The following is a 54,548-nucleotide window of genomic DNA, read 5'->3' as shown; positions in this document are numbered from 1 at the left end:
CGGACGCGTGCGGCGTCCGTCGGATTTGTCCGATTCTATCGAACCGCTTACGATCGTGCCGGGCGATGACCGTTCGGCCGATGATCCGGGGGAGCGGCCGCCTCGGCCGTTCGACCGATGCGCGGCACGCGGCGCCGGCGGGTAACATCGAAGCGCACGGCGTACCCGGCTCGCCGCCCTTCGACCGCAGGAGTCCTCTTGAACATCGATCCCGCCTTTGCCCTGCATCTGCTGCACCGCTGCGCGCTCGGCACGCTCGCCACCCACGCGCGCGATCCGCTGGGCTTCCCGTATCCGACGGTCGTCCCGTTCGCGCCCGATGCAAGCCATCGGCCCGTGATCCTCGTGAGCGGCCTCGCCGAGCACACGCGCAATCTCGCCGCGGATCCGCGCGCGGGCTTCCTCGTCGTCGACGCGCCGGACGGCGACGTGCTGAACGCCGAGCGCGCGACGCTGCTCGGCCGGTTCGTGCCGCTCGGCGACGATCCTCACGTCGCCGCGCGCTACCGGCGCTACGAGCCGGACGCCGCGCGCTATCTCGCGCTCGGCGATTTCACGTTCTGGGCGCTCGATATCGAGCGGCTGCGCTATATCGGCGGGTTCGGGCTGATGGGCTGGGTCGACGGCACGCATCTCGATGCGCTGCCGCCGCTCGCCTTCGACGAGGAACAGGCGCTGTGGGACGCATACGATGCCGGCGATGCGCACCGCGACGGGCTCGAATTGCTCGGCGTCGATCGCCACGGCGCCGACTGGCGATGCGACGGCCGCCGCGTGCGCACGCCGTTCGATGCGCCGCCGGCCGATGCGGGCGCGCTGCGCGAACGGCTGATCGCGTGTGCGCGGGATGTGGCGTGACGTCGCGGGTGCCGGTTTGTCCGGTTGGCAAGCCGCGCCATCCGATTTTCGCAAAGCTGTCGTCCGATGAAAGCTTTGATTTTTCTGAATGCAGGGTAATTGCGTAGATTGATAGACTTAATAGGCAATCGCTAATGTCCTAATCTCTATGGAGGAACGTAAAAATTTGAGAAAAGGCCGCGGCCGGTCAAAACGACATGCCCGAATTACAATGAGTTTCGGTATTTTCATGAATCTCGCTTCTATCAAATCTTTTTTGTGCTAATCTCTGCCTTCGAAAATCCGAGGCACATATATTTCATGAATGGTGAGCTGGCTACAGATCGGCGCCATTAGTCAGATAGAAAGGGAAACTATGTCTTCTTACAAGGACCTGCTGGCCCAGCGGGAGAAGCTGGAGAAGCAAATCGAGGAAGCGAAGTCGCGTGAATACGCTGAAGTGCTGAATGACGTGAAGCAGAAAATTGCCGACTACGGCTTTTCGCTCGCCGAACTCGGTCTCAGCCGCGCGAAGGCCGGCAAGGTTGGCCGTCCGCGCGCAGGCGTGGCCGCGAAATACCGCGATCCGGAAACGGGCGCGACGTGGTCGGGCCGCGGCAAGCCGCCGCGCTGGATCGCAGGCAAGAACCGCGAACAGTTTGCGATTTAAACATTTGTTTAAGTTGTCTGTTCTTCAAAAGAGCCGCGTGTCCGTTGAGGAGCGCGGCTTTTTTGTTTCAGGCCGCGGCAGGGACGCTGGCGCTGTCATGAAATTGTAATGAAGCCATGTGAATGAAAATGCGACACGTTCGCATAAGCGGTTGATTTAAATGAGAAATTTGTGGGTATTGGAGCGGTTTGCGGGGCGCCTTTGATAGAATTGCGTATCGCACACCGATATCTAATATTTCATGTCCACGTTTTCCGGCGACGCGCAGAGCGCAGATAAGCACGCGGTTGCGCGCAAGAGCACGCTCGTCAGTATTGTGCTGAATGTCGTGCTTGCGACATTTCAGATCGTCGTCGGCACGATTGCGCATTCGCAGGCATTGATTGCCGACGGTGTGCATTCGATATCCGATTTGATCTCGGATTTTGTCGTGCTGGTTGCGAATCGGCATAGCGGCGCATCGCCTGATGCCGACCACAATTACGGACACAACCGCTACGAGACCGTCGCGTCGCTGTTTCTCGGCGCTATCCTGATTGCGGTCGGAATCGGCATGCTCTGGCGGGCCGGCGACCGCCTCGTTAATCTCGAAAACATCCCGGCGGTACATTTTTCCGCGCTGATCGTCGCGCTGACGGTGCTCGTGTCGAAAGAAGCGCTGTTTCGCTACATGCTGCGCGAGGCGCGGCGCGTACGCTCGGCGATGCTGGTCGCGAATGCATGGCATGCGCGCTCGGATGCCGCGTCGTCGCTCGTCGTCGCGATCGGCATCGTCGGCAGCCTGGCCGGCGTGCGGCTGCTCGACCCGATCGCGGCGGCGATCGTCGGCTTCATGGTCGCGCGCATGGGCTGGACGTTCGGCTATGACGCGCTGCAGGACCTCTCCGATCGAGCGCTCGATACGACCGACACGGCCGAGATCCGCGCGCTGCTCGCGGCGACCCCCGGCGTGCGCGACGTGCACGACCTGCGCACGCGCAAGATGGGCGATGCCGCGCTCGTCGACGCGCACATCCTCGTCGATCCGAAGATCTCCGTCTCCGAAGGGCACTACATCGCCGAGACCGCGCGTGCGCGCGTGCTGTCCGACTCGCGCGTGCTCGATGCGCTGATCCATGTCGACCCGGAGAACGACGCGGCGCGCCGTCCGGCGCTCGCGCTGCCGCCGCGCGGCGAGATCGCGGCGCGGCTCGAGGCCGCGCTCGCGCAGCGTGGGCTGCGCGCGGTGGCGATCAACCTGCATTACCTGAGTACGGGGCTCGAGATCGACGTGACGCTCGCCAGCGATCCGAGCGACACCGATGCGGCGCTGGCCGGCCGGCTCGACGCCGACGCGCTGAAGCGCGAGTTCGGCGCGCACCGGATCGGCTTCACGCGCGCGATGCCCGCGCAGGCGTGACCTGCCGCCGGCACCCGCGACCGCGGGCCGGCCGTGCGGGCCCGCGCGTTACAGCGGCAGCTGCGTGTCGAACTTGATCTCGCGCAGCACGACGCTCGTGCGCACTTGCGACACGGCCGGGATCTTGAAGATGCGTTCGTGCAGGAACACGTCGTAGGCCTTGATGTCCGGCGCGACGATCTTGAGGATGTAATCGGCCTCGCCGGTCGTGCTGTAGCACTCGGTGACTTCCGGGCAGGTCGCGATCTCGCGCTCGAACTGCTCGACGCCGCCTTCGTTGTGGCGGGTCAGGTGCACGTGCGCGAGCGCGCAGACGTGCAGGCCGAGCTTCTCGCGATCGAGCAGCGCCGTGTAGCGCTGGATCACGCCCGACTGTTCCATGTCCTTGATGCGGCGCCAGCACGGCGTGCTCGACAGGCCGACCTGGTCGGAGATTTCCTGTACGGAACGGCGCGCGTCGAGCTGCAACAGGCGAAGGATTTTTTGCGAAAAGGAATCGAGCGTCACCTGCGCCTCCATGCGGCAGCAACAACATGCTGAATGTTAGAGGGCCGGAAAAGGAAAGGCAATCTGATGTGGCGCGGTTGAGCGAGATTCCCTAATTTGCCCGCGGATCCGTGGGGTTTTGTCCCGCCCCCGCGTTTTCCGACCGATCCGTGTCCGACACGGCGAGGCCCGCGAGCGCGGCCTGCTGCCGGCGCAGGTCGGCGAGCATGTTGCAGAACAGCGTGCCTTGCTCGATCGCGTCGTCCAGCGCGACGTGCGTGTGCGGATGGTCGTCGAACCAGTGCTTCGGAAAGCGCGGCTTGATCGCCTTGCGGTACGGCAGGCCCGTCATCGCGAACGCGAGCGTCTTGATGTCGAGCGCCGACCACGAGAACGGGCAGCGCCCCGCGAAACGCATCATGTACCAGAACATGAACGTGAAGTCGAAGCCGGCCGGCATTGCGACGAACACGGGCTTGCCGGGCAGCGCCTCGACCCAGTCGACGTACGCGACCAGCGCCGCCTCGGGCGCCTGCAGGTCGCGCCGGCATGCGGCCCATGCTTCGGGCTCGGTCTTCCACCAGGCTTCCTGAACCGGATGCGCCTGTGCGCCGGGCAGCGTCTCGAGGTTCGCCGAGAACGTCGCGATCAGCTGCTTGTCCTCGGTATAGGCGGCCGATGCGAAGCTCAGCATCGAGTGCGGGCCGGGAATCGGGCCGTCTGCCTCGACGTCGGTGCTGACGTAGATTTCCTGGATGGCGGTCTGGTTCATCCGAACACCTTGTCGGACACGAACGGGTTCGTGCGGCGCTCGTCGCCGAACGTCGAGACGGGGCCGTGGCCCGGCACGAACGTGACGTCGTCGCCGAGCGGCCACAGCTTCTCCTTGATCGAACGGACGAGATCCTCGTGATTGCCGCGCGGGAAATCGGTACGGCCGATCGAGCCCGCGAACAGCACGTCGCCGACGATCGCGACGCGGTGCGCGCGGCTGAAGAACACGACGTGGCCGGGCGTATGGCCCGGGCAGTGATAGACCTCGAGCGTCTCGTCGCCGAACCGCACGGTGTCGCCGTCGTTCAGCCAGTGGTCCGGCTCGAAGGTTTCGGCGGCCGGAAAGCCGAAGCGCTCGCTCTGCATCGGCAGCTTCTCGATCCAGAAGCGTTCTTCTTCCTGCGGCCCCTCGATCGGCACGCCATAGTGCGTCGCGAGCGTCTTCGCGCCCGCGCAGTGATCGATGTGCCCGTGCGTGAGCAGCACCTTCTCGACCTGCACGTTCTGTCGCGCGACTTCCTGTTCGATCCGGTCGAGATCGCCGCCCGGATCGACGACGGCGGCGCGGCCCGTCTTCTCGCAGACGAGCAGCGAGCAGTTCTGCTGGAACGGCGTGACCGGAATGAGCGTGACTTTCATGGAGGCACCGGCGGCTAAAAGGAGCGATTGTACCGGTCGCGCGTGCCGCTTGCCGTTCGTGCGACGCACGTCGCGATGCGCGGGTACGGGCATTCCCTGAGCATGCCGATTGTTACAGCCATAGTGAGAATCAATGGTCCCTCGGGGGCGCTTTTCGAGACGACCTTTTGATTTATGTATAATGCGCTCCATTGCACGTGAATTTCACGCAATTCGCTGGTGTTTCGGCCCCGTTGAACGGGGTGTCGGATTCACCGTCAAGCATCAGCCGCCGGGGAGTCCGGCGGTGTATCCAGCACCGAGCATTCGGTGCTCACGTCTTGTCCGGCCGGGTGCTGCGCGCCCGCCTGCGGCCCTGCTGCCGCGCCGCCGGATGAGGCCTGTGCCGCCGTTCCTGTGCGTTGGTCGTATCGACGCGCGCGAACGTGAAAGCCATGTTCGATGGCGGCATGAGGGGTCTGGTCAGGCTGCCGGGGACAGGTTGCGCCAGACGTGAAAGCTAATCAGGACGGTTGCGGCCTAGACGAAAGCCGCGCCCATGCTAGCCGCCTGCTCGCATTCGAGCGGGGCGTGCACGCATTTGCCGTCCGGGCCGCGTGTCTGCGTCATGAAGCAGCGGCCCGAACCAGAAGGCGACACGTCGATGAATTTACGTTTTCCGAGTCGATTCGGGACCATTGCATTGTTTTTTGCGCTGACGGGCTGTGCGGTGCCATCCAGCCAGACCACCAGCAGCGCGAACCAGAAGAAAGCGGTCGACAAGACGGCCGCTGCCGCGAAGGCGGACGACAACAAGCAGCAACTCAATTTCGATTCCGCGCTGGCATCGATGCCGGCTGCCGGCAACAAGGACACGAAGCAGTCGTCGCTGGCGGATGCCGAGCCGATTGACGGCAAGGACGTGTCCGACTTCCGCCAGACGGGCCGGGCATCGTGGTACGGAAGGGATTTCCACGGCCGCCGCACCGCGAACGGCGAGCGCTTCAACATGAACGCGCTCACCGCCGCGCACCGCACGCTGCCGCTGTCGTCGTACATCAGGGTGACGAACGCGTCGACCGGCAAGTGGGTCGTCGTGAAGGTCAACGATCGCGGGCCGTTCAAGCGTGGTCGCGTGCTCGACCTGTCGTATGCGGCCGCCAAGGTGATCGGCCTCGTGCACGCCGGCACGGGGCGCGTGAAGATCGAAGGGCTGTCGCCGCAGGAAGCGCGCGAGGCACGCGACGAAATGGTCGCGTCGATCTCGGCGAAGTAACAACGCGGCGGATCGTCCGCTTGTGCACAAAGGGCTGCCTTCCGGCAGCCCTTTGTCGTTTCTGCGCGGCACCGCCGCGCGTCAGCCGTCCTTCAGCGCCAGCGCACGCGCATACAGCGTGTTGCGCGACGCGCCCGTCAGCGCGGCCGCGAGCTTGGCCGCGCTCTTCACCGGCACTTCTTCCAGCAGCAGTCTGAGCAGCGCGTCGTGCGCGGTGTCGTCGGCTTCGCCGCTCGTCGCCGGCGCGCCTTCCACGACCAGCACGAACTCGCCGCGCTGCCGGTTCGCATCGCCCGCGAGCCAGGTCTGTCCTTCGGCCAGGGTGCCCTGGAACAGCTGCTCGTGTAGCTTGGTGAGCTCTCGCGCGATCAGCAGCCGGCGCGCGGGGCCGAACGCATCGGCGAGCGCTGCGACGGTTTCGGCGATCCTGTGCGGCGCTTCGTAGAACACCAGCGCATACGGGTGCGGCACCAGCGCCTGCAGCGCGGTCGCGCGCTGCTTGGCCTTCGGCGGCAGGAAGCCCGCGAACGTGAATGTGCCGGCCCAGTCGCCGGCCACGCTCAGCGCGGTCACGGCCGCGCTCGCGCCCGGCAGCGGGATCACCGCGAAGCCGGCGTCGCGCACCGCGTCGACGAGTCGCGCGCCGGGGTCCGAGATGCCGGGCGTGCCGGCGTCCGATACATAGGCCACGCGTTCGCCGCCGCGCAGCAGTTCGACCACGCGCTGCGCGGCTTCGCGTTCGTTGTGCTCGTGCACGGCGACGAGCGGCTTCGAGATTCCGTAGCGGGCGAGCAGCTGGCCCGTGTTGCGGGTGTCTTCGGCCGCGATGCGGTCGGCAAGGCCGAGCACGTGCAGCGCGCGCAGCGTGATGTCGGCGGTATTGCCGATCGGCGTGGCGACCACGTAGAGCGCGGCGACCGGGTAGTGCTGCGTACGCGCGAGTTCGAGGAGGGCAGTCATGGCAGGCAATGCGCGCAATCGCGGCGCAAGCGGAACAAGGACGGCATTGTGCCACGCGGCGCCGGCCCGGCCGGGCGACGGGCGCGATTTGCCGCGTACGGGCGACAACTTTTCCGGTGCGGCGCGATCCAAACCGGTCGGCGCGGCGTTCGAGCAGCGAGCGCGGCAGTTTCTCGAACGCCGCGGCCTCGTGTTCGTCGCCGCGAACGTGACGATGCGCGGCGGCGAGCTCGATCTCGTGATGCGCGAGCCCGACGGTATGCTCGTGTTCGTCGAAGTGCGTGCGCGGCGCAGTGCCCGGCATGGCGGCGCGGCCGCGAGCGTCGGCTGGCGCAAGCAGCGTCGCGTGGTCGCGGCGGCCCTGCAGTTCTGGGCGCGGCACGGTGCCGGTGCCGCGTGCCGTTTCGACGTCGTCGCGTTCGAGGCCGGGCGGCTCGTGTGGCTGCGCGACGCATTTCGTACCGACGATGCGTAGCCGCGAGCTGTGACGAGATGTAAAGAGTTCTTGCCGGACCCCCGGAGAGGGCGCCGGAGTACGGTAAACTCGCCGCACCCACGATGTCGCGCGATGCGTGCCAAGCGCCCAGTTCACCAGGAATCGATGTCAGTCGAACGTATTCAGCAACATTTCCGCGACAGTGCCGCGCTTCACGCCGAAGCGGCCGACGCGCTGTCGCTGCCGATCGCAGCCGCGGTCGACGCGATGTTCGCCGCGTTGGCGAACGGCAACAAGATCGTCGCATGCGGTGACGGCCTGTCGGCCGCCGCCGCGCACTACCTCGCCGTGTCGCTCGTCGGCGGCTTCGAGCGCGAGCGTCCGGGCCTGCCCGCGATCGCGCTGGCCACCGATGCGTCGCAGGCCGGCCTCGCGGGCGCGGCATCCGCCGAGCAACTGTTCGCGCAGCAGGTGCGCGTGCTCGGCCAGACCGGCGACATCCTGCTGGTGCTCGATCCGGGCGGCGCATCGCCGCGCGTGCTGGCGGCGATCGACGAGGCGCACGAGCGCGAGATGACCGTCGTGGCGCTGACGGGTGGCGAAGGCCACACGGTCGCGGCCGCGCTGTCCGATACCGATATTCCGATCAGCGTGCCCGCCGTTCGCGCGGCGCGCATCCACGAAGTCCATCTGCTGACCATCCACTGCCTGTGCGACGGCATCGACGCGATGCTGCTGGGTGAGGATTGAACGAAGGAGAGCCGTCGATGAATCAAAGCCGCGTCAAACAGACGCTCGTCAGAACCACACTGCTCGCCGCGCTGACGGCGGGCCTCGCCGTGTCGCTGCAGGGTTGTGTGCTCGGGGTCCTGGGCGCAGCGGCCGGCGGCGGCGCGCTGGTCGCAACCGATCGCCGTACGCTCGGCGCGCAGACGGAAGATCGAGAGATCCAGGTCAAGTCGCTCACGCAGATCAACAACGGGCTGCCGGACCAGTCGCACGTGAACGTGACGGTGTTCAACCGCCGCGTGCTGCTGACGGGCGAAGTGCCGAACGATGCGTCGAAGCAGCGCGCCGAGGAAATCGTGCGCGGCATCAACAACGTGAACGGCATCGTCAACGAACTGTCGGTCGAGCCGGCGGCGTCGCTGTCGTCGCGCGCGAACGACTCGTATCTCGAAGGGCGCGTGAAGTCCGAGCTGATCGCGACGAAGGGCATCTCGGCGAACTACTACAAGGTCGTCAGCGAGCGCGGCAACCTCTACCTGATGGGCCTCGTGACGGTGGACGAGGGCAATCGCGGCGCGGATGCCGCGAGCCAGGTGCCGGGCGTCGAGAAGGTCGTGAAGGTGTTCCAGTACGTCAAGCCGCAGGACGCGCAGGCGCTGCAGGCCGCGTCGCCGGCGAGCGGCGCGTCCGGTGCGCCGGCTGCCGCCGCGCCGGCGGATGCCGCGACGGTCGGCGCGGTGCCCGACGCATCGGTGCAGTCCACGCCGCTGCAGCCGCCCGCGCCGATCTCGAATTCGTCGAACGTGCACCCGGGCAATCCGAAGGCGCCGTCGCAATGAAGGGCGTGCAGATGAAGCAGTGGATGGCGCAGGGCGCCGCGGCCACCGTGCTCATGGCCGGCATGTTGGGCGCCGCGCACGCGGACGTCGGCGACGGCCTGAAGGTGGCGCGCGGCAACGCATGCATGGGTTGCCACGCGGTCGACCGCAAGCTCGTCGGCCCGTCGTTCAAGGACATTGCTGCCCGCTACAAGTCGGATCCGCAGGCCGTCGCGAAGCTGTCGAAGAAGGTGAAGGAGGGCGGCTCCGGCGTCTGGGGCGCGATTCCGATGCCCGCGCATCCGCGCATGAGCGACGCCGACGTCCGTTCGGTGGTCGAATGGGTGCTGGCCGGCGCGCCGTCGAAGTGACGCATTCGGGGTGACGCAACCCCTATTGCCAAGCACGGAAATGCGTGTGTATGATGGTTGACTGTTGGGGCGGTAGCTCAGCTGGGAGAGCGTCGCGTTCGCAATGCGAAGGTCGGGAGTTCGATCCTCCTCCGCTCCACCAACGGAATTTGGAAGGCCCGATCGCAAGATCGGGCTTTTTGTTTTTGGCCAGGCCGGCCGGAGCGACGGTTGCCGAAGCGCAATGACCGCGTTGCGGGATCGGACGACAACCACGGCATCGCGAAGATCGGTGATTCGGCAGACGCCTGCAGCATGCCTGGCCCGTCGAACGGCCCGCGGCTGACGCGTTGCCTGCTGCCGAATGGGTGCGGAACGGGCGTAAAATGTTGGCCAATCGTCGCATCGCATCGCATCGCATCGCATCGCATCGCATCGCATCGCATCGCATCGCGCGAGGACGTGCCGCTGCCGCCGGTCGATGCAATCCGCGCCCGGCCATGCGGTTCCGATGCGGCGCGGGTCGGATTCGTGTCGCGACACAGAGTCGAGGACGTTGCCTTGGACACCATCGAGTCGCGGCTGAAGGCGTTGTTCGTCGGCGGTCTTGCCGGCGACGCCGCGCAATATCGTTCGTTCCTGGCGGAATTGACACGGCATCTGCGCGGCTACCTTCGCAAGCGGATCCCGCAGTATCGCGAAGACGTCGAGGATCTCGTCCAGGAGATACTGCTGGCCGTGCACAATGCGCGCCATACCTATCGCCCCGACGAACCGCTCACCGCATGGGTTCACGCGATCGCGCGATACAAGCTCATGGATTTTTTCAGGACGCATGCGCGGCGAGATTCGCTGCACGAGCCGCTCGACGATCACGAAGAAATCTTCTCAGAGTCCGACGACGAGGCAACCTCCGCAAGTCGCGACATCGAAAAACTGCTTGACCACTTGCCGGACAAACAGCGGCTTTCGATCCAGCATGTGAAGTTGCAGGGGCTGTCGATCGCCGAAGCGGCGCAAGCGATAGGCCTGTCCGAATCGGCGGTCAAGGTCAGCATTCACCGTGGGCTCAAGGCACTCGCGGCTCGTGTGCGAGGGATGGTATGAAGACGGATGATCTGGTCAACCTGCTGGCGACCGGCACCGCGCCGGTGGAGCGCGATGTGCCGGCTCGACGTTTCGGCATCGCGCTGTCGATCGCGGCCGCCGGCGCGTTGTGTTTGATGATGATCGGGTTCGGGGTGCGCCCCGATCTTGCGAGCGTCATGCAGACGGCCCGGTTCTGGGAGAAGCTCGCGTTTCCGCTTTGCGTCGCGATCGGCGCGCTTACCGCGGCCGCCCGGGTCGCGCGTCCGGGTGCCGTCGTCGGCATCGGATGGCTCGAAATGGCGATTCCCGTCGTGCTGGTCTGGGTCGGCGGCCTGTTCGTCGTGGTGTCGGCCGAGCCCCCGGACCGGGTGCTTCTGGTGCTCGGACAAACGTGGCGCACGTGCCCGCTCAACATCCTGCTGCTTTCCATTCCAGGCTTCGTCGCGATCTTCTGGGCAATCAAGGGGCTCGCGCCTACGCGTCTCGGAATCGCGGGAGCGGTGGCCGGCCTGCTCGCGAGTTCGATCGCGACGATCGCGTATTGCCTGCATTGCCCGGAAATGAGCCCGGCGTTCTGGGGTATCTGGTACGTACTCGGGATGGCGCTGCCCGCCGCACTCGGCGCATGGCTCGGGCCGCGGCTGCTGCGCTGGTGACGGCGGCAAGATCCGGCCGCGCTTACCAGCGCAGATACCTGGGGCCGACCGTGGCCCCGATGCAGGCGGTCATGGCGATCGCGAGCACATACCAGACGCCCCAGAACGGGACGGACATTTCGGAACAGTAGAGCGAATAGACGAGCCCGCCCTGTGCGCCGGCGAGAAATCCGGCGCTGGCGCCGGCCAGCGCAAGGCGGGTCGGCGCGAGCTTCTTCATCGCGCGCATCATGACGGCCAGCGACGGCAGCGAAAGAAACACGATATCGGCCGTCGTGACTTGCCATGTCGAGCCGAGCACCAACTGAAGCCGATAACCCGGCGGCGTGGCGAGCAGGATGCCGGCCGTGACCGCCAGCATCGTGACGATCGGCAGCGCGACGGCCAGCCATGCATACGCAAACGGTGCGCCGGGGCGTGCGAGGCGCTCGGCCAGTCTCGTTGCCGTCACGATGAGTGCCGCCGGGAACGCCAGCCGAACCCAGAACATGCCGGTCAGGATCAGTTCGGGCATGTCGCTGCGCACCCCGTAGAGCGCGACCAGCAGCGCGATGTTCCCGACCAGGCCCGACACCAGCGCGCGACCGAGCGACCGCGACACGGCATTGGGCGCGACCGGATGCAGGTTGGCCGCCAGCCGGGATACCAGGTCTCGGGTATGCATCATTCGCTTTCATCGCCGGGATGGCGCACGAAGTACGCTGCGCGGGCCGTCACGCCCTGGCCCACCGGTCGCCGAGCCAATGATCGATGGAAATCCTGCCGGGCCCCCAGGCTGCGATGCCCAGTGCCATCGCGGCCCAGGTCAGATGAATGGGCCAGCCGTCGGGTACCGTGAGCTCGATGACGAGCGTCATCAGCAGCAGGCCGGCGGCGGCGAACCGCGTCCCGAGACCCAGCACGAGCAGGACCGGGAACGTCACTTCGCCGCATCCGGACAGGAACGCGACCACGGCGGGCGCCGGAAACGGATAGGGGCCGCCTGGCAGATGCAACTGGAACTCGCTCGTGAACAGGTCGATCGCCGTATCGTTCAGTTGCAGGAACCCATGCCACTTCAGCATCCCCGATTTCCAGAACGGGACGGCCAGCGCGATCCGAAGCGCGAGTTGTACGAACCACGGGCGAGCGAGCCATTCGATCGCGCGATTGGCTTGCCCGATCAGTGCGATGAGCGTGCCGCGCGCGTGCGGCGGCACTTCGTGCTGTTGCAGGTTCGACATGATGGTCAGTTCCGTTGGTCAATGGCAGTAAACACGCCGGCGTCGATCATCCCGGACAGGTTGCGCGGGAGATCGAACGCATCCGCTTCCTCGAATGCGGCCGCGGCGGCTTCGCCGAGCGTCGCGTGTTCGACGAGTTTCGTCAGGAAGGTCGCGCCGCCCGCGGGCAGGGTCGCCACCATGACGTCGAGCGCCGGCCGCGTCACGAGCGCGTCTTCGCGAGCGCTCGAACATAGCGGTTCGACCGGCCCGTCGGTTCGATTCATCGAGAAGATCGCAACCGCGGGATAGGCCGATCGCACGATTCCGGCAGCGGGATGGACGATGAAACGTATTTGCGCGAGTGCCGTCGGCTCGATCCCGGCGAAGGCCTGGGCCGACAGCACCGGAAGGTCGGCGGCGTGATACGCATCGAGCCACGCGCGTTCGATCCTTGCTGTGTCCGCGAGCCACGGCATCTCGCGAGCGTAGGCGTAGGACTCGATGAACGCCGGAAAATCGCGACCGTATTCGAACAGCAGCGGCGAGGTCGGGGGCGTTTGCCTGACGTGAAACCGGGCCATCGCGCGAAAGAATGCGTCTCCCGTGATCCGATGGACGGCGGGATAGATCGCGACGAGTGCGTCGATCAGGCTGACGATGACGTTGTTCCGGTAGATACCGTATTGCCGGGTCACGTCGTTGCCGGGCCGGGCGACGACGTCATCGTGAATCGCGAGCGCCGGATTCGTCAGGCCCGCCGCGAACGGCCTCGCGTACTCGCGCTCCGGATGCTCAGGTCTCATCGGTCACCTCCGCTGCCGCGAGCGCTTCAGCGCCGATCATGAGGCGCCGCGCTTCGAGTGCCTGCGCGCGCAACACCGGCCAGTCGGGCAGATCGCTGTCCCATTCGACCAGCGTCGGGATCGGGCCGATTTCCGCGACGACGCGTTCGTACAGCGCCCAGACCGAAGCGGCGACCGTGCGATCGTGGCTGTCGATCAGCAGCAACCCGCCTGCGTCGTCATGCTGCTCCGCGTGCCCCGCCAGATGGATTTCGCCGGTGCATTCGAGCGGAAATTCGTCCAGGTAGGCCGACGCGGAGAACCGGTGATTGACCGCCGAAACCTGGACGTTGTTGACGTCGAGCAGCAATCCGCACCCGGTCCGCCGGGCGATTCGGCGAATGAATTCGGGTTCGCTCATCGTCGACGATGCAAACCGGACATAGGTGGCCGGATTCTCGAGGAGAATCTGCCGTCCGATCGTTTCCTGCACCTGGTCGATGTGGGCGCACACCCGGTCGAGCGTCGCCTGCGTATAGGGCAACGGCAGCAGGTCGTTGTAGAACGTTCCGTCGTGCGTCGACCAGGCCAGATGTTCGGAGACCAGTGCCGGTTGATAGCGCGCCACCACGTCGCGAAAGCGGGCGAGATGAGTCATGTCGAGCGATTCCTGCCCGCCGATCGACATGCCTACGCCGTGAATGGAGAGCGGATAGTCGGAGCGGATTGCCGCGAGCATGCGGTGCGGCGGGCCGCCCGCACCCATGTAGTTCTCGGCATGGACTTCGAAGAATCCGTCCTGCAATCCGCACGCGAGAATCGACGGCAGATGTTGGTGCTTGAAACTGGTACCGACGAGCGCCGATGCCGCGCGCCGGGGGGCGCCACGCCGGCGCGCTGCCGTCATTTCGCTGGAATATCGCATGGCCGCCCCCGTCGTCCGGGTCAGGACTTCATCGGCGTGAGGGAGCCGTGGCCGCCGCCCGGCACCTGGATGCTCGCGCAGGTGCCGCCCTGGACGAATTTCCACGAATTGCCCTGGAAATCCATCGTCGACGTACCCTGGCAGGTCGTGCCCGGGCCCGCCGCGCAGTCGTTCTGGCCCTTCAGCGCAACGCCGAAGCACTTCTCCTTGTGGGCCGCCACCGCTGCGCTCTTTTCGGCGTCGGTGAGCGGAGCTGCATGAACCGACGTCGCCAGAAGGCTTGCAACGGCGCTCACGATAAGGGCCGAATTGATCGAGATCTTTGCCGACATTGCTGTTCTCCAGTAGTTGGGATGGACGGTACCCATCGTGGGTACGCTGATTAATTCGTCGCAGCCCGACAGTTGGTTACAGCGAGGATGAATTTTTTTCGACGCTCGTCGAGGGGGGGCAGCAGCGCCTGGATCGGCCTGCGGAGGCGCGTGCAGGGTGGGGGCGTGTGTGCCGGCTGCCCGATCTTGCGTCGCACGATTCGTGTGCTCTTCGATCGGGCCACGCGTGCCGCGCGGGGGCGTCCGCGCGTAATCGATGGTCCGGCTAGCTTGGGCAACCGTGGTGTGCGGGCCGCACGGCGGCCGCGCTGCCCGCCGTCCCCTTCATCCGCGCCCGAAGCTCGGCCGCTTCGGATCGTACGTCCACCCCGGCACGAGATAGCGCATCGCGACCGCGTCGTCGCGCGCGGTGCCGCCGACCTCGTTATACAGCGCATGCGCGGCCTCGACCTGCGCCATGTCGAGTTCGATCCCGAGCCCCGGCCGCTCCGGCACGGCCACCTTGCCGCCGACGATCTCGAGCGGCTCGCGCGTGAGCCGCGCGTCGCCTTCCTGCCAGATCCAGTGCGTGTCGATCGCGGTGATCGTGCCGGGCGCGGCCGCCGCCGCATGGGTGAACATCGCGAGCGACACGTCGAAGTGGTTGTTCGAGTGCGAACCCCACGTGAGCCCCCAGTCGCGGCACAGCTGCGCGAGCCGCACCGAGCCCTGCATCGTCCAGAAGTGCGGGTCGGCGAGCGGGATGTCGACCGCCTGCAGCCGCACCGCGTGATCCATCTGCCGCCAGTCGGTCGCGATCATGTTGGTCGCGGTCGGGATCCCCGTCGCGCGGCGGAATTCGGCCATCACTTCGCGGCCCGAATAGCCGCCTTCCGGCCCGCACGGATCTTCCGCATACGCGAGCAGGTGGCCTTGCCCGCGGCACAGCGCGACGGCCTCGTCGAGCGACCAGGCGCCGTTCGGGTCGAGCGTCGCGCGTGCGTCGGGGAAGCGCGCCTTGATTGCCGCGATCGCTTCCATCTCGTCGGCGCCGGCCATCACGCCGCCCTTCAGCTTGAAATCGGCGAAGCCGTAGCGCTCGACCGCGGCTTCGGCCTGCCGCGCGATCGCGGCCGGCGTGAGCGCCGCTTCGTTGCGCAGCCGGAGCCATGGGTCCGGCGCGTGCGTCTCGTCGCGATACGGCAGATCGGTGCGGCGCCGGTCGCCGAGGTAGAACAGGTACGCGAGCATCGGCACCGCGTCGCGTTGCTGGCCTTCGCCGAGCAGGGCCGCGACCGGCACGTCGAGATGCTGGCCGAGCAGGTCGAGCAGCGCGGCCTCGATCGCGGTGATCACGTTGTCGAGCCGCAGGTTGATCTCGTGCGGCTGGCGCAGCACGGCCGCCTCGCCGGCCGACGTCACCTCGTGCCGGATCGTGCGGCACGCGCCCGTGCCGGACAGCGCCGCGCGCACCGCGTTGAGCGTCGCCTGGTAGCGACCGATCGACTGGCCGACCACGAGATCGGTCATGCGTTCGAGCGCGTGGCGGATCCCTTCGCCGCCCGGCACTTCACCGACCCCCGTGTGCCCGCTGCTATCGTCGAGGATCACGAGGTTGCGCGTGAAGTAAGGCGCGTGCGCGCCGCACAGGTTGAGCAGCATGCTGTCGCGGCCGGCGACGGGAATCACCTGCATGCGCGTGACGCGCGGCGTGCCGGCACGGCGGGATTCGGACATCGGTTCGCTCCTGGTTCCGGTGGCGCGCGGGCCGCCGGACGTGCCGGCGCGGCCCGCGTCGTTCATTGAAGCTCGACGCGGCGGATCTCGCCGACGACGAACAGGTAGCAGATCACGGCGACGAGCGCGTGCGCGACGACATAGACGAGCGCGCCGTTGAACGAGCCGCTGCGGTCGACGATATAGCCGATCGCGATCGGCGTCGTGATGCTGGAGAGGTTGCCGCACGTGTTGAGCAGCGCGCCGCTCAACCCCGCGATCTGGCGCGGCGCGGTGTCGGCGTTGACGGCCCAGCCGAGCGCGCCGAGCCCCTTGCCGAAGAACGACAGCGCCATGAACAGCACGACGAGCACGTGCGAATCGGTGTAGTTGCAGACGATCATCGACATCGACAGCAGCATGCCGAACACGATCGGCACCTTGCGCGCGACCGACAGCGACCGGCCCTGCTTGAGCAGCGCATCGGACACGACGCCGCCGAGAATCCCGCCGAGGAACCCGCACACGGCCGGGATCGACGCGACCAGCCCCGCGTTGAGGATCGACATCCCGCGCGCCTGCACGAGATAGACGGGGAACCACGTGATGAAGAAATAGGTGAGCGCGTTGATGCAGTACTGTGCGACGTACACGCCGATCAGCATCCGGCTCTTCAGCAGCGCCTTCACGTGATGCATCGACGGGCCGCCGCCGCGTCTGCCCGTCGCCTGGTCGATGTTGACGAGCGCGCCGCCTTCGGCGAGGTAGTCGAGTTCCGCGCGGTTGATGTTCGGGTGGTCCTTCGGGTCGTGCATCGTGCGATTCCACACCAGCACGAACGCGAAGCCGAGCACGCCCATCACCGCGAACACCGACTGCCAGCCGAACGCGTGCACGAGCCAGCCCATCAGCGGCGCGAACACGACGGTCGCCGCGTACTGCGCGGCGTTGAAGATCGCCGACGCGGTGCCGCGCTCCGAGGCCGGGAACCAGGTCGACACGATCCGGCTATTGGCCGGGAACGACGGCGCCTCGGCCGCGCCGACCAGGAAGCGTAACCCGAACAGCAGCGCGAACGCGGCCGCGCCGCCGAAGAAGCCGATCCCACCCTGCAGCAGCGTAAACAGCGACCAGAAGAAGATGCTGAACGCATAGACGATGCGCGATCCGAAGCGATCGAGCAGCCAGCCGCCCGGCAGTTGCGCGACCACGTACGACCAGCCGAATGCGGAGAAGATGAAGCCCATTTGCACATGGCTCAGGTGCATCGAGCTGGCGAGGCTCGGGCCCGCGATCGCGATCGCCGCGCGATCCGCGTAGTTGATCGTCGTGACCGCGAACAGGACGGCCAGCACGAGCCAGCGCACGCGCGTGCGCCGGGCCGTTGCCGACGCGGACGCCGGCAGCGCGTGAAGCGGATTCATGACTGTCTCCTCCGAAGGGCGGAAGGTGCCGTCGTGCGGCAGGCGCGTCGGTGCGCGCGTTATGTATGTCGATGCCGCCGGCTGGAGGCCGGGCACCGGACGCCGATGCATGCGTGGCGTCCGGGCCATTCTGTCATGTCGGAATTTGTACCTTCATGCCAATTGCTGACTTGATCGATTCAGCATTTGAATCGATGCGCCGGGCCTGGCCCGCGCGGGCGTGTCCGTCATATTTTTACCCGGATAATATTGACATTCATTTATACCCGGATAAAAATAGCGTCATTCTGATTCCTGCCTGCGGGCGACCACGATGACACTCTCCACGCTCCTTCCTTCGTATACGGCCTTCGACGGCCATCGGCGGCTCGCGTCGGGCCCGCTCGCGACGGTCGCGCTCGCGGTCCGGCAGGCTGCCGGCGACGCAACGCCCGGCACGATCCTGATCTTCGACGATGCGACCGGCCGCTCGATCGACCTTGACCTGCGCGGCACGGCGGACGATATCCGCGCGCGCTATGCGCCGCCGCCGGGCGACGCATCCGGGGCCGCCGGCGAGCCGGTCGACGCGGTCGGCGCGGGCGAACAGCGCGGCCGCGGCCGGCCGAAGCTCGGCGTCGTGTCGCGCGAGGTCACGCTGCTGCCGCGTCACTGGGAATGGCTCGCCGCGCAGCCGGGCGGCGCGTCCGTCGCGTTGCGCAAGCTCGTCGAGGACGCGCGGCGCACGCATGCGGCGGCCGACCGGCGCCGCGACGCGCAAGCGCGCGCGTACCACTTCATGTCGGCGATGGCGGGTGACCTGCCCGGCTTCGAGGAGGCCGCGCGGGCGCTGTATGCGAACGATCCGGCGCGGCTGGTCGAATTGATCGCCGGCTGGCCGGACGACGTGCGCGACCATGCGCTTGCGCTGGCGCGCGGCGACCTGCCGCCGTCCGCCGAAGACTGCTGACGGAGCACCGATGCGATGACCGTATTCGACCTGAACCGCGGCGCGATCGCGCCGGTCGCCGACGAAGTCGATTTAGTCGACCTGCGCGTGACGGGCGCCGTCCCGCGCGAACTCGACGGCACGCTGCTGCGCAACGGCCCGAATCCGCCGGGTGGCCGCTTCGAAGGGAACGACATGCTGTCGTGGTGGCCGGAAGCTGCGATGCTGCACGCAATCGCGTTCGACAACGGCCGCGCGACCGGCTACCGGAACCGCTGGGCGCGCACGCAGCGCTGGGCCGCCGTGCATGCGCCCGCGCGGGCGCCGCACCTGCCCGACACCAATCCGAACGTGAACGTGCTGCAGCATGCCGGCGAATTGCTCGCGCTGGCGGAGGGCGGCGCGCCGTTCGCGATCACGGCCACGCTCGATTCGCTCGGCGTGCCGGCTCGGCGCGCGGGTTTCGGCGGCGGCATGACCGCGCATCCGAAGGTCGATCCGGTGACCGGCGAGCTGATCGCGTTTCGCGCGGACTGGCGCGCGCCGTGGCTGCGCTACGGCGTCGTCGACGCGCACGGCGTGCAGCGTGTCGACATCGCCGTCGACCTGCCCGCGCCGTCGATGATGCACGACCTCGCGATTACCGAGACCCGCAGCCTGCTGCTCGACCTGAATGTCGGCTACGACTTCTCGCTGCTGGCGCAGGGCCACCGGATGCCGCTGCGCTGGCACGACGACCGGCCCGCGCGCATCGGCGTGATCCCGCGCCACGGCGGCGACGTGTGCTGGTTCGGCGTCGAGCCGTGCTTCATCCAGCACGTCGTGAACGCATACGACTGCGACGCGTCGTGCATCGTGCTCGATGCGGTGCGCTATCCGTCGTTCCTGCGGCTCGACACGCGTACGGGCCGTTTCGCCGACAACCCGGTCGGCGAGCTGTGGCGCTACGTGATCGACACGGCGAACGGGCTGATCGACGAAGGGCCGCTCGCCGACGGCGGCATCGAGTTGCCGCGTATCAACGAAAGCCGGACCGGGCGCCAGTACCGCTATCTGTATGCGGTCGAGCAGCCGAACAACGCGGAAATGCGCGGCGTGATGCGCTTCGACCACGCGCGCGGCACGACGACGCATTACGCGGTGCCGGCCGGCGACCAGAACGGCGAGCCCGTGTTCGTGCCGCGCCCCGGCGGCGTCGACGAGGACGACGGCTGGCTGCTGGTGATGGTCTATCGCGCGGCGACCGATACGAGCGACGTCGTGATTCTCGATGCCCGCGCGATCGATGGGGAGCCGGTCGCGACCGTGCATCTGCCGCGCCGCGTGCCGGCCGGGTTCCACGGCGCGTGGGTGCCGCGCGAGCGGTGAGCAGCCGGGCGCGTCACTGCGCGCGCAGCGCGTCGACGATCTTCAGCCGCGCGGCGCGCATCGCCGGCAGGAACCCGCCGACGAGCCCCATCACGAGCGAGAACAGCAGCGTCTTCACGACGATCGCGGGTGTCAGCACGAAGCGGAACGACAGGTCCGCGAAGGTCTGGAAGTTGGTCGTCGAGAACGACGCGAACTGCATCAGCGACGCGCACGCGAGCCCCGCGACGCCGCCGACGAAGCCGAGCAGCAGCGCTTCCAGCAGGAATGCGGCGAGCACGTTCATGCGCTTGAAGCCGAGCGCGCGCAGCGTGCCGATCTCGGCGACGCGGTTCGCGACCGAGGCATACATCGTGATCATCGCGCCGATCATCGCGGCGATCGAGAAGATCGTCGACAGCGTGATGCCGAGGATGTTGATGAACCTCGACAGCGCCTTCGACTGGTCGCCGTAGAAAGTCTGTTCGCGTTTCGCCTCGTCGGTCAGCCGCGGGTCGACGTCGATGTCGGCCTTGAAGCGCGCGAAGCCGTCGGCGCTCGGGATGCGCAGCACCATCGACGAATAGCTGGTGCGCCGGAACGACTGCATCAACTGGTCGACGTCGCCCCAGATTTCCGAATCGAAGCCGCTGCCGCCCGCGTCGAAGATGCCGACGATGGTCCAGTCGCGCTGCGCGAAATGCAGGCTGTCGCCGAGCTGCGTGCCGCTGAAGCCTTTCGCGATCGCGCTGCCGACGATGATTTCCGACGAGCCGGGCACGAACGGGCGGCCGGCCGCGAGTTTCACGTGCGGGCGCAGCACGAGGCCGGCCGGCGATACGCCGCGGATCACGACGTTCGACGGCTTGCCGGTCGACGTCTTCACCAGCGAGATCAGCACGACGGCCTCCTTCGACACGAGCGGCCGGCCGTCGGGGCCGAGCGCGACAGCCGGGTGCATCTCGAGCGCGTTGGCCTGCTGGTGGTCGATCGAACTCTGGATCTCGGTTTCGGCGCCCTTGCGGATCACCACGGCGTTGTCGGGTTCGCCGGTCGATACGAGCGTCTTCGTGAGCCCCGCGTCGAGCATCTGCACCGTCGCGAACACGAAGATCACGAGCGCCATCCCGCCCGCGGTGAGCGCGGTGGTGAGCCGCCGGGTCCACAGGTTGCGCGCGATGTAGGTGAGCAGGATCGCCATGCTAGGGTCTGTTTACATATGGAACGTGCATGCGTTGCCACGAGAACGGCCGCTCGCGAGGCGCGTGACGCCGCGAATACTGACGTATTCGCAAGGAGCGCAACGCGGCGAGCGGCCGTTCTCGTGGCAACCCCAAATTAAAAAATTCAAGTCACGGGAATGCCCGAAATCGCCCGTATGGCGGCGTCGCTCGTCGCTTGTTTGGCACGGCCAAACGGCGCTCCTCACTTCTTGCCCTCCGAGCGATTTCGGGCATTCGCATGTACGTTCCATATGTAAACAGACCCTACTACCCGATAGCCCGCAGGCCTTCGACGACGCGCACGCGCGCCGCTTGCCACGCCGGCACGATCGCGGCCGCGATGCCGACCGCGATCGAGCACGCGGCCTGCAGCGCGACGGTCTCGGTCGACACCCTGAACACCGGGAAAATGCCGCCGGCCGCCTGCTTGAACAGGCTCGCGGCGGGCGGCGTCGCGAGGATCGCGAGCCCGCCGCCGGCCACCGCGATCACCACCGATTCGCCGAACACGATCAGCGCGAGGAACCCGGGGCCGAAGCCGAGCGCCTTCAGCGTCGCGTATTCGGCCGTCCGTTCGCGCGCGCTCATCGCCATCGCGTTGGCCATCACGGCCATGATGATCAGGATCACCACGTACGAGACGAGGCGGATCGCCGCGATGATCTGGTTCGACATCGCGACGAAGCCGAGCTGGAACGCCTGCTCGGTCTCGGTCAGCGTTTCGGCCAGCGAGTTCTTGAACACCGCGTCGACGTTGCGCGCGATCGCCGCGCCGTCGTCGGGGTTCGCGACGCCGAGCACGAATACGCCGACCTGGTCGGCCTGTTTCGGCGTGCGCTGGCGCACCGTCTCGTTCAGGTAGTCCCAGTGGAACACCAGTTGGCGCGTGATCGTCGAGTCGTCGCGGCCGTCGAGGATCCCGTGCACGACGAAATCCCACGTGCCCGGATAGATCGTGCCCTTGAGCGGGATCACGTCGCCGATCTTGAAGCCGAACTGCGTCGCGAGCTGGCGGCCGACGAGGCAGCCGCGGCGGTCGCGGTTGTAGTCGGCGCGCTGCTGCGCGGGGATGATGAATTCCGGATACAGGTCGAGATAGTTGTCCGACACCGCGAAGCTCGCGAAGAAGTTCTTCGGGTCGCGGTAGATGCCGCCGAACCAGTTCGAGCGCACTACGGCCGTCACGCCGTCGACGCCGCGAATCCGGTTCTCGTAGCTGACGGGCAGCGGAAACACGAGCGAGATTGCATTGCGCGTGACGAGCCGTCCGCTGGACGCGGCGGCCGCGCCCGCGTACCACGCATCGACGACGGTGTGCAGCAGCCCGAACGCCAGTACCGCGATGGTCAGCCCGAGCACGGTCAGCAGCGTGCGCAGCCGGTGCCGCAGCGCGTTGCGCGCGATCAGCTTCAGCACATACATCGTGCGTGCTCCCGCAGCCGGTCAGCCGGCGTGCCCATCGATCAGCTCCCCTTTTTCCAGATGCACGAGCGACTGCGCGGCGCCGGCCGCGTGCGCGTCGTGGGTCACCATGATGATCGTCTTGCCGAGTTCGGCGTTCATCCGCTGCAGCATCGCGAGCACGTCGGAGGCCGACGCGCGGTCGAGGTCGCCGGTCGGCTCGTCGGCGACGATCAGCACGGGATCGGTGATCAGCGCGCGCGCGATCGCGACCCGCTGCTGCTGGCCGCCCGACAGCTCGGACGGGTAATGGCTCGTCCGGTCGCCGAGGTTCACCATGTCGAGCACGAGCTCGACGCGCTCGCGCCGTTCGCGGCGCGACAGGTGCGTGAGCATCAGCGGCAGCTCGACGTTCTCGAACGCGGTGAGCACGGGCATCAGGTTGTAGAACTGGAAGATGAAGCCGACGTTCGCCGCGCGCCATTCGGCCAGTTGCGCTTCCGCGAGCTGCGAGATGTCGAGGCCGCCCACGCGCAGCTCGCCGCTGTCGGGCCGGTCGATGCCGGCCACCAGGTTCAGCAGCGTGCTCTTGCCCGAGCCGGACGGCCCCATCAGCGCGACGAAGTCGCCTTCGCCGATGTCGAGCGTGATGTCGGTCAGCACGGGCACGATCTGGTTGCCGCGCCGGTACGACTTCGCGACGTGGCTGATCTCGACGAGGGGCGGAGGTGCGTCGTTCACGCTCGCGCTACTTCTTCGCGACGGTCACTTTCGCGCCGTCCTTCAGCTTTGCGCCCGGTGCGAGCACGACCGTATCGCCGGGCTTCACGCCGCGGATTGCAACCAATTCGCCGATCCGCATGCCCGCCGTCACGGGCGTCGCGCGCACGGTGTCGTCCTTTACGGCGAACACGACCGGCCGGCCGTCGCGTTCCACGATCGCGCTTGCCTGCACGGCCGTCACGGGCTGCCGGTCCTGCGCCGACACGGGCTTCGACAGGAATGCGATCTTCGCGCTCATGTCGGGCAGCACGCGTTCGTCGCGGTCGACGAAGCGCACTTTCACGAGCACGGTGGCCTTCGAGCGGTCGACGGTCGGCACGATGCGCGACACGCGGCCCGCGAAGCGCATGTCGGGCAGCGCGTCGAGCTGGATCTCGCACGGCTGCTCGGCGCGGATCTTCGCGATGTTCGATTCGGCGACGTCGGCCTCGACCTCGAGCGTGTCCATGTCGGCGATCGTCACGACCGCGCCCTTGCTGTCCGACGCGGACGAGAACGGCGTGATGTTGTCGCCGACGTTCGCATGTTTCGCGAGCACGATGCCGTCGAACGGCGCGCGGATCACCGTCTGGTCGACCGCGACCTGCGCGGCCTGCGCATTCGCTTCGGCGGACGCGATCGCGGCCTGGTCGCTGCCGAGCGTCGCGCGCGCCTTGTTCGTGCGGGCCGTGTCGGTGTCGAGCTGGGCGGCCGGCACCGCGCCCTTCGGTGCGAGCACGGCGGTGCGGCGCAGCGCGATCTGCGCGTCCTTCAGTTCCGCCTGCGCGACGCCGAGGTTCGCGCGGGAGACCAGCACCTGCGCGCGCGCCTGCGCCAGCGAGGCTTCCACGTCGCGGCTTTCGAGTCGCGCGATGATCTCGCCCTTCTTCACGCGCGTGCCTTCGAGCACGCCGAGCCATTCGACGCGCCCCTGGCCCTTCGACGCGACCGCGGCCTTGCGCTGCGGCACGACATAGCCGGTCGCATTGAGTTGTGTGTCGTTCTGGTACGGGTAGGCGGACGTGACGGACGTGGTTTCGACCGTCGGCCGGCCGGTGAGCGCGAGGCCGGCGGCGATCGCGACGATGATGATCGCGGCGGCGGCCGCATAGCGGACCCACCTGCGCCGGCGTGGCACCGGTGCGATCGGACGCCGGTCGATTTTCAGTTTGTCCAGATTGTGATCGGGCAATTTGAGCGCCTCGAGACGGCGGCGGTCTGGCGACCGGCCGCGATCCGGTTTCCGGGGAAAGGGACGGATGGACGCCAGTATAAGCGTCGTCCCGATGGCGCGCGAGCGGGTTCGCGGGGCCACGGCGGAGGCCGCCGGGCCGGCTCGCCGGCGCGGGAAGACGCGTCTGCCCCCGAGGAAACCCGAGGGGCGCAAGCAACGTGTCAACTTGCCGCGAAGGCAGTGCGTTATGGAACCGGTGCATCAGGTTTTGTCGCGGCGGAACGGCGCAAGCCGGCCCCCGGCCTGGCGCTCCGATGCGAATGCCTCGCATCTTTACTACCGGTACGTTTGACTTTTTCTCCGCTAAAGGAAGAACAATGAAGAAGACGCTCGCTTCGATCATGACCGCAGCATTCGCTCTCGCATCGGTTTCGGCATTCGCGCAGGCGTCCGCGCCGGAAGCCGACATGTCGGCTTCCGCACCGGCACCGATGAAGAAGGATCACAGCAAGCCGAAGCACGCGCTGAAGCAGCACGGTTCGGCAAAAGGCAAGGCGAAGGCCGCAGCCGCTTCGGCAGCCGGCACGAACGACGCAGGCGCAGCAAACTAAGCACGCTTCGTCGGGGCCGGCATAGCCGGCCGCCAGTCGAGAAACCCCGCACGCTTCGGCATGCGGGGTTTTGTTTTTTCAGGCGTCGCGAGCGTCGGACGGCGGCGGCGCGCGCATCGCGTCGACTACCGTGCGCATGCGCCGCCAGTGCGACCCTTCCCAGAACACGCGCCGGCACACGTCGCACGCGGCGAAGCGCCGGTGCCGCAGGCGGACGCCGGGCGGCACGCGCGGCGCGGCGGCGGCCGCGTCGAGCGGATGCAGCGGTGCATTGCAGCGCAGGCACAGCCGGAACGGCCGCATGTGCGGCGCGAGATCGAGCCGCGCGAACAGTTCGTGCAGCTGGTCGGCCGGCTGCAGCGCGTGCACGTAGCAGCCGCGCTCGACCGCGCGCCGCTTGAGCAGCTCGCGGTCGCGGGTCAGCACGATCCGGCCCTCTCGCGCGGCGAGCGCCGCGAGCTCGTCGTCGCGGTAGTGGTTGTCGTAGCAGGTGTCGAAGCCCGCGAGGCGCAACAGTTGCGCGAGGCCGCCGAGATGCGCGTCGGCGACGAAGCGCCATGGCGTCGGTCGCGGCGCGGCTGCTCCGTTCGCCGCCGGCTGCGCGCGTTCCGGAAAGGCTTCGACGCGGTCGCCGTCGTCGAGCGGCCGGTCGAGCGCGGCCGGCGCGTCGTTCACGCAGAGCCGGCCGATTTCGGTATGCGGGACGCCGAGTGCCTCGATCGCATGCTTCACCGTCGCATCGCGCGCACACGCGCACCCGAACGCGCGGTCGCGCTGCGTGCGCGGGAGAAAGGCGTTCAGTTCGTCGTGGAAGCGGAAGGTCGCGGTCGCCATTCTTGCAGTATCGCATCGCGCACGGCCGGCCGCGTACCCTGCAGGCGCCACGCATCTGTGTTTAACTCCCCGCTTCACGGAGCGAAGGAGCGGGCAATGGATCTCGGATTTATCGGGCTGGGCGAAATGGGGCAGGCAATCGCGACGAACCTGCTGAAGGCGGGGCACACCGTGCGGGTCTGGAATCGGTCGCGCGAGCGCGCCGAGCCGCTCGCCGCGCTCGGCGCGCAGATCGTCGACACGCCGGCCGACGCGTTTCGCGGCGACGCGGTGTTCTCGATGCTGGCCGACGACGCGGCCGCGCGCGCGATCTTCGATGACGCGCTGCTCGCGCAGGCGCCGCGCGGCCTGATCCACGTGAACATGGCGACGGTGTCGGTTGCGCTCGCCGAATCGCTCGCGCACGCGCACGCGTCGCGCGGCATCCACTACGTCGCCGCGCCGGTGATGGGGCGCCCCGACGTCGCGGCCGCCGCGCGCCTGACGATCATGGCGGGCGGACCGGCCGAGGCGATCGACCGCGTGCAGCCGCTGTTCGACGCGATCGGCCAGAAGACCTGGCGGTTCGGTTCGCTGCCGCAGCATGCGAACGTCGCGAAGATCGCGGCGAACTTCACGCTCGCGTCGGCGATCGAGACGCTCGGCGAGGCGTCCGCGCTGCTGGGCGCGCACGGCGTCGCGATGCGCGATTTCCTCGACGTGATCACCAGCAGCGTGTTTCCGGGGCCCGTCTACGAAGGCTACGGCGGGATGATCGCCGAGCGGCGCTATGAGCCTGCGCGCTTCAAGGCACGCCTCGGGCTGAAGGACGTTCGCCTGGCGCTGGAAGCCGGCGACGCCGTGTCGGTGCCGCTGCCGGTGGCGAGCGTCGTGCGCGACAACCTGCTCGACGCGCTCGCGCACGGTGGCGGCGACCAGGATTTCGCGGTGCTCGGCGAAGTCGCGCTGCGCCGCGCGGGCCGCTGACCCGGCGCGCGACAGAAGTCCGGCGCAACGGCATAATCGGCGTTTCGTTTTCCGTACATACATTCAGGCAGAGGCGGTCATGAACTTGCATACGTGGTGGCTTTTCGTGGCGACGGTGTTCGTCGTGTCGGCGATTCCGGGCCCGAACATGCTGCTCGTGATGACGCACGGCGCGCGGCACGGGCTGCGGCGCTCGGCGTCGACGATGGCCGGCTGCCTGAGCGCGCTGGTGCTGATGCTGTCGGTGTCGGCGGCGGGCCTGGGCGCGGTCCTCGAGGCATGGCCGGCGATGTTCAACACCTTGCGCTTCGCGGGCGCGGCCTATCTGGTCTACCTCGGCGTGAAGGCCTGGCGCGCGCGCGTCGACGACGATGTACCGGCCGCCGACGTCGAAACCGTCTCGCGCCAGGCCGCGTCGGCATCGCGCTGGACGCTGTTCCGCAACGGTTTCCTGGTCGCGGGCAGCAACCCGAAGGCGATCCTGTTCGCAGCCGCGCTGCTGCCGCAGTTCATCAACGCGGCCGAGCCGACGCTGCCGCAGTTCGGCGTCCTCGTCGTCACGTTCGCGGTGATCGAGGTGAGCTGGTATCTCGTCTACGCGTCGTTCGGCACGCGCATCGGCGCGACGCTGAAGAGCCAGAGCGTCGCGAAGATCTTCAACCGGCTGACGGGCGGGCTGTTCGTCGGCTTCGGCGCGATGATGGCGCTGGTCCGTCACTGATTTCCTGCTGATTCCGGCGCGCCGAACGCCCCGTCCCTCGCAAGAGGGCGGGGCGTTCGGCTTTTCGTATTCGTTTCAGGCGCGCGGCCATGCCGCCGCGCGGGCCCCGCGCCCGGTCGAGAACCCGAATACGGTAGCCGCGCCGGCGAACGCGAACCCGACGCCGCACACCGCGCTCCACCCGCCCCAGGCCCATGCGCTGCCCGCGAGCGCCGCACCGAGCGCGCCGCCGACGAAGAACAGCCCGACGAACAGCCCGTTCAGGCGTCCGCGCGCGGCCGGGTTCAGCAGGTTGATCTCGCGGCGGCCGATCGTCTGGTCGACGATGACGCCTGCGTCGAGCAGCGCCGCGCCGCCGGCCAGCAGCGCGAGCGCGAGGCCGCGATGCGCGTGCGCATCGAAGCCGAACCAGCCGGCGCCGCCGATCCCGAGCACGACGAGCGCCGCGAGCATCGTGACGTGTGCGATCCGCTGCGCGGCCGGGCCGTGGCCGCGATCACCGGCGCGGCCGGCGAGCGGCGTGACGATCGCGCCGCTGGCGCCGGCGAACGCGAACAGCGCGATCCCGTGCAGGCCGAGGCCGAACGGCGGCTGCGCGAGCCGCAGCCCGACGGCGGTCCAGAACGCGCTGAACGCGGCCATCGCGAGCGCGGCCGACAGCGCATGCCGGCGCAGCACCGGCTCGTCGGCAAGCAGGCGGCCCATCGACGCGAGCAGCGCGCGGTAGCCGGCCGTGATCGACGGCGTGCGCGCCGGCAGGCGCCGCGCGAGCACGATGGCGATCGCGGCGTTCGCGAGCGCGGCCAGCGCGTAGAACGCGCGCCAGCCGGCCGAGCCCGCGATCAGGCTTGCAAGCGGCCGCGACAGCAGGATGCCGAGCATCAGCCCGCTCATCACGTTGCCGACCGCGCGGCCGCGGCGCGCTTCGGGCGCCATCGACGCGGCCATCGGCACGAGCATCTGGATCACGCTCGACGCGGCGCCGGCCGCGAGCGTCGCCAGCAGGAACACGGTGCCCGACCGCGTGAACGCGGGCAGGGCGAGCGCGGCCGCGCACGCGACGAGCGTCGCGACGATCAGGCGGCGGTTCTCGAGCAGGTCGACCAGCGGGACGAGCAGCACGAGCCCGGCCGCATAGCCGAGCTGCGGCAGCATCGCGACGAGGCCGGCGAGCCCGGGCGGCAGGTGCAGGTCGGCGCTGATCGGGCCCGTCAGCGGTTGCGCGGCGAACAGGTCCATCACGATCACGCCGACCGTCGCCGCAAAGAAAAGCGTCATGCCCGCGCTCAGCACAGGCGGCGCGCCGGTGGGCGTACGAATGGCGGCGGGACAGGATTCGGCAGGGCAGTTCATCGGAAGCCAGGGGGACGGGTCGAAGGAATTCCCATCGTAGGTGGCTGGTGGTTATGCGACAATTGAAATATGTCTAACATGATTATGCGAGTTTGTTTTGAATACGCGTGATCTCCTGGCGTTCGTCGCGGTGGTCGACAGCGGGTCGATGGTCGCCGCGGCCGCGAAGCTCCACCTGACGCAGCCGGGCCTGACGCGGCGCGTGCAGAACCTCGAAACGCTGCTCGGCGTGCCGCTGCTCGAACGGCAAAGCAAGCCGCTGAAGCCGACCGCTGCCGGGCGCGACGTCTACGCGCTCGCGCGCGACGTGCTGGGCGCGGTCGACGCGCTGATGGCGGCGGGCGCGCCGGACAGCGAGCCGTCGGGCGAGCTGCGTATCGGCGTCCCGCCGTTCCTGTCCGAGCTGGCGCTCGAGCGGCCGATCGACCGGCTGCGCGAGGCGTTTCCGCGTCTCACGCTGCGCGTGACGGCCGGCTGGTCGCCGGCGCTCGTGCAGAGCGTCGAGCGCGGCTCGCTCGACGTGGCGACCGTGATGGTGCCGGCGAGCGCGCCGCTGCCGGACACGCTCACGGCGACCCTGCTCGGCACGCAGCCGACGGTGCTCGTCGCCGCACGCGACTTCCCGTTGCCGGACGGGCCGCTGACGCTCGACGCATTGTCGGGTTTTCCGTGGGTACTGAGCCAGGACGGCTGCGGAATGCGCTCGGCGCTGAGCCGCATGCTCGGCGCGGCCGGCCTGCCGTTCGACGTCGCGGTCGAGGCCTTCGGCTCGGAGTTGCAGCTGTCGCTGGTCGCGCGCGGCGCGGGTATCGGCATCGCGTCGCCGAATGCGCTCGCGCGCAGCGCGCATCGCGACGCGCTGCGGGTGGTGGAAACGGCGGGGCTGGAGACGCGGATCAGCGTATGGATCGTCCACGCGGCGCTGCCGGGCCGCCTGGTGCGGCCCGTCGCGCTGCTGCGCGACGCGCTGTCCGAGGTGCTGGAAGGCGAGATCAGGAAGGGGTCAGAAGCAACCGAAGCGGTTTAGAGCCGGCATTCGAGGGAAAATCCTTATTTTCTCTACGGAAATGTTGCATTGCGGAAACCGATTCGCTATAGTTGTACCTGTCTCCTCCATGTCTCCTCTGATATGGATTCAGCCCGCCTCTTAGGCGGGCTTTTTTTTGCCTGCGATTTTGCCGCGGCGATCCATTCGCCGGCTGTTGCCGGCGTCAGAACTTGTACGTCATCCCGACGTAGCTGATGATCGGGTCCGCCTTCAGGTCCGATTTCGACTCGGAGAGCACCGCGCCGTCGGCTGCCTTGATCGTCACCGTTGACGTCGTCTTCAGCGGGATGTACGTCACCGACGCGACCAGCCCGAAATGCTCGGTGATGTTGTACTGCATGCCTGCGTTGAACACCGGCTGCCATGACGACGACGCCTTCGCTTCTACCGATGTCGTACCCGGCTTGCCCGCGCCCGCCGCGAGAATCGCGCCGAGGTTGTCCTGCGTCTGCTTGATGAAGTTCGTGTTGAGCTGCAGGTCGCTGAACCAGTTGTACGACACGCCGAGGCCGAGGAACGGCCGGAACTTCGCGTTCGCCTGTGCGAAGTAGTACTGCAGGATCACTGCCGGGCTCCACTGCCGCACGCTCTTCACGATCGGGTTCACCGACCCGAGCCCGATGTTCTGCGTGCCGAGCGCGCCGGCAGGGCCGGGCGGCCGGATCGTCCCCTGGCCCGACACCTTGAACACCGGCGGCACGCCCGCCACCGACGTGACCGCGATGTGGTCGGTCAGGAAGTGGCTGACCGTCAGGCCGACGGTGTCGGCGCCGCTCGTGCGCAGCCCCGTGCCCGGCGACGTGAACGACGGCGGCAGCCGCAGCGGCGTGTTGATCGGCGTCGGCGCGACGTTGGTTGTCATCGGCGTGCTGCTTTGCTGCGGCATCACGTGGAACCAGCCCAGCGTGACGACGTTGCTGCCGGCGCTCTGCGCGTGCGCCGCGAGCGGCGCCAGTGCGGCGGCGCCTGCCGCCGCGCAGAGAAGGGTCTTCTTCATCACGGCTTTCCTCCGCTTACTGGACAAACGCGCCGATCGTGAAATACGGCGTCGATCCCGCGTTGTCGAGGAAACCGAACACGCCACCCGTGAAGATGAACTTGCCGGTCGGCGACGTGCTGCCCGAACCCGTGTGGATCGTCGTGACCGTGCCCGGCACCTTCTGCGTGTAGTCGAGGTCGAGCGCGGTCGCGAGCGACGCCTGCGACGGCTGGAACGGATCGAGCAGCGTGGCCTGGTTGTTGATCAGCGCGGTGGTCCGGTAATTGAACTGGCTGTCGACGCCGACGTACTCGCCGTTCTGCGAACCGGCCGCGATGGCCGTCTGCGGCGCGAGGATCGAGATGCTCGATTCGTCGTCGGCGGTGAGGCCCGGCACGCCGTTGCTGTCGGGCGTCGGGTTCGGGTTCGCGACACCCGTGCGCACGAGGATCGGCACCAGCTGGTTGCGCAGCTTGCCGACGATCATGAAGCCCTTGCCCTGCGGCGTCGCCGACAGCGTCGGCTTCAGCTGGCTCTGGTAGTTGTTGGACTGGAACGCGCCGCTGCCGTCCGCGGACTGCGCGAAGTTCGTGCCCTGCTGCGTGCATGCGCCGCCGGCGAACTGGCCGGTCGTGTCGCACTTGGTCCACGAGCCGTCCGCGTTGATCGTCACCTTCGCGTCGATCGACGCCGGCGCGAAGTTCTGCGACGGCACTTCGCCGAAGCCCGTATGGCTGTACGTGCCCGCGACCTTCGTGATGTCGGTCTCGATCGACGAGAAGCCGATGAACGGGTAGTACGGGAATTTCGTGTCGGGCACCGCGGCCTGGCCGAGCACGCCGCCGAACTGGATTTCCTTGCCGGGAATCGTGCCGCCCGCGACGCCCATGCCGACGAAGATGCGTGCCGGACGCGACGCATCGAGGCTCGCGCCGTTCAGGCGGAACGCGCACTGGTTCAGCTTGTTGGTCGGCAGCATCGTTTCCTGCGTGAGCGTGCCGCTGTCGACAGTGCCCGCGCGAGTCGGCGTGACGGTGCCGGTCGTTCGCGGAACCGCCGATTCGACATACGTCACCTGCCAGGTCATCTTGGTCGTGTCGAGCTGGACCTTGGCGAGTTCGCCGCTGCCCGCGCCACCCGTAAACACGGTGCTGTAGTCGAGCGAGGCAGGGCAGAGCCGGTCCTCGACGAGCGGGGGCGGATTGTCGCTGCCGCCGCCGCAAGCGGAAAGAAGGGGGGCGGCAAGGGCCGCCGCCAGAATGAGGTTGCGCTTCATGTTGCTCCTCCAGATTTGTCTTGTACGGCGGCCAGCTCCCTGTCGGCCGCTTCTGTTGCTTGTGCTCGTCCTGCCTGCGCCGTGCCACGCGCGTTCATGCGTCACGCGGCGGCGGGCTCGCCGCCGCCGCGTCCTCGATCGCTATTTGCTGATCTGCGCGCCCACGCCGAAGTACGGTGTCGACGACGTGCTCGAGTTCGCCGACGTCGACGTGACGCCGCCGTTCACCGTGCCCTGGATCAGCGCCGCGTAGAGCCCGCCCGTCGCGATCACCACGCCCGAGGCGGACGGGTAGGTCGCGCCGCTCGGCGGTTTCGTCGTTGCGTTCAGCAGGCCCGGCGTCGCCTGGCCGTAGTCGAGCGTGAAGCCGTCTTCCTCGGCCTGCGTGGTCGGGTTGATGAACGATGCGTTGCCGCCGCGGATCAGCGCAGCCGTGTACTTGAAGTTCGAGTCCGCGCCCGCGTAGCCGCCGTCGATCGCACCCGACGTGATCGCCGTCGCCCCGGCGAGCACCGCGATGCCCGATTCGTCGTCGACTTGCGCGTCGGTGTGCAGCGGCGGCGTGCCGAGGTTCACGTTGCCCGTGCGCACGATCACCGGCACCGTCGCGCCGTTGAGCTGGCCGATCACCATGTGCGCGGTCGCCGACTTGCCGGTCGCGCCGACGATCGGCAACTGCGTTTGCGGCAGCGTCTGCGGCGCCTTCGTGCTGTCGAAGTAGCCGCCGTTCGCGGTGTTCGCGGTCCACGGATTGCCGGTCGTCTGGCAGCCGCCCGAGCTCGTCGACGTGCATGCGCCGTTCGCGTCGAACGTCTCGCTCGAGTTCGAGCCCTTCGTCGCGTAGTTGCCCGACGGGACGAGGTGGTAGATCAGCGCGTTGTACGTTCCCGGCAGCTTCGTGAGATCCGTCGTCGTGTTCGCGAAGCCGAGGAACGGATAGAAATCGAAGTGACGGTTCGGCACCTGGCCGACGTTCTGGATCACGCCGGGGATGATCGTCAGCCCGTCGTACTGGACCGTCGCGCCCGGAATGCCGCCGCCCGCGACGCCCATGCCGACGAGCAGCATCGGCGGGTTCGCCTGGTTGAAGTCGCCGGCCGTCGAATAGGTCGAGCCGTTCGGCGCGGTACCCGTGCCCGGCGTGAGGACGAACGCGCAGCGGGTCTGCTCGGCGGTCGGCAGCGCGCCGGTCGGCGGGTGGATGACCTTGCCGGCGATCGTCGTGCCGGCGCGACTGGGCGTGACGGTGCCCGTCTTCAGCGGAATCGGCGATTCGAGCCACTTGAGCGTGTACGTCATCGCGACCGCGTCGATGTTGACGCTGACGATCTCGCCGCTACCGGCGCCGCCGAGATACGAGCTCTTCACGATGTCGGCGTTGGCCGGGCACAGCGAACCGTTGACGGGTTGTGACGGCGGCGGCCCTTGCGTGCCGCAGCTCGATCCGGAACATTGGGGCGCATTGATCGGCGCGGGTGCGCCACCATCCCCTCCACCACATGCAACCAGGAAAGGGGCAATGGCAAAGGCCGTTGCCACCCCCTTCGATAAGGCGTGCGACATGCCGCTGTCTCCAATCGTTTAATTGTGCGAGCTAATGTCGCTGCCTTGATTTTTGCTGTCAATTGATGAACCCGTCTAAAAAAGGCGATTGAAACGGAGTTCGCGTTTTGAATCCTTGCCTGACATGGAATTCGGTAAGAATTAAAACGAGTAGCAGGTCGCCCAAAGCTGCCGGAGTGGGGGATGCGCCACGCTCGGCCGGCTGTCGAAGAGCCTTCCCGCGTATAACGGCAGCGTTTAACGCGACGGTATCCGGTTTATCCCTATTCGGGATTGACTGGATAAAGCAGGGGCGGGATTAATTCACGGGTAATCGCGCAATTGAAAGCTTGTAAATATTTGTAAATGCGCGGCCCGGATTTTATTTATTGCCTGATACGGGTAAATAAAAAGCCGGCCAGCGGCCGGCTTTGCATCGCATGCGATGTTGAATCAGCGCGTGAGGCCCGCGTCCTCGGCCGCGCCGATGCTGAGGTTCATGCACTGGATCGCGGCGCCCGATGCGCCCTTGCCGAGGTTGTCGAGGCGCGCGACCGTGACGAAGCGCTCTTCGTTGCCGAACACGAACAGGTCGACGCGGTTCGTGTCGTTGTTCGCCTGCACGTCGAAGAAGCCGCCGTCGAGGTTCGCGTCAGCGTCGAACGGTGCGACGCGCACGAACGCTTCGCCCGCGTAGTACTCGGCGAACACGCGCTGCACGTCCTGCGGCGTCGCGCGCTTCGCGAGCTGGTCGGGCGTGAAGTAGGTCGTCACCGCGAGGCCTTTCAGGAACGGGCCGACGATCGGCGTGAAGATCGGCGGGTTCGCGAGACCCGTGTGCGCGGCCATTTCCGGCAGGTGCTTGTGCGCGAGGCCGAGCGCATACGGGCGCGGGCTCGCGAGCTTGCCGCCCGGCGCCGCGTTCTCGTAATCGGCGATCATCGACTTGCCGCCGCCGCTGTAGCCGGTGATCGAGTAGCTGTGCGCGGCGAACGACGGCGCGACGAGGCCCGCGTCGACGAGCGGACGCATTGCCAGCACGAATGCCGACGCGTGGCAGCCCGGCACCGCGATGCGCTTCGACGTGCGAATCTTCTCGCGCTGCGCGCGGGTCAGCTCCGGCAGGCCGTAGGCCCAGTCGGCGCTGGTGCGGAACGCGGTGCTCGCGTCGATCAGCGTGGTGTTCGGATTCTCGACGAGCGAAGCCGATTCGCGCGATGCGACGTCCGGCAGGCACAGGAACGTGACGTCCGACGCGTTGATCAGGCGGCGGCGCTCGTCGACGTCCTTGCGCTTCGCTTCATCGATGCGCAGGATCTCGATGTCGTTGCGCGCCGACAGGTATTCGAAGATCTTGAGGCCGGTCGTGCCTTCCTGGCCGTCGACAAAAACTTTGGTGCTCATTTCGCTCTCACTGAATGAAACGGGGGGCCGCGCCCGGAAACCGCCATTTTAAGACGTCATCCGGCGGGCCTGTACCGCGCGGCGCGAAAAAAAGACGGCCGGCGGGCCGTCTTGTGTCCCTTTGACGCCCGCCGGCGCGGGCGCCGGGGCGTGCTCAGCGGCTGCCGGCCACCCAGCGGGCCGTCGCTTCGGCGACGCGCCGGCCGAATGCCTTCCCGGTCTCGAGGTCGCCCGGCAGCGGGCCTTCGTCCGGCGACGCATCCGCCGGCGACTGCGCGAGCAGGCCCGTGGAACCGCCCAGGTAGTTGATGTCGTTGCGCGTGGCCGCCTTCGAGTTGGCCGGCATCAGGCTCGTGCCGACCCACACCATCCCATGCTGCATCGACAGCGTGACGAAATATTGAATCGTCGAGAACTTGTCGCCGTTCATCGTCGCGGAGTTCGTGAAGCCCGCGGCGATCTTGTCCTTCCACTTCTGCGTGAACCACGCTTTCGACGTTGCGTCGGCAAACTGCTTGAACTGCGCCGACGGGCCGCCCATGTAGGTCGGCGCGCCGAAGACGATCGCGTCGGCCGCGTCGAGCGCGGCCCAGCCCGCGTCGTCGAGGTCGCCGACTGCGATCAGGCGCACGGTCGCGCCGGCATCCTGCGCGCCTGCGTGAACGGCCTCGGCCAGTTTCTGCGTGTGACCGTAGCCGCTGTGATAGACGATGACGATGTTCGACATGAAGCGTTCTCCGGAAAGGGACGGGAATGGCGGTCGCAGCGGCCTGCCGCGTCGCGAGTCGCCGACGGGCGGCGCGACACGGATGCGCGGCATGGCGCCGCGACCGGTGACGACGAGTCTAGCAAGCCGAAATGACGGGAAAACACGCGCGTGCGGCGTACGGAGATTCGCGGTAGCAGGCAATCGCCGCGTGGCGGCGCGTGATGCGCGGCGGCCGTCACTGCCCGTAGTTGACCGTGAGTTGCGCGGTGCCGATCGCGAGCGTGCCGATCTCGTGCTCGAACATCGGCGCGGGGCGGCCCTGCGAGACGCGCAGGTCGGTGCCCTTCAGTGCGTAGACGGTGATCACGTAGCGGTGCGGCTTGCCGGGCGGCGGGCACGGGCCGCCGTAGCCGTCGATTCCGAAGTCGTTGCGCGCCTCGCTTGCGCCGATGCGGCGCAGGAAGCCGGACGCGCTCGCGTCGGCCGGCAGGCCCGTGACCGTCGCCGGAATGCCCGCCACGGCCCAGTGCCACCAGCCGTGCCCGGGCGCGTCGGGATCGAAGATCGTGACCGCGTAGCCGCGCGTGCCGGGCGGCGGGTTGTGCCAGGTGAGCTGCGGCGAACGGTTCGCGCCCTTGCAGTCGCCGCGGTCGAACACGTTCGCGGCGCGGACGCGCCCGCCGGGCGTCAGGTCGTCGCTCGACACGGTGAACGGGCCTTCCGCATGCGCGTGCGGTGCCGCGAAGACGGCGGCGCAGAGGAGGACGGAGAGGATGAACGGAGACGGGCGACCCGACGGCGCAGGCGAAGCGATCCGGCGATCCACACGCATATGGCGCTTCTCCCGTCACATGGGCCGGGCCGATGCTCCCGGCATTGTTGGCGTTGTGCGTTGCCCGCGCAGCTGATGGCGACGATGGATCAAGTCTAGCATTAGGGTTCGATGAGCGATGCACACCGCAACCCGCGATTGCGATCGGTCATGGTGCGGATCGACGGACGAAAAAAAACCGCCTGCGATGAAGCAGGCGGCTTTTTCAGCCAGGGCGCCGGCGTGCGTGCCGGCGCGGCGTCATTCCTTCGGGGCCGTCGCGCCGCCGTGCGCAGCCGACCACTCGGCCGGCGCGTGCAGGAATTTCTCGACTTCGTCGAGCGTCTTCGTCTCGAAGTAGCCCGATGCCTTCGCGACGCGCAGCACGTCCCACCACGTCGCCAGCGCGTGCAGGTCGACGTCGATGTCCTTCAGGACCGACACGCTTTCCTTGAAGATATCGTAATGGAACAGCACGAAGCAGTGGTTCACCGTCGCGCCCGCGGTGCGCAGCGCGTTGACGAAGTTGATCTTGCTGCGGCTGTCGGTCGTCAGGTCTTCCACCAGCAGTACGCGCGAGCCTTCTTCCAGATGGCCTTCGATCTGCGCGTTGCGGCCGAAACCCTTCGGCTTCTTGCGCACGTACTGCATCGGCACCATCATCCGGTCCGCGATCCATGCCGCGAACGGGATGCCGGCCGTCTCGCCGCCCGCCACCGCGTCGATCTGTTCGAAGCCGATGTCGCGCGTGATCGTCGTTTCCGCCATTTCCATCAGCGCGCGGCGCACGCGCGGATACGAAATCAGCTTGCGGCAGTCGATATAGACGGGGCTCGCCCAGCCGGACGTGAAGATGAACGGTTTTTCGGCGTTGAAGTGCACCGCCTGCACTTCGAGCAGGATTTTGGCGGTCGTATCCGAGATCGACTGACGATCGTAGCCTGTCATGGGCATTCCTTGGGTGTTGAGCGAGGAGCGGGCGCGGGCCCGGTGGCGCAGCAAGGGGAACCTGCCCAGGGGGCCGGGGCGCGATCGGCGGGCCAATCGCATCGCTGCGCGCGTAGCCCGATATTTTACCCGATTCAGGCCGGTTTTCGGCGGAATTCGCGCGGGTTCGCCGCGTCGCTCACCACCGGCGAAACAAACGGGGACGGAGCGCTCGTGCGTCGATGCCGGGGATGCGGCGCTGCACCAACATGTGTCATGCGCGGGGTGTACACTAGGCGACCCTTAGAAATCGTTCAGTACTTTGTACTTTCCTCTTGCCACCCGCCAAGGTTCGATGGCGTGCCGACCCGGCGCGTCGCGTGCCGTCTCCGCAGTCGACCATCCCCTCGATTCCAGCAGACGCGGCTGAAGATGCTGTGTACTGAACCGTCAATATTTCGCATGTCTCTCGCAGGTCAATCATGGACGAACAACTGAAGCAGGCCGCTCTCGCTTATCACCAGAACCCGAAACCCGGCAAGATTTCGGTCACCCCGACCAAGCCGCTGTCGAACCAGCTCGATCTGTCGCTCGCGTATTCGCCGGGCGTCGCCGCCGCGTGCGAGGCGATCCACGCCGATCCGCTCGACGCGCAGAAGTACACGTCGCGCGGCAACCTTGTCGGCGTCGTGACGAACGGCACGGCCGTGCTCGGTCTCGGCAACATCGGCCCGCTCGCCGCGAAGCCGGTGATGGAAGGCAAGGGCTGCCTCTTCAAGAAATTCGCGGGCATCGACGTGTTCGACATCGAACTGGCTGAGTCCGACCCCGACAAGCTCGTCGAGGCGATCGCGATGCTCGAGCCGACGCTCGGCGGCATCAACCTCGAGGACATCAAGGCGCCGGAATGCTTCTACATCGAGCAGAAGCTGCGCGAGCGCATGAAGATCCCCGTCTTCCACGATGACCAGCACGGCACCGCGATCATCGCGTCGGCCGCGATCCTGAACGGCCTGAAGGTCGTCGGCAAGAAGCTCGCCGAAGTGAAGCTCGTGTGCTCGGGCGCCGGCGCCGCGGCCATCGCGTGTCTGGACCTGCTGGTGAACCTCGGCCTGACGAAGTCGAACATCCTCGTCGCCGACTCGAAAGGCGTGATCTACGAAGGGCGCGGCAATCTCGATCCGTCGAAGCAGCGCTACGCGGCGACCACCGACGCGCGCACGCTCGCCGACGCGATCGTCGGCGCGGACGTGTTCCTCGGCTGCTCGAGCGCGGGCGTGCTGAAGCAGGACATGGTCAAGACGATGGGCGACAGGCCGCTGATCCTGGCGCTCGCGAACCCGGAACCGGAAATCCGCCCGGAAGACGCGAAGGCCGTGCGCCCGGACGCGATCGTCGCGACCGGCCGTTCGGACTACCCGAACCAGGTCAACAACGTGCTGTGCTTCCCGTTCATCTTCCGCGGCGCGCTCGACGTCGGCGCGACGACGATCACGGAAGAAATGAAGCTCGCGTGCGTGCGCGCGATCGCCGAGCTGGCGCAGGAAACCGACCAGAGCGAGGAAGTCGCGAAGGCGTATGAAGGCCACTCGCTCGAATTCGGGCCGGACTACCTGATTCCGAAGCCGTTCGACCCGCGCCTGATCATCAAGATCGCGCCGGCCGTCGCGCAGGCCGCGATGGATTCGGGCGTCGCCACGCGCCCGATCGAAGACATGGACGCGTACCGCGAGCAGCTCGGCACGACCGTCTACCGCACCGGCATGGTGATGCGCCCGGTGTTCGCGACCGCGAAGAAGAAGCAGGCCCGCATCGTGTTCGCCGAGGGCGAGGACGAGCGCGTGCTGCGCGCCGCGCAGTTCGTGCTGCAGGAAAAGATCGCGCAGCCGATCATCGTCGGCCGTCCGTCGGTCGTCGAGATGCGCCTGCAGAAGATCGGCTCGAAGCTGAAGGCCGGCGTCGATTTCGAAATCGTCAATCCGGAAGACGACACGCGTTACCACCGCTACTGGCAGGCGTACCACGACATCGCTGCGCGCGACGGCGTGACGCCGGAAGTCGCGAAGGCCGCGCTGCGCAAGTTCAACACGCTGATCGGCGCGATGCTCGTGCACCTGGGCGACGCGGACGGGATGATCTGCGGGATGATCGACACGTTCCACAGCCACCTGAAGTTCATCGAGCAGGTGCTGGGCCGCGCGAAGGGCGCCGAGCACTTCGCGGCGATGAACCTGCTGATGCTGCCGGGCCGTAACCTGTTCGTGTGCGATACGTACGTGAACGAGCTGCCGAGCGCCGAACAGCTCGCCGACATGACGATCCAGGCCGCGGCCGAGATCGAGCGCTTCGGCATTGCGCCGAAGGCCGCGCTGCTGTCGAACTCGAACTTCGGCAGCGCGCCGTCGGCGTCGTCGCGCCGGATGGCCGAGGCTCGCAAGCTGATCGTCGAACGTGCGCCGAACCTGGAAGTCGACGGCGAAATGCACGGCGACGCGGCGCTGTCGGAAGTGATCCGCAAGCAGGCTTTCCCGGGCACGACGCTGTCGGGCGAAGCGAACCTGCTGATCATGCCGAACGTCGAAGCCGCGAACATCGCGTACAACCTGCTGAAGATGGTCGGCGGCGAAGGCGTGACGGTCGGCCCGTTCCTGCTCGGCGCGGCGAAGCCGGCCCACATCCTGACGCCGGCCGCGACCGTGCGCCGGATCATCAACATGACGGCGGTTGCCGCCGCGAACGTGAACACGAAGTAAGTTCGCGCCCGCGTGTGCCGCGCTTCGGGCGCGGCGCAATGAAAAACGCCACGGAACCTGCGTTCCGTGGCGTTTTTTTATCGTGAACCGCCGGCGGCGCGGGCGGGCGTCCGGACCGCGAACGCCCGCCGCGCGCCGTTACGCGACCTGCTGCTGCGACTGGCCGCCCGCCGGCGAACGCCACTTCGCGAGCAGCGTGTTCCACTTCTGGCGTACCGCGCGCAGGTTGTTCTCCTTCACGTGGCCGTAGCCGCGAATGCCGTCCGGCAGCGCCGCGAGCTCGAGCGCGAGCGGGCGGTTGGCCGCGTTCAGCTGGCCGAGCACCTCGCCGATCAGCGCTTCGTACTCGCCGATCAGCGCGCGCTCGGTGCGGCGCTCCTCGGTGCGGCCGAACGGGTCGAGCCCCGTGCCGCGCACGAACTTCGCCTTCGCGAGCAGCCGGAACGCCGACATCATCCACGGGCCGTACGCCTTCTTCACGAGATGGCCGTGTGCGTCAGTCTTCGCGAACAGCGGCGGCGCGAGGTGGAACTTCAGCTTCCAGTCGCCTTCGAACTGCGCGGACAGGCGCGCGAGGAACGCGGGATCGGACTGCAGCCGTGCGACCTCGTATTCGTCCTTGTACGCCATCAGCTTGAACAGGTTGCGCGCGACCGCTTCGGTCAGCGGCTCCTGCATCGAGTCGCTGTCGGCCAGCGCGCGCTCGGCCGCGCGTACCTTGTCGACGAACGCCGCATAGCGCGATGCATACGCGGCGTTCTGGTACGCGGTGAGGAATTCCACGCGCTTCGCGATCAGTGCGTCGACCGCCTTCTTCGTGTGCAGCGCGATCACCGTGGCGCCTTGCGCGGGGCGGGCATCGCCGGCCGCGGCCTGCTTCACGCCGGCCAGGTCGTACGCGGCGCGGCGGCCCCAGTCGAATGCCGCGCGGTTCTTCTCGACCGATACCGCATTCAGCTCGATCGCACGTTCGAGCGACGCGAGCGTGAGCGGCAGCCAGCCTTTCTGCCACGCATAGCCGAGCACGAACGGGTTCGTGTAGATCGCGTCGCCGAGCAGCGCGACCGCGAAGCGGTTCGCGTCGATGAAGTCGACGGCCTCGCCTGCCGCCGCGCGGATGTCGTTCTCGGCGGACAGGCCGGGGAACGCCCAGTTCGGGTTCTTGATGAACTCGGCGGTCGGCGTCTGCGCGCTGTTGACGACCACGCGCGTCGTGTCGTGCCGCATCCGCGACGTGCACTCGTCGCCGGCCGTGACGATCGCGTCGCAACCGATCACGAGGTCGGCTTCGCCCATCGCGATCCGCGTCGCGTGGATGTCGGTCGGCGTGTGCGAGATCTGCACGTGACTCATCACGGCGCCGCCCTTCTGCGCGAGGCCCGTGACGTCGAGCACGGTCACGCCCTTGTTTTCGAGGTGCGCGGCCATCCCGAGCAGCGCGCCGATCGTGACGACGCCCGTGCCGCCGACGCCGGTGACGAGCACGCCGTACGCGCGGTCGATGTCCGGCAGCGTCGGCTCAGGGATCGGCGGCAGCGCGCCGCCGTCGACCGACACCGCCTTCGGCTTCTTCAACTGGCCGCCCTCGACCGTGACGAAGCTCGGGCAGAAGCCCTTCACGCACGAGAAGTCCTTGTTGCAGCTCGACTGGTTGATCTGGCGCTTCGTGCCGAATTCGGTTTCCAGCGGCTCGACCGACAGGCAGTTCGACTGCACCGAGCAGTCGCCGCAGCCTTCGCACACCGCATCGTTGATCACGACGCGCTTGGCCGGGTCCGGATACGTGCCGCGCTTGCGGCGGCGGCGCTTCTCGGTCGCGCAGGTCTGGTCGTAGATCAGGATCGTCGTGCCGGCGATCTCGCGCAGCTCGCGCTGCACGTCGTCGAGCTGGTCGCGGTGATGGATCGTCACGCCCGGCGCGAGCAGCGTCTTCTGGCTGTCGTACTTCTCCGGCTCGTCGGTGACGATCACGATCTTCTTCGCGCCTTCCGACGCAAGCTGGTGCGTGATCTGCGGCACCGTCAGCACGCCGTCGACCGGCTGGCCGCCCGTCATCGCGACCGCGTCGTTGTACAGGATCTTGTAGGTGATGTTCGCCTTCGACGAGATCGCCGCGCGCACGGCCAGCAGGCCCGAGTGGAAATAGGTGCCGTCGCCGAGGTTCGCGAATACGTGCTTCTCGTCCGTGAACGGCGCCTGGCCGATCCACGGCACGCCTTCGCCGCCCATCTGGCTGAAGGTGCTCGTGCTGCGGTCCATCCACACGGTCATGTAGTGGCAGCCGATCCCCGCGATCGCGCGCGAGCCTTCCGGCACGTTGGTCGACGTGTTGTGCGGGCAGCCCGAGCAGAACCACGGCTTGCGCTCGGTCTGCACGTGCGGCTTCGCGAGCGCCATTTCCTTCGCGTTGATCACGGCGAGCCGCGCGGCGATGCGCGCGCGCACGTCGGACGGCAGCTCGAACTTGTCGAGGCGCGTCGCGATCGCCTTCGCGATGATCGCGGGCGACAGTTCGTAGTGCGCGGGCAACAGCCAGTTGCCCATCGGCACCGACCATTCGCCGCCGGCGCCGTCCTTCTCGTCGAACTTGCCGAACACGCGCGGCCGTTGTCCGTCGGGCCAGTTGTACAGCTCTTCCTTGATCGCGTATTCGAGGATCTGGCGCTTTTCCTCGACGACGAGGATTTCATCGAGGCCGCGCGCGAACGCCTGCGCGCCCTGCGCTTCGAGCGGCCACACGCAGCCGACCTTGTAGAGCCGGATGCCGATCCGCGCGCAGGTTTCGTCGTCGAGACCGAGGTCCGTCAGCGCCTGGCGCACGTCGAGGTACGCCTTGCCGCCGGTCATGATCCCGAAGCGCGCGGTCGGCGAATCGATCTCGATCCGGTCGAGCTTGTTCGCGCGCACATAGGCGAGCGCCGCGTACCACTTGTAGTCGAGCAGCCGCGCTTCCTGCACCAGCGGCGGATCGGGCCAGCGGATGTTCAGGCCGCCGTCCGGCACGATGAAGTCGGTCGGCAGCACGATCTCGGTGCGATGCGGGTCGATGTCGACCGACGCCGACGATTCGACGACGTCCGTCACGCACTTGAGCGCGACCCACAGGCCCGAGTAGCGGCTCATCGCCCAGCCGTGCAGGCCGAAATCGAGATATTCCTGCACGTTCGACGGGAACAGCACGGGCAGCCCGCAGGCCTTGAAGATGTGCTCGGACTGGTGCGCGAGCGTCGACGATTTCGCCGCGTGGTCGTCGCCGGCGAGCACCAGCACGCCGCCGTGCTGCGACGAGCCGGCGGAGTTCGCGTGCTTGAACACGTCGCCGGTGCGGTCCACACCCGGGCCCTTGCCGTACCACATGCCGAACACGCCGTCGTGCTTCGCGCCGGGGTACAGGTTCACCTGCTGCGAGCCCCACACGGCGGTGGCGGCGAGATCTTCGTTGAGGCCGGGCTGGAAGACGATCTGGTGGGCCGCCAGGTGCTGCTTGGCCTTCCAGAGCGACAGATCGAGGCCGCCGAGCGGCGAGCCGCGGTAGCCGGAGATGAAGCCGGCCGTATTGAGACCGGCGGCGCGGTCGCGTTCCTGCTGGAGCATCGGCAGGCGCACGAGGGCCTGGATGCCGCTCATGTACGCGCGACCGCGTTCCAGTGTGTATTTGTCATCAAGCGTGACGGACTTCAGCGCGGCTTCTAGCGATGCGCGTTGGTCTGCGTCTAGCGGGGCATTCATTAACAGTCTCCTCCACCCAGTTTGGGATCACCAAAACTCGACTGCTCCGGCGTCTTGTGAACGCGTCGGCAGTGGCCGGCATATTCGCCGGTTTTAAGGGATGGTAGCACTGGGGCAAACCCGCCGCCCATCGGCCAAATTGCGGCGGCGCATCGGAAAAGCAGGGCGGGATGATGCGTTACATCATGTAAAAGCATGTAAAGCCGGCGCGATCTGCGGGCAAATGCCGTTAATCTTGTCGGCCTGCCGGAGGTGCCCGGCCGCGTTGGCTCGTTTCGACGCAATCGGGGAGGCGCCGGCAGTTTTACAGGAGGTGCAATGAACACACGTCATATCCAGAGTTTCCTGATCGTGTCCGCCGCGTTTTTCGCGATGACCGGCCCGGTGCGTGCGCAGGGCGCGAGCGCGCTGGCGGCAGCCGGCGCGCAGATGCGTCAGATCGTGCCGGCACAGGATGCCGCCGCGCAGCCGTCGGCCGAGCGCGCCGTCGAGTCGAAGGCGAACGCGCGTTGATCCGGTCGCGCGGCCAGCGGGCCGCGCCGGAATGCAAAAAGGGCGGGAATCCCGGGATTCCCGCCCTTTTTCTTTGTGCCGCCGGATCGCGCGGCCGGCCGGGTGGCCCCGGGCCGCCGCGCGCCGGATGCGTCAGGCCTTGTCCTGCACGACGCCGCGGCGGATCTGGTCGAGCTCGATCGATTCGAACAGCGCCTTGAAGTTGCCTTCGCCGAAGCCCTGGTTGCCCTTGCGCTGGATGATCTCGAAGAAGATCGGCCCGATCTGGTTTTCGGTGAAGATCTGCAGCAGCAGGTCGTCGCGCGCGCCGTCGATCAGGATCTTGCGCTTCTTCAGTTCATCCAGCGATTCACCGTGGTCCGGCACGCGGCGGTCGACCAGCTCGTAATACGTGTCGATCGTGTCGAGCAGCTTCACTTCCTTGCTGCGCAGGCCGTCAACTGCACCGTAGATGTCGCTGGCGCCAAGCGCGATGTGCTGGATGCCTTCGCCGTGATACGCGTCGAGGTATTCCTGGATCTGGCCGGCCGTGTCCGAGCCTTCCTCGTTGATCGGGATGCGGATCTTGCCGCACGGCGACGTCATCGCCTTCGACTTCACGCCCGTCACCTTGCCTTCGATGTCGAAGTAGCGCACTTCGCGGAAATTGAACAGGCGCTCGTAGAACTCGGCCCATTCCTGCATGCGGCCGCGATGCACGTTGTGCGTCAGGTGGTCGATGTAGGTGAGGCCGTGACCGACCGGGTTCGGGTTCGCGCCGGCGATCGGCTCGAAGTCGACGTCGTAGATGCTGATGTCGCCGATCGCGCCCGGCTGCGCGCCGTTCTTGCCGCGCCAGCGGTCGACGAAGTAGATCAGCGAATCGCCGATGCCCTTGATCGCCGGGATGTTCAGCTCCATCGGGCCCGTCTTGTTGTCGAAGCCCCATGCGCCGAGTTCCAGTGCGTGCCGGTACGCCTTCGCGGCGTCCTGCACGCGGAACGCGATCGCGCAGATCGACGGGCCGTGCAGGCGCGCGAAGCGTTGCGCGAACGAATCGGGTTCGGCGTTGATGATGAAGTTGATGTCGCCCTGGCGGTACACCGTCACGTCCTTGTGGCGATGACGCGCGATCGCGGTGAAACCCATCCGTTCGAACAGTTGTCCGAGTGCTTTCGGGTCCGGTGCCGTGTATTCGATGAATTCGAAGCCGTCGGTGCCGACGGGGTTGTCCCAGTTGGGGATCTGCATGGCGTGTCTCCTGTGCTTGGCGATCGGCCGGGGCGAGGTGCGTGTCCGGCCCGGTTCGATGTCGAAGGCGACGCACGCGTCGGCGTGCGCAACGAATCGGTACGTGCGACAGAGTGTAGCGGGCGGCGGCGAGCGGAAACTTGCGAACTTAATCGCCCGCCCATACGATGGCGCAATTTCCAGTCTCTGAATAATCATTGGAGGGCAGAAAATGGCGCAAGCCGAGTTGGATGCCATCGACCGGCGGATTCTCGCGATTCTTCAGGAGAACGGCCGCCTGTCGAACCAGGAGATCGCCGAGCGCGTGAACCTGTCGCCGAGCCCATGCCTGCGGCGGATCCGGCGGCTCGAGGAGATCGGCGTGATCACCGGCTATGTCGCGCTGCTGAACCCGCAGAAGCTCGGGCTCGACCTGCTCGCGTACGTGAGCGTGCGGCTCGAGAAGCGCGGCGGCCTGGCGCCGGTGCGGGTCGACGAAACGTCGGCGCGTGCGGGCGCGACCCATGCGGAGCTGTTTCGCGCGGCCGTGCAGACCTGGCCGGAAGTAGTCGCGTGCCACGCGATGACGGGAGACATGGATTACCTGCTGCGCGTGCAGGTCGAGGACATGGCGCATTTCTCCCGCTTCGTGCAGGAACATTTGCTGCACCACCCGTCGGTCATCGACGTGAAGACGAGCTTCTCGCTCGAATGCTTCAAGGAGACGACGGCGTTGCCGATTCGTTCGGTGCGCTGACGCGCCCGGCGGCGAGGGGAGAGGAAAGAGTGCCGGGCGCGCCGCAGCGGCGCACCCGGTCAGCCGACGTTACGCCGTCAGCGCGGCGGGCATCAGCGATTCGATGAACTTCGTCGTGCGGCGCGCCTGGCGCTTCATCGCGTAGTCGAACACCGCAGCCTGTTCCTGCAGCATCTCGGCGATGATCGTCGAATGGTCCGCGGGCGGCAGCGACAGGTACGCATCGGCTTCGCCGTACGCGTACTCGATCCGCATCCCGGACTTCTTCGCGATGTGCATCATCGTCGCGTTGCGCGACAGGCAGTGCATGTACAGCATCGTCACGCGCGTGTTGCGGCTGCGGATCGCCGCGCGCTCGAACAGCTTCGAGCCGACGCCGCGGCCGCGCGCGCTTTCGAGCACCGACACGCCGAATTCGGCCGTGCGCTTGTCGCCCTCGGCCGGCAGGTAGGCCAGGTGGCCGACGCCGATCAGTTCGAGGTCGTGGTCGAACACGCCGAACACGGTATCGCGACCGAAGTCGATCGTGCGGACATAGTTCTCGATCACGTGGTCGGGCACCATCTGGCCGAAGCGCAGCAGACGGTCCTCTTCGCCGAGCGAGAGAAAGTGGGTGAGCATTTGCTCACGGTCTTTGGAAGCCAGTTCCCTGACGAGAACCGGCGCACTACCGGCATTGCCGACGACGTCGGCAGTGCCGTTGAATTGCGTGTTCATCGTGGGTTCCTCAGTGTGTAGCTGCACAAGCGTCTTGTGCGATGCAACAGCATTTTACCCGACCGAGATTGGGGAAAACCCGCATTTGACGTTATTTGTGCTGAGGGGGAATTCTAAATCCGCTTAGTTCATTCTCTATCTATTTGATTTTTAACGAATTTAAAATTCATCATATGAAATGCGCGGCGAGCGGTCGCAGTGTGCCCGTCGCGCAACGCTTGCTGCTGTGCGGCAATCAGGTCGCCGTCGACAGCCCGCGTTCGATCAGGTCGATCACCTGCTCGGCGAAGTCTCGATAGCCGAGGCGGCCGCCCGGCTTCAGCCATGTGAAGGTCCAGTTGATCATCCCGAACACCATCATCGTCACGGATGTCTGGTTTTCCTTCGAGATGCGGTCCGGGTAGGCGCGCGCGAGTTGTCGCGTGAACGCCGCGACGATGTCGCGCTGGCGGTCGAGGACGATTTCGCGCTGCGCGTCCTCGAGATACTTCACGTCGTTGAGCAGCGCGACGTGGCGGCTGTGCGACGTCTCGTATTCGGACAGGAACGCGCGCACGAGTTCGGCGAACGCGTCGCGCTCACCGAGGCCGCGCCGCTGGCTCGCGCCTTCGACCTCGGCGATGATCAGCATCAGCCGTTTCGTGTAGCGGTCGAGCAGGTCGAACAGGATCGCTTCCTTGCTCTCGTAATAGTGGTAGAGGCGTGCCTTCGACGTGCCGCTTGCGCTCGCGAGATCGGACATCGACGTGCTCGGGTAGCTCGTCTGCGCGAATTTCTCGGCGGCCAGATCGAGGATCTGCTCGCGCTGGGATTCGTGGTCGGGCGCTCGGGTACGGGCCATGATCGAATGCGGAAAGATTAGCGGTGCGCGGTTGCCGCGCGCACCTGCGTGGAAGAGAGGGCGTCGGGCGCGTTGTCCTGCAGCTCGAGCCGGCCGGATGCCGCGAGTTCGCGGCAGCGCCACCAGGCGATCGAGTCGCTGACGAACAGCCCGCCGCGATCGGCGTCGGCCATGATGCTGCCGACGAGGCGCCGCGCGGGCAACCAGTCGGTTTCCGCGCGCGCGACGATCAGCGCGTCGAGATCGGCGTAGTGGCCGCTCTTGATCGTGTTGCTGACCCAGTAGCGAAGTTCGGCGTTCAGGTGTTTCGCCTCCTGCCATTCGAGCGCGAGGCGACCGATGCGCAGCACCGAGATCGGCGCGGCCATCGGCCGCTTCCGCGCCAGTTCCGCGGGCGAGAACATCCCGGTCGCGCATGCCTGGTCGGTGCGCGACAACGATGCGCGCTGCGCCGAATCGAGGTCGGTGGCCGACAGCCGCACCTCGTTCAGGCGCTGCGGCACGTTGCGCAGGTGATAGGCGACGCGGCGCAGCAGCAGCTTGTCGCCGACGCTCGGCGCGTGCCACACGACCACCTGGCCTGTATCCATCGCGAGCTGGTCGAGGCGCGCGAACTCGTCCTTGATCTCCGCGTTCCAGTCGGGAATCCGGTCGCCGAGCACGTGCTGCCAGAAGGCGGCGCGCGTGTCGGGCGTCTCGTCGGCGCCCTTGAGCGGCCCGACGCCGAGATCGTCGAGCAATCCGACGACGCACTCGTCGCGTCCGGCTTGCGCGAGTGCCTCGCGCAGCGACGCGGCGGCGGTGCCGCCCTGAATCACATGAATGGTACTCATCGGCCTGTCGTCAACAAAAGAAAGCCGCCGGCCGGGCGGACATTGCGATGTCCAGCCGGCCGGCGGCCCCTAGTGTAAGCGAGATGTGTGACGGCGAGAAACCGTCCGGCGCCGCGACGCGCCGTCGCTCATCGATCGTCGAAGCTCACGACGACCTTGTCGCTGATCGGGTGGCACTGGCACGTGAGTACGAAACCGTCCTTCACTTCGTGCGCCTCGAGCGTGTAGTTCTTATCCATCCGCACTTCGCCCTCGATCACCTTCGCGCGGCACGTGCAGCACACGCCGCCCTTGCACGCGTACGGCAGCGCGAGGCCCGCGCGCAGGCCGACATCGAGCAGGCTCACGCCTTCATACGGCAGGCGCAGCTTGCGCTTCTTGCCGTCGAGCACGATTTCCAGGTCGGCGGCCGGGGTCTGGTCGGTGATCTCGACGACCGGCGCGCCGGCCTGCGGCAGCGGTGTGCCGAAGCGCTCGACATGCACCTTCGCCTGCGGCACGCCGGCCGCCTTCAGCGCTGCCTCGGCCGCGTCCATCATCGGCGCCGGGCCGCAGATGAACGCCTCGTCGATCGCGTCGGCCGGTGTCAGCGTGCCGAGGAATTCCGCGCATTTCGCCTGGTCGAGCACGCCGTTGAACAGCTCGACGTCCTGCTGGTCGTCCGACAACACGTGATAGAGGACGAAGCGGTTCATGTAGCGGTTCTTCAGGTCCTCGAGCTCCTCCGCGAACATGATCGCGTCTACGCTGCGGTTGCCGTAGATCAGCGTGAATGCGCTGCGTGGCTCGAGTTCGAGCGTCGTCTTCACGATCGCGAGCACGGGCGTGATCCCCGAGCCGCCGGAAAACGCGACGTACTGCTTGCCGTGGTCGGCGTTCAGGTGCGTGAAGAAGCGTCCGTCAGGCGTCATCACGTCGATCGTGTGGCCCGGTTTCAGTGAATCGAACGCGAAGTTCGAGAAGCGGCCGCCGCGTACGCGCTTGATGCCGATGCGCAGTTCGCCGTCACGGTCGTAGTCCGTCGTGCCGACGCAGATCGAATACGAGCGGCGCGTCTCCTCGCCGTCGATGTGGGTCTTCAGCGTGACGAACTGGCCCTGCGTGAAGCGGTAAGCGTCGCGCAGTTCGGGCGGCACGTCGAAGGAGACGGTAACGGCGTCGGCGGTCTCGGGCCGCACGTCGCGGATACGCAGCGGATGAAATTGCGGGGTCGCCATATTCAGTAGGGTTTGAAGTAGTCGAAGGGTTCGCGGCAGTCGACGCAGCGATACAGCGCCTTGCAAGCCGTGGACGCGAATTGCGCGAGACGCTCGGTGCGAACGGAACCGCAGCGCGGGCACGCGGGCGCCGCGACCGGCCGCGGCACGAAGCGCACGACGTTCTCCCGCGGCGCGGCGCTGCCGCACTGGCCGACCGGCGGCGCGATGCCGTACGCGCGCAGCTTGTCGCGCGCTTCCTGCGTGATCCAGTCGGTCGTCCACGCGGGCGCGAGCACCGTCTCGATCCGGTGCGGCGGAAGGTTGGCGGCTTGCAATGCGGCGGCGATGTCCTCGGCGATCTGCGACATGGCTGGGCAGCCCGAGTAGGTCGGCGTGATCACGACTTCGAGCTGACCGTCGTCCGCGCGGCGGACGTCGCGCAGGATGCCGAGTTCGCGGATCGACACGACCGGGATCTCGGGGTCGGGCACGGCTTCCAGCACGTCCCACGCGCGGGCGAGCAATGGATCGTCATGACGCGCGGCTGGCGCGGCGTCGGCGGGGGCGGCGGTCTGGACGGACATCGTCGGGCTCCGTGGTGTGTGGGCCGGTTACCAGGTCGCGCCGGGGTGCTGGCGCGCGAGGCTCTGCATTTCCGCGAGCAGGTAGCCCATGTGCTCCGAGTGCTCGCCCTGCTTGCCGGTCGTCACATGCTTGACCGGTGCCGGCAGCACGAGCGTTGCCTCGGCAAGCGCATCGTCCACGTCCGCGCGCCAGGCGGCTTCGATGGCGGCCGGTGCCGGGCCGATGCCCGGTGCGGCGATCGCGTCGTCGATCGCATCGGCGGCGAAGAATTCGCGCGTGTACGGGGTCAGGTAGTCGAGCGCGTCCTGCGCACGACGGTGCGATTCGTCGGTGCCGTCACCGAGGCGAACGAGCCACTCGCGTGCGTGCTGCACGTGATAGCGGGTTTCCTTCACCGATTTCGCGGCGATCGCGGCAAGCTGCGTATCGGTCGACGTTTCCAGCGCGCTCCATACGTGCAGCATCAGCGCCGCGTACAGGAAGTTGCGCACGATCGTCACCGCGTAGTCCTTGTCGGCGTGCGCGGTGCCGGAGACCGGGCCGTAGTGCGGCAGCTCGGCGAGCGTGAAGTTCGCGAACTCGCGCTCGGTACGGAAGTACGCGTAGTCGTCCTCGGTCTTCGTCGCGCCGGTGAGCTGGCGTTCGAGTTCGGCCGCGTGCGTATACAGCATGCGCGCCTGGCCGATGAGGTCGAGGCTCATGTTGGTGAGCGCGATGTCTTCCTCGAGGATCGGGCCGTGGCCGCACCATTCGGCGTTGCGCTGACCGAGGATCAGCGCGTTGTCCGCGAGGCGCAGCACATAGGAGAGGTGTTCGGGCGTGATCGTCATGGCGCGGGCGTTACATGTGGTTGATTTCGTCGGGCAGCGTGTAGAACGTCGGGTGACGGTAGATCTTGTCGGCCGCCGGCTCGAACAGTTCGGCCTTCTCGTTCGGATCCGACGCGGTGATCGCCGACGACGGCACCACCCAGATGCTCACGCCTTCCTGGCGGCGCGTGTAGACGTCGCGCGCCATGCGCAGCGCCATCGACGCATCGGCGGCGTGCAGGCTGCCGCAATGCTTGTGGTCGAGCCCCTGCTTGCTGCGCACGAACACTTCCCAGATCGGCCATTCCTTGTTCATCACTTTCTCCTGATTCCTGAATTCGATGATTGCCGCTCTCAGGCGGCGTGCTGTTCGGCGCGGGCGCGGCGCTTCGCTTCGTGCGCGAGCGCGGCTTCACGCACCCATGCGCCGTCGGCGTGCGCTTTCACGCGGGTCGCGAGGCGTTCCTTGTTGCACGGGCCGTCGCCGTTGACGACGCGCCAGAATTCGTCCCAGTCGATCGTGCCGTAGTCGTGGTGGCCGCGCGCGTCGTTCCATTTCAGGTCCGGGTCGGGCAGCGTCACGCCGAGCACCTTCGCCTGGTCGACCGTCGCGTCGACGAATTTCTGTCGCAGGTCGTCGTTCGAGATCCGCTTGATGCCCCATTTCGCGGACTGGCTGCTGTGGACCGAATCGGCGTCGCCCGGGCCGAACATCATCAGCACCGGCCACCACCAGCGGTTCACGGCCTGCTGGACCATCGCGCGCTGCGCGTCGCTGCCCTTCATCATCGACAGCAGCGCGTCGAAACCCTGGCGCTGGTGGAACGACTCTTCCTTGCACACGCGGATCATCGCGCGCGCATACGGGCCGTACGTGCAGCGACACAGCGGGATCTGGTTCATGATCGCGGCGCCGTCGACGAGCCAGCCGATCACGCCGACGTCGGCCCAGGTCGGCGTCGGGTAGTTGAAGATGCTCGAGTATTTCGCCTTGCCCGCGTGCAGTGCGTCGATCAGCGAATCGCGCGACACGCCGAGCGTTTCAGCCGCGCTGTAAAGATAGAGGCCGTGGCCGGCTTCGTCCTGGACCTTCGCGAGCAGGATCGCCTTGCGCTTCAGGCTCGGCGCGCGCGAGATCCAGTTGCCTTCGGGCAGCATGCCGACGACTTCCGAATGCGCGTGCTGCGAGATCTGGCGAACCAGCGTCTTGCGATACGCGTCGGGCATCCAGTCCTGCGGTTCGATCTTGCCGTCCGCGGCCATGACTGCATCGAACCGCGCCAGCTCGGGCGACTCGGCTGCGGCGTCGAGCGGCGCGACGTTGCCGGGGATGTCGAGGGATTGCGTGTACATGGCGAGGCTCTCGTCCGGTTGAATGTGTGCGAAGTATAAACCAACCGACCGGTCGGTTAATAAATTTCTTGCGGATTTACGGCGAGACTCGGGTAAACGAGGGGCGTCGGGGCGCGATCGAGCGGCATCGCAGCGGTCCGGCGCATGGGTCCCGCGTCTTCTGCGGCACAATGCCCGCTTTCCGATGAGGATTTTGCCGATGTCATTCCGAAGCAGTTTCGCCGCGGCCGTGTTGGGTGCGGCCGTTTTCGTGTCGCCGCTCGCGGCGTCGGCCGCACCGGCCGGATGGGTTAGCGCGTGGGCCACCGCGCTGCAGCCGATTCCCGACCTGGCCGCGCCGCCGCCGCTTTATCGCGCACCCGACGTAGCCGGGCGGACCGTACGCCAGATCGTCTATCCGACGGTGTCGGGGCGCGCCGCGCGGATTCGCGTCAGCAATGCATACGGTCGTGCGCCGCTGGTCGTCGAGGCGGCGAGCCTCGCGCGCGCCGGCGACGGTGCGGCGCTCGCCGGCGGCGCGGCCGTGCCGGTCCGGTTCGGCGGCAAGGCGTCGATAACGCTCGCGCCGGGCCAGGAATTCGAAAGCGATCCGGTGGTGCTCGACGTGACGGCCGGGCAATCGTACGCAATCAGTCTCCAGATGGGACCGAACCAGCGGATGACCGTGTGGCACCGCGTGTCGAACCAGTTCAACTATGTCTCTGCGCCGGGCGATCACGTGAACGATCCGGGCGCCGCTGCGTTCCGCACCCGTTTTACTCAATATGCATGGACGACGGAACTGGCCGTCGAGGCCGGTTCCGCGCGAGCCAGCGTAGCCGCGATCGGCGATTCGATCACCGACGGGCTGCGTTCGAGCATGAACCGGAACCGCCGCTGGCCGGACGCGCTGGCGCGTCGGCTGACGGTGTCGGGTGCCGATTCGATCGGCGTCGTGAATCTGGGCATCAGCGGGAACCGGTTGCTCAGCGACTCCGCGTGCTATGGCACGTCACTGGCGTCGCGGTTCGAGCGCGATGCGCTGTCGCGCGCGAGCGTGAAGGCGGCGATCGTGCTGATCGGGATCAACGACATCAACTTTGCGGCGATGCCGCCGCACGCGGGGCTCGATTGCGACCACCCGCATACGCAGGTTACGGCCGCATCGCTGATCGATGGCTATCGCCGGCTGGTCGAGGCGGCGCACCATCAGGGCGTGAAGGTCTTTGGCGCAACGCTCACGCCGGCCGGGCTGCCGGCCGGGCGCGAGGCGATCCGGCTCGAGGTGAACCGGTGGATCCGGAGCGGCGGCGGGTTCGACGGCGTGGTGGACTTCGATGCGGTGCTGCGCGATCCGGCGCGCCCGAGCATGCTGCAGCGCCGATACGACAGCGGCGACGGTATCCATCCGAGCGACGCAGGCTACACGGCGATGGCCGACGCGGTGCCAGTCGAGCAGCTACAGGCCGCCATGGGCGGCAAGTGACGCCCCTCTATATATAGAGGGGAAGGCTGCCGCCGGCCTGGGGCTCAACGGCGACACTCGGCCTGTCGAGCCCAAAGCCTCCGTGCGCGCCAGCGCACGGAGGCTTTTTCAAAATATTTTCACAAAGAGGCTTGCGCGAACGGCGGGGGCTGCATAGAATCACGCCTCTTTCGCGCTAACGGAAACGCGGCGCGGAAGGGGAAGCGGAGCTGGCGGTGTGCTGCGGTCTGGAGCACGCTACTGGCAAAGGAAGATGGGCCCCGCAGTCGCAACGATGTCGTGTAAAAAGTTGTTGACGAGCTGCGAAA

54 protein-coding genes and 1 tRNA gene are annotated in these 54,548 nt (G+C 67.2%); 21 read left to right on the top strand and 34 right to left on the bottom strand.

Annotated elements, in window-relative coordinates; genetic code table 11:
• Nucleotides 1-198 precede the first annotated feature (198 nt).
• From BFF94_RS21420 to BFF94_RS21410, 3 genes are all read left to right on the top strand, one after another.
• Nucleotides 199-858 carry a HugZ family pyridoxamine 5'-phosphate oxidase gene (locus tag BFF94_RS21420; RefSeq protein ID WP_128848115.1) on the top strand — a complete coding sequence of 220 codons (660 nt, stop codon included), beginning with the start codon at nucleotides 199-201 and terminating at the stop codon, nucleotides 856-858.
• Nucleotides 859-1,213: 355 nt separating this feature from the next.
• Nucleotides 1,214-1,507 (top strand): H-NS histone family protein, encoded by a 294-nt coding sequence (locus BFF94_RS21415; protein WP_006491875.1) that lies wholly within the window; start codon nucleotides 1,214-1,216, stop codon nucleotides 1,505-1,507.
• A gap of 241 nt (nucleotides 1,508-1,748) precedes the next feature.
• Nucleotides 1,749-2,906: a cation diffusion facilitator family transporter gene (locus tag BFF94_RS21410; protein ID WP_219139797.1), complete on the top strand. Its 1,158-nt coding sequence runs from the start codon at nucleotides 1,749-1,751 to the stop codon at nucleotides 2,904-2,906.
• 48 nt (nucleotides 2,907-2,954) lie between these two features.
• On the opposite strand, the gene BFF94_RS21405 is transcribed toward BFF94_RS21410, so the two are convergent.
• From BFF94_RS21405 to BFF94_RS21395, 3 genes are all read right to left on the bottom strand, one after another.
• Nucleotides 2,955-3,425, bottom strand: coding sequence for an Lrp/AsnC family transcriptional regulator (locus BFF94_RS21405; RefSeq protein WP_006477376.1), 471 nt, complete (start codon nucleotides 3,423-3,425; stop codon nucleotides 2,955-2,957).
• A 79-nt stretch (nucleotides 3,426-3,504) separates the two neighbouring features.
• Nucleotides 3,505-4,164 (bottom strand): 3'-5' exonuclease family protein, encoded by a 660-nt coding sequence (locus BFF94_RS21400; RefSeq protein WP_128845872.1) that lies wholly within the window; start codon nucleotides 4,162-4,164, stop codon nucleotides 3,505-3,507.
• The gene (locus BFF94_RS21395) at nucleotides 4,161-4,805 is read right to left on the bottom strand and encodes an MBL fold metallo-hydrolase (protein WP_069246884.1); all 645 of its coding nucleotides are present in this window, start codon (nucleotides 4,803-4,805) and stop codon (nucleotides 4,161-4,163) included. The genes BFF94_RS21400 and BFF94_RS21395 overlap by 4 nt, the downstream gene beginning before the upstream one ends.
• A gap of 643 nt (nucleotides 4,806-5,448) precedes the next feature.
• Here BFF94_RS21395 and BFF94_RS21390 point away from each other — a divergent pair.
• On the top strand, nucleotides 5,449-6,060 hold the full coding sequence (locus tag BFF94_RS21390; protein ID WP_128845870.1) for a septal ring lytic transglycosylase RlpA family protein: 612 nt from the start codon (nucleotides 5,449-5,451) through the stop codon (nucleotides 6,058-6,060).
• Between the two features lie 81 nt (nucleotides 6,061-6,141).
• Here the strand turns inward: BFF94_RS21390 and rsmI are convergent, their stop codons facing one another.
• Nucleotides 6,142-7,020, bottom strand: a complete 879-nt coding sequence (gene rsmI / locus BFF94_RS21385) for a 16S rRNA (cytidine(1402)-2'-O)-methyltransferase (RefSeq protein WP_128845867.1) — start codon at nucleotides 7,018-7,020, stop codon at nucleotides 6,142-6,144.
• Nucleotides 7,021-7,066: 46 nt separating this feature from the next.
• On the opposite strand from rsmI, the gene BFF94_RS21380 reads away from it, so the two are divergent.
• The 7 genes from BFF94_RS21380 (at nucleotide 7,067) to BFF94_RS21350 (ending at nucleotide 11,098) form a co-directional block, all read left to right on the top strand.
• Nucleotides 7,067-7,495 (top strand): YraN family protein, encoded by a 429-nt coding sequence (locus BFF94_RS21380; protein ID WP_219139847.1) that lies wholly within the window; start codon nucleotides 7,067-7,069, stop codon nucleotides 7,493-7,495.
• A gap of 126 nt (nucleotides 7,496-7,621) precedes the next feature.
• Entirely contained in the window at nucleotides 7,622-8,206 is a 585-nt protein-coding gene (locus BFF94_RS21375) for an SIS domain-containing protein (RefSeq protein WP_128845865.1), read from the top strand.
• Between the two features lie 17 nt (nucleotides 8,207-8,223).
• Nucleotides 8,224-9,024 (top strand): BON domain-containing protein, encoded by an 801-nt coding sequence (locus BFF94_RS21370; protein WP_219139796.1) that lies wholly within the window; start codon nucleotides 8,224-8,226, stop codon nucleotides 9,022-9,024.
• Nucleotides 9,021-9,374 (top strand): c-type cytochrome, encoded by a 354-nt coding sequence (locus BFF94_RS21365; protein WP_128843834.1) that lies wholly within the window; start codon nucleotides 9,021-9,023, stop codon nucleotides 9,372-9,374. Before BFF94_RS21370 ends, BFF94_RS21365 begins: the two co-directional genes overlap by 4 nt.
• Before the next feature lie 66 nt (nucleotides 9,375-9,440).
• Nucleotides 9,441-9,516: transfer RNA gene (locus tag BFF94_RS21360), tRNA-Ala, on the top strand.
• A 68-nt stretch (nucleotides 9,517-9,584) separates the two neighbouring features.
• A complete protein-coding gene (locus BFF94_RS21355; protein WP_128843833.1) occupies nucleotides 9,585-10,460 on the top strand; it encodes a sigma-70 family RNA polymerase sigma factor in 876 nt (291 codons plus the stop codon).
• Nucleotides 10,457-11,098: a DUF1109 domain-containing protein gene (locus BFF94_RS21350; RefSeq protein ID WP_128843832.1), complete on the top strand. Its 642-nt coding sequence runs from the start codon at nucleotides 10,457-10,459 to the stop codon at nucleotides 11,096-11,098. The genes BFF94_RS21355 and BFF94_RS21350 overlap by 4 nt, the downstream gene beginning before the upstream one ends.
• Nucleotides 11,099-11,120: 22 nt before the next feature.
• Here the strand turns inward: BFF94_RS21350 and BFF94_RS21345 are convergent, their stop codons facing one another.
• The 7 genes from BFF94_RS21345 to BFF94_RS21315 all read right to left on the bottom strand — a co-directional run bounded on the left by BFF94_RS21345 (nucleotide 11,121) and on the right by BFF94_RS21315 (nucleotide 17,461).
• The gene (locus tag BFF94_RS21345) at nucleotides 11,121-11,762 is read right to left on the bottom strand and encodes a DUF1109 domain-containing protein (protein WP_128843836.1); all 642 of its coding nucleotides are present in this window, start codon (nucleotides 11,760-11,762) and stop codon (nucleotides 11,121-11,123) included.
• A gap of 49 nt (nucleotides 11,763-11,811) precedes the next feature.
• Nucleotides 11,812-12,321: a DoxX family protein gene (locus BFF94_RS21340; RefSeq protein ID WP_128843831.1), complete on the bottom strand. Its 510-nt coding sequence runs from the start codon at nucleotides 12,319-12,321 to the stop codon at nucleotides 11,812-11,814.
• A 5-nt stretch (nucleotides 12,322-12,326) separates the two neighbouring features.
• Nucleotides 12,327-13,106 carry an HvfC/BufC N-terminal domain-containing protein gene (locus BFF94_RS21335; RefSeq protein ID WP_128843830.1) on the bottom strand — a complete coding sequence of 260 codons (780 nt, stop codon included), beginning with the start codon at nucleotides 13,104-13,106 and terminating at the stop codon, nucleotides 12,327-12,329.
• A complete protein-coding gene (gene bufB / locus BFF94_RS21330) occupies nucleotides 13,096-13,992 on the bottom strand; it encodes an MNIO family bufferin maturase (RefSeq protein ID WP_128843835.1) in 897 nt (298 codons plus the stop codon). The genes BFF94_RS21335 and bufB overlap by 11 nt, the downstream gene beginning before the upstream one ends.
• Before the next feature lie 38 nt (nucleotides 13,993-14,030).
• A complete protein-coding gene (locus BFF94_RS21325; protein ID WP_128843829.1) occupies nucleotides 14,031-14,342 on the bottom strand; it encodes a BufA1 family periplasmic bufferin-type metallophore in 312 nt (103 codons plus the stop codon).
• Between the two features lie 324 nt (nucleotides 14,343-14,666).
• Complete coding sequence (locus BFF94_RS21320; protein WP_219139795.1) at nucleotides 14,667-16,058, bottom strand: enolase C-terminal domain-like protein; 1,392 nt, start codon at nucleotides 16,056-16,058, stop codon at nucleotides 14,667-14,669.
• Between the two features lie 62 nt (nucleotides 16,059-16,120).
• On the bottom strand, nucleotides 16,121-17,461 hold the full coding sequence (locus BFF94_RS21315) for an MFS transporter (protein ID WP_128843828.1): 1,341 nt from the start codon (nucleotides 17,459-17,461) through the stop codon (nucleotides 16,121-16,123).
• Nucleotides 17,462-17,774: 313 nt separating this feature from the next.
• On the opposite strand from BFF94_RS21315, the gene BFF94_RS21310 reads away from it, so the two are divergent.
• Entirely contained in the window at nucleotides 17,775-18,410 is a 636-nt protein-coding gene (locus BFF94_RS21310) for a DUF2239 family protein (protein WP_219139794.1), read from the top strand.
• A 15-nt stretch (nucleotides 18,411-18,425) separates the two neighbouring features.
• On the top strand, nucleotides 18,426-19,757 hold the full coding sequence (locus tag BFF94_RS21305; RefSeq protein WP_128848239.1) for a carotenoid oxygenase family protein: 1,332 nt from the start codon (nucleotides 18,426-18,428) through the stop codon (nucleotides 19,755-19,757).
• A 13-nt stretch (nucleotides 19,758-19,770) separates the two neighbouring features.
• Here BFF94_RS21305 and BFF94_RS21300 read toward each other — a convergent pair whose 3' ends face one another.
• From BFF94_RS21300 to BFF94_RS21285, 4 genes are all read right to left on the bottom strand, one after another.
• On the bottom strand, nucleotides 19,771-20,937 hold the full coding sequence (locus tag BFF94_RS21300) for an ABC transporter permease (RefSeq protein WP_128848242.1): 1,167 nt from the start codon (nucleotides 20,935-20,937) through the stop codon (nucleotides 19,771-19,773).
• A 289-nt stretch (nucleotides 20,938-21,226) separates the two neighbouring features.
• Entirely contained in the window at nucleotides 21,227-22,381 is a 1,155-nt protein-coding gene (locus BFF94_RS21295) for an ABC transporter permease (protein ID WP_128847565.1), read from the bottom strand.
• A gap of 21 nt (nucleotides 22,382-22,402) precedes the next feature.
• Nucleotides 22,403-23,101: an ABC transporter ATP-binding protein gene (locus BFF94_RS21290; protein ID WP_128847563.1), complete on the bottom strand. Its 699-nt coding sequence runs from the start codon at nucleotides 23,099-23,101 to the stop codon at nucleotides 22,403-22,405.
• A gap of 7 nt (nucleotides 23,102-23,108) precedes the next feature.
• A complete protein-coding gene (locus BFF94_RS21285; RefSeq protein WP_128847561.1) occupies nucleotides 23,109-24,314 on the bottom strand; it encodes an efflux RND transporter periplasmic adaptor subunit in 1,206 nt (401 codons plus the stop codon).
• A gap of 359 nt (nucleotides 24,315-24,673) precedes the next feature.
• On the opposite strand from BFF94_RS21285, the gene BFF94_RS21280 reads away from it, so the two are divergent.
• Nucleotides 24,674-24,907, top strand: a complete 234-nt coding sequence (locus tag BFF94_RS21280; protein WP_128847559.1) for a hypothetical protein — start codon at nucleotides 24,674-24,676, stop codon at nucleotides 24,905-24,907.
• Between the two features lie 78 nt (nucleotides 24,908-24,985).
• Here the strand turns inward: BFF94_RS21280 and BFF94_RS21275 are convergent, their stop codons facing one another.
• On the bottom strand, nucleotides 24,986-25,741 hold the full coding sequence (locus BFF94_RS21275; RefSeq protein ID WP_219139793.1) for a Mut7-C RNAse domain-containing protein: 756 nt from the start codon (nucleotides 25,739-25,741) through the stop codon (nucleotides 24,986-24,988).
• Here BFF94_RS21275 and BFF94_RS21270 point away from each other — a divergent pair.
• Both BFF94_RS21270 and BFF94_RS21265 read left to right on the top strand, forming a co-directional pair.
• Nucleotides 25,631-26,707: an NAD(P)-dependent oxidoreductase gene (locus BFF94_RS21270; protein ID WP_372454256.1), complete on the top strand. Its 1,077-nt coding sequence runs from the start codon at nucleotides 25,631-25,633 to the stop codon at nucleotides 26,705-26,707. The two genes, BFF94_RS21275 and BFF94_RS21270, sit on opposite strands and share 111 nt — an antisense overlap.
• 79 nt (nucleotides 26,708-26,786) lie before the next feature.
• On the top strand, nucleotides 26,787-27,428 hold the full coding sequence (locus BFF94_RS21265) for a LysE family translocator (protein WP_128848543.1): 642 nt from the start codon (nucleotides 26,787-26,789) through the stop codon (nucleotides 27,426-27,428).
• Between the two features lie 75 nt (nucleotides 27,429-27,503).
• Here the strand turns inward: BFF94_RS21265 and BFF94_RS21260 are convergent, their stop codons facing one another.
• Complete coding sequence (locus BFF94_RS21260) at nucleotides 27,504-28,781, bottom strand: MFS transporter (protein ID WP_219139791.1); 1,278 nt, start codon at nucleotides 28,779-28,781, stop codon at nucleotides 27,504-27,506.
• A 97-nt stretch (nucleotides 28,782-28,878) separates the two neighbouring features.
• Between BFF94_RS21260 and BFF94_RS21255 the strand changes: the two genes are divergently transcribed.
• Nucleotides 28,879-29,808, top strand: a complete 930-nt coding sequence (locus tag BFF94_RS21255) for a LysR family transcriptional regulator (protein WP_219139790.1) — start codon at nucleotides 28,879-28,881, stop codon at nucleotides 29,806-29,808.
• A 184-nt stretch (nucleotides 29,809-29,992) separates the two neighbouring features.
• Here BFF94_RS21255 and BFF94_RS21250 read toward each other — a convergent pair whose 3' ends face one another.
• From BFF94_RS21250 to BFF94_RS21220, 7 genes are all read right to left on the bottom strand, one after another.
• Nucleotides 29,993-30,826: an OmpW/AlkL family protein gene (locus BFF94_RS21250; RefSeq protein ID WP_128848546.1), complete on the bottom strand. Its 834-nt coding sequence runs from the start codon at nucleotides 30,824-30,826 to the stop codon at nucleotides 29,993-29,995.
• Nucleotides 30,827-30,842: 16 nt separating this feature from the next.
• Nucleotides 30,843-32,084, bottom strand: coding sequence for a DUF2957 domain-containing protein (locus BFF94_RS21245; RefSeq protein ID WP_128848548.1), 1,242 nt, complete (start codon nucleotides 32,082-32,084; stop codon nucleotides 30,843-30,845).
• A 141-nt stretch (nucleotides 32,085-32,225) separates the two neighbouring features.
• Entirely contained in the window at nucleotides 32,226-33,647 is a 1,422-nt protein-coding gene (locus BFF94_RS21240) for a DUF2957 domain-containing protein (protein WP_128848551.1), read from the bottom strand.
• A gap of 432 nt (nucleotides 33,648-34,079) precedes the next feature.
• Nucleotides 34,080-35,030 carry an N-acetyl-gamma-glutamyl-phosphate reductase gene (argC, locus tag BFF94_RS21235; RefSeq protein WP_128848554.1) on the bottom strand — a complete coding sequence of 317 codons (951 nt, stop codon included), beginning with the start codon at nucleotides 35,028-35,030 and terminating at the stop codon, nucleotides 34,080-34,082.
• A gap of 154 nt (nucleotides 35,031-35,184) precedes the next feature.
• Nucleotides 35,185-35,757, bottom strand: a complete 573-nt coding sequence (locus tag BFF94_RS21230; protein ID WP_219139789.1) for a flavodoxin family protein — start codon at nucleotides 35,755-35,757, stop codon at nucleotides 35,185-35,187.
• Nucleotides 35,758-35,974: 217 nt separating this feature from the next.
• Nucleotides 35,975-36,571, bottom strand: a complete 597-nt coding sequence (locus BFF94_RS21225; RefSeq protein WP_128848556.1) for a YbhB/YbcL family Raf kinase inhibitor-like protein — start codon at nucleotides 36,569-36,571, stop codon at nucleotides 35,975-35,977.
• A gap of 240 nt (nucleotides 36,572-36,811) precedes the next feature.
• Entirely contained in the window at nucleotides 36,812-37,498 is a 687-nt protein-coding gene (locus BFF94_RS21220) for an orotate phosphoribosyltransferase (protein WP_011546659.1), read from the bottom strand.
• Nucleotides 37,499-37,959: 461 nt separating this feature from the next.
• Here BFF94_RS21220 and BFF94_RS21215 point away from each other — a divergent pair, with 461 nt between their 5' ends.
• Nucleotides 37,960-40,230: an NADP-dependent malic enzyme gene (locus BFF94_RS21215; RefSeq protein ID WP_128848559.1), complete on the top strand. Its 2,271-nt coding sequence runs from the start codon at nucleotides 37,960-37,962 to the stop codon at nucleotides 40,228-40,230.
• A 138-nt stretch (nucleotides 40,231-40,368) separates the two neighbouring features.
• On the opposite strand, the gene BFF94_RS21210 is transcribed toward BFF94_RS21215, so the two are convergent.
• On the bottom strand, nucleotides 40,369-43,959 hold the full coding sequence (locus BFF94_RS21210) for an indolepyruvate ferredoxin oxidoreductase family protein (RefSeq protein WP_128848562.1): 3,591 nt from the start codon (nucleotides 43,957-43,959) through the stop codon (nucleotides 40,369-40,371).
• A 318-nt stretch (nucleotides 43,960-44,277) separates the two neighbouring features.
• Between BFF94_RS21210 and BFF94_RS21205 the strand changes: the two genes are divergently transcribed.
• Complete coding sequence (locus tag BFF94_RS21205) at nucleotides 44,278-44,472, top strand: hypothetical protein (protein WP_049028196.1); 195 nt, start codon at nucleotides 44,278-44,280, stop codon at nucleotides 44,470-44,472.
• A 132-nt stretch (nucleotides 44,473-44,604) separates the two neighbouring features.
• On the opposite strand, the gene hppD is transcribed toward BFF94_RS21205, so the two are convergent.
• Nucleotides 44,605-45,702, bottom strand: coding sequence for a 4-hydroxyphenylpyruvate dioxygenase (gene hppD / locus BFF94_RS21200; RefSeq protein WP_128848565.1), 1,098 nt, complete (start codon nucleotides 45,700-45,702; stop codon nucleotides 44,605-44,607).
• 211 nt (nucleotides 45,703-45,913) lie between these two features.
• Between hppD and BFF94_RS21195 the strand changes: the two genes are divergently transcribed.
• A complete protein-coding gene (locus BFF94_RS21195; RefSeq protein ID WP_059528294.1) occupies nucleotides 45,914-46,438 on the top strand; it encodes an Lrp/AsnC family transcriptional regulator in 525 nt (174 codons plus the stop codon).
• Nucleotides 46,439-46,507: 69 nt separating this feature from the next.
• Here BFF94_RS21195 and BFF94_RS21190 read toward each other — a convergent pair whose 3' ends face one another.
• The 8 genes from BFF94_RS21190 to paaA form a co-directional block, all read right to left on the bottom strand.
• Nucleotides 46,508-47,155 (bottom strand): GNAT family N-acetyltransferase, encoded by a 648-nt coding sequence (locus tag BFF94_RS21190; protein WP_128848567.1) that lies wholly within the window; start codon nucleotides 47,153-47,155, stop codon nucleotides 46,508-46,510.
• Nucleotides 47,156-47,390: 235 nt separating this feature from the next.
• A complete protein-coding gene (locus BFF94_RS21185) occupies nucleotides 47,391-47,996 on the bottom strand; it encodes a TetR/AcrR family transcriptional regulator (RefSeq protein ID WP_128848570.1) in 606 nt (201 codons plus the stop codon).
• A 17-nt stretch (nucleotides 47,997-48,013) separates the two neighbouring features.
• The gene (locus BFF94_RS21180) at nucleotides 48,014-48,829 is read right to left on the bottom strand and encodes a DUF1835 domain-containing protein (protein WP_128848573.1); all 816 of its coding nucleotides are present in this window, start codon (nucleotides 48,827-48,829) and stop codon (nucleotides 48,014-48,016) included.
• Nucleotides 48,830-48,957: 128 nt separating this feature from the next.
• Nucleotides 48,958-50,046: a 1,2-phenylacetyl-CoA epoxidase subunit PaaE gene (gene paaE / locus BFF94_RS21175; RefSeq protein WP_128848576.1), complete on the bottom strand. Its 1,089-nt coding sequence runs from the start codon at nucleotides 50,044-50,046 to the stop codon at nucleotides 48,958-48,960.
• A 2-nt stretch (nucleotides 50,047-50,048) separates the two neighbouring features.
• The gene (gene paaD / locus BFF94_RS21170; protein WP_128848578.1) at nucleotides 50,049-50,612 is read right to left on the bottom strand and encodes a 1,2-phenylacetyl-CoA epoxidase subunit PaaD; all 564 of its coding nucleotides are present in this window, start codon (nucleotides 50,610-50,612) and stop codon (nucleotides 50,049-50,051) included.
• A gap of 27 nt (nucleotides 50,613-50,639) precedes the next feature.
• The gene (gene paaC, locus BFF94_RS21165; RefSeq protein WP_128848581.1) at nucleotides 50,640-51,443 is read right to left on the bottom strand and encodes a 1,2-phenylacetyl-CoA epoxidase subunit PaaC; all 804 of its coding nucleotides are present in this window, start codon (nucleotides 51,441-51,443) and stop codon (nucleotides 50,640-50,642) included.
• A 10-nt stretch (nucleotides 51,444-51,453) separates the two neighbouring features.
• Nucleotides 51,454-51,738, bottom strand: a complete 285-nt coding sequence (gene paaB, locus BFF94_RS21160; protein WP_128848584.1) for a 1,2-phenylacetyl-CoA epoxidase subunit PaaB — start codon at nucleotides 51,736-51,738, stop codon at nucleotides 51,454-51,456.
• A gap of 38 nt (nucleotides 51,739-51,776) precedes the next feature.
• Nucleotides 51,777-52,775: a 1,2-phenylacetyl-CoA epoxidase subunit PaaA gene (paaA, locus tag BFF94_RS21155; protein WP_128848586.1), complete on the bottom strand. Its 999-nt coding sequence runs from the start codon at nucleotides 52,773-52,775 to the stop codon at nucleotides 51,777-51,779.
• A 199-nt stretch (nucleotides 52,776-52,974) separates the two neighbouring features.
• On the opposite strand from paaA, the gene BFF94_RS21150 reads away from it, so the two are divergent.
• A complete protein-coding gene (locus tag BFF94_RS21150; protein ID WP_219139788.1) occupies nucleotides 52,975-54,240 on the top strand; it encodes an SGNH/GDSL hydrolase family protein in 1,266 nt (421 codons plus the stop codon).
• Nucleotides 54,241-54,548: the final 308 nt, after the last annotated feature.

Origin of the sequence: Burkholderia catarinensis (genome assembly GCF_001883705.2) — a bacterium.
Lineage (GTDB): Bacteria > Pseudomonadota > Gammaproteobacteria > Burkholderiales > Burkholderiaceae > Burkholderia > Burkholderia catarinensis.
The sequence above is the reverse complement of the archived record's forward strand: the minus strand, read 5'-3'. Positions and strand labels throughout refer to the sequence as shown.

What these genes read in the sequence shown, in the direction of transcription:
- BFF94_RS21415 (WP_006491875.1), top strand. Translation starts at nt 1,214, where the DNA reads ATGTCTTCTTACAAGGACCTGCTGGCCCAGCGGGAGAAGCTGGAGAAG.
- BFF94_RS21410 (WP_219139797.1), top strand. Translation starts at nt 1,749, where the DNA reads ATGTCCACGTTTTCCGGCGACGCGCAGAGCGCAGATAAGCACGCGGTT.
- BFF94_RS21405 (WP_006477376.1), bottom strand. Translation starts at nt 3,425, where the DNA reads ATGGAGGCGCAGGTGACGCTCGATTCCTTTTCGCAAAAAATCCTTCGC.
- BFF94_RS21400 (WP_128845872.1), bottom strand. Translation starts at nt 4,164, where the DNA reads ATGAACCAGACCGCCATCCAGGAAATCTACGTCAGCACCGACGTCGAG.
- BFF94_RS21395 (WP_069246884.1), bottom strand. Translation starts at nt 4,805, where the DNA reads ATGAAAGTCACGCTCATTCCGGTCACGCCGTTCCAGCAGAACTGCTCG.
- BFF94_RS21390 (WP_128845870.1), top strand. Translation starts at nt 5,449, where the DNA reads ATGAATTTACGTTTTCCGAGTCGATTCGGGACCATTGCATTGTTTTTT.
- rsmI (WP_128845867.1), bottom strand. Translation starts at nt 7,020, where the DNA reads ATGACTGCCCTCCTCGAACTCGCGCGTACGCAGCACTACCCGGTCGCC.
- BFF94_RS21375 (WP_128845865.1), top strand. Translation starts at nt 7,622, where the DNA reads ATGTCAGTCGAACGTATTCAGCAACATTTCCGCGACAGTGCCGCGCTT.
- BFF94_RS21370 (WP_219139796.1), top strand. Translation starts at nt 8,224, where the DNA reads ATGAATCAAAGCCGCGTCAAACAGACGCTCGTCAGAACCACACTGCTC.
- BFF94_RS21365 (WP_128843834.1), top strand. Translation starts at nt 9,021, where the DNA reads ATGAAGGGCGTGCAGATGAAGCAGTGGATGGCGCAGGGCGCCGCGGCC.
- BFF94_RS21350 (WP_128843832.1), top strand. Translation starts at nt 10,457, where the DNA reads ATGAAGACGGATGATCTGGTCAACCTGCTGGCGACCGGCACCGCGCCG.
- BFF94_RS21345 (WP_128843836.1), bottom strand. Translation starts at nt 11,762, where the DNA reads ATGCATACCCGAGACCTGGTATCCCGGCTGGCGGCCAACCTGCATCCG.
- BFF94_RS21340 (WP_128843831.1), bottom strand. Translation starts at nt 12,321, where the DNA reads ATGTCGAACCTGCAACAGCACGAAGTGCCGCCGCACGCGCGCGGCACG.
- BFF94_RS21335 (WP_128843830.1), bottom strand. Translation starts at nt 13,106, where the DNA reads ATGAGACCTGAGCATCCGGAGCGCGAGTACGCGAGGCCGTTCGCGGCG.
- bufB (WP_128843835.1), bottom strand. Translation starts at nt 13,992, where the DNA reads ATGACGGCAGCGCGCCGGCGTGGCGCCCCCCGGCGCGCGGCATCGGCG.
- BFF94_RS21325 (WP_128843829.1), bottom strand. Translation starts at nt 14,342, where the DNA reads ATGTCGGCAAAGATCTCGATCAATTCGGCCCTTATCGTGAGCGCCGTT.
- BFF94_RS21320 (WP_219139795.1), bottom strand. Translation starts at nt 16,058, where the DNA reads ATGTCCGAATCCCGCCGTGCCGGCACGCCGCGCGTCACGCGCATGCAG.
- BFF94_RS21315 (WP_128843828.1), bottom strand. Translation starts at nt 17,461, where the DNA reads ATGAATCCGCTTCACGCGCTGCCGGCGTCCGCGTCGGCAACGGCCCGG.
- BFF94_RS21310 (WP_219139794.1), top strand. Translation starts at nt 17,775, where the DNA reads ATGACACTCTCCACGCTCCTTCCTTCGTATACGGCCTTCGACGGCCAT.
- BFF94_RS21305 (WP_128848239.1), top strand. Translation starts at nt 18,426, where the DNA reads ATGACCGTATTCGACCTGAACCGCGGCGCGATCGCGCCGGTCGCCGAC.
- BFF94_RS21300 (WP_128848242.1), bottom strand. Translation starts at nt 20,937, where the DNA reads ATGGCGATCCTGCTCACCTACATCGCGCGCAACCTGTGGACCCGGCGG.
- BFF94_RS21295 (WP_128847565.1), bottom strand. Translation starts at nt 22,381, where the DNA reads ATGTATGTGCTGAAGCTGATCGCGCGCAACGCGCTGCGGCACCGGCTG.
- BFF94_RS21280 (WP_128847559.1), top strand. Translation starts at nt 24,674, where the DNA reads ATGAAGAAGACGCTCGCTTCGATCATGACCGCAGCATTCGCTCTCGCA.
- BFF94_RS21270 (WP_372454256.1), top strand. Translation starts at nt 25,631, where the DNA reads ATGCTTCACCGTCGCATCGCGCGCACACGCGCACCCGAACGCGCGGTC.
- BFF94_RS21275 (WP_219139793.1), bottom strand. Translation starts at nt 25,741, where the DNA reads ATGGCGACCGCGACCTTCCGCTTCCACGACGAACTGAACGCCTTTCTC.
- BFF94_RS21265 (WP_128848543.1), top strand. Translation starts at nt 26,787, where the DNA reads ATGAACTTGCATACGTGGTGGCTTTTCGTGGCGACGGTGTTCGTCGTG.
- BFF94_RS21260 (WP_219139791.1), bottom strand. Translation starts at nt 28,781, where the DNA reads ATGAACTGCCCTGCCGAATCCTGTCCCGCCGCCATTCGTACGCCCACC.
- BFF94_RS21250 (WP_128848546.1), bottom strand. Translation starts at nt 30,826, where the DNA reads ATGAAGAAGACCCTTCTCTGCGCGGCGGCAGGCGCCGCCGCACTGGCG.
- BFF94_RS21245 (WP_128848548.1), bottom strand. Translation starts at nt 32,084, where the DNA reads ATGAAGCGCAACCTCATTCTGGCGGCGGCCCTTGCCGCCCCCCTTCTT.
- BFF94_RS21240 (WP_128848551.1), bottom strand. Translation starts at nt 33,647, where the DNA reads ATGTCGCACGCCTTATCGAAGGGGGTGGCAACGGCCTTTGCCATTGCC.
- argC (WP_128848554.1), bottom strand. Translation starts at nt 35,030, where the DNA reads ATGAGCACCAAAGTTTTTGTCGACGGCCAGGAAGGCACGACCGGCCTC.
- BFF94_RS21230 (WP_219139789.1), bottom strand. Translation starts at nt 35,757, where the DNA reads ATGTCGAACATCGTCATCGTCTATCACAGCGGCTACGGTCACACGCAG.
- BFF94_RS21225 (WP_128848556.1), bottom strand. Translation starts at nt 36,571, where the DNA reads ATGCGTGTGGATCGCCGGATCGCTTCGCCTGCGCCGTCGGGTCGCCCG.
- BFF94_RS21220 (WP_011546659.1), bottom strand. Translation starts at nt 37,498, where the DNA reads ATGACAGGCTACGATCGTCAGTCGATCTCGGATACGACCGCCAAAATC.
- BFF94_RS21215 (WP_128848559.1), top strand. Translation starts at nt 37,960, where the DNA reads ATGGACGAACAACTGAAGCAGGCCGCTCTCGCTTATCACCAGAACCCG.
- BFF94_RS21210 (WP_128848562.1), bottom strand. Translation starts at nt 43,959, where the DNA reads ATGAATGCCCCGCTAGACGCAGACCAACGCGCATCGCTAGAAGCCGCG.
- BFF94_RS21205 (WP_049028196.1), top strand. Translation starts at nt 44,278, where the DNA reads ATGAACACACGTCATATCCAGAGTTTCCTGATCGTGTCCGCCGCGTTT.
- hppD (WP_128848565.1), bottom strand. Translation starts at nt 45,702, where the DNA reads ATGCAGATCCCCAACTGGGACAACCCCGTCGGCACCGACGGCTTCGAA.
- BFF94_RS21195 (WP_059528294.1), top strand. Translation starts at nt 45,914, where the DNA reads ATGGCGCAAGCCGAGTTGGATGCCATCGACCGGCGGATTCTCGCGATT.
- BFF94_RS21190 (WP_128848567.1), bottom strand. Translation starts at nt 47,155, where the DNA reads ATGAACACGCAATTCAACGGCACTGCCGACGTCGTCGGCAATGCCGGT.
- BFF94_RS21185 (WP_128848570.1), bottom strand. Translation starts at nt 47,996, where the DNA reads ATGGCCCGTACCCGAGCGCCCGACCACGAATCCCAGCGCGAGCAGATC.
- BFF94_RS21180 (WP_128848573.1), bottom strand. Translation starts at nt 48,829, where the DNA reads ATGAGTACCATTCATGTGATTCAGGGCGGCACCGCCGCCGCGTCGCTG.
- paaE (WP_128848576.1), bottom strand. Translation starts at nt 50,046, where the DNA reads ATGGCGACCCCGCAATTTCATCCGCTGCGTATCCGCGACGTGCGGCCC.
- paaD (WP_128848578.1), bottom strand. Translation starts at nt 50,612, where the DNA reads ATGTCCGTCCAGACCGCCGCCCCCGCCGACGCCGCGCCAGCCGCGCGT.
- paaC (WP_128848581.1), bottom strand. Translation starts at nt 51,443, where the DNA reads ATGACGATCACGCCCGAACACCTCTCCTATGTGCTGCGCCTCGCGGAC.
- paaB (WP_128848584.1), bottom strand. Translation starts at nt 51,738, where the DNA reads ATGAACAAGGAATGGCCGATCTGGGAAGTGTTCGTGCGCAGCAAGCAG.
- paaA (WP_128848586.1), bottom strand. Translation starts at nt 52,775, where the DNA reads ATGTACACGCAATCCCTCGACATCCCCGGCAACGTCGCGCCGCTCGAC.
- BFF94_RS21150 (WP_219139788.1), top strand. Translation starts at nt 52,975, where the DNA reads ATGTCATTCCGAAGCAGTTTCGCCGCGGCCGTGTTGGGTGCGGCCGTT.